The following is a 57671-nucleotide window of genomic DNA, read 5'->3' as shown; positions in this document are numbered from 1 at the left end:
TCGAAGCGCATGTCCACTGTCAGGGTGGCGGAGGTGAAGATCCAGGCCACCTCGGGACGCAGCACCTCGGCGCCAAAACGCTCGGCCACCGACAGCGGGGTGATGTTGAGGGAGAAGTGCAGCCGCGAGCAGTCATACCAGTAGGAGAAACCGGTCTGGTTGATGGTCAACACCTCCCCAAGGCGGGTGCGCAGTTCGCAGATCCGTTCGAAGGCATGATCCAGCTGCTCACCACGCCCCAGCGCCAGTTTGAGCACCTCGTAACAGAGCCCGAGGGCATCGTTGAGCCGGGCCAGCGCCTGGGCCCAGAGCGGCTGGCGCAACATGTCGCGGGTATTGCCACGGCCGCCATCCACCCCGAAGGCGAGGCGCAAATCCTGGCTGGCGATGGAGAGCCGGTCCGCCGCCTTGCCAAGCTGCCCCATGTCGTGGGCCTCGGCACGATAGGCGAGCTGGATATCCTGTGCCAGATCCTGGATGGTGCGGCTGCCCACCGACTTGCCGAAGTAGTTGGTGGCGATCTCCGCCAACTGGTGCGCCTCGTCGAACACATAGACCTGGGCTTCGGGCACCAGCTCGCCAAATCCCGTGTCTTTCACCGCCATATCGGCGAAGAAGAGGTGATGATTGATCACCACCACCTGGGCATCCATGGCGCGGCGGCGGGCCACCACCAGATGGCAGTCGTCGTAATAGGGGCAGTCTCGGCCGAGGCAGTTGTCGTTGGTGCTGGTGACGTGGGCGAGGATCTCGGCGTTCTCCTGCAGACCCGGAATGTCACCCACATCGCCGTTGTCGGTGGCAGTGGACCAGGATTTGACCTTGACCAGATCGTTGAGGACTTCCGGCTTTTGCAGATGAGATTCGCTGAGCAGGCGATTCATGCGCTCTATGCACAGGTAGTTACTGCGCCCCTTGAGCAGGGCCACTGGCGGGGTGTAGGAGAGCGCCCCCGTGATGGTGGGCAGATCGCGATAGAAGAGCTGCTCCTGCAGGTTCTTGGAGCCGGTGCTGATCACCACCCGCTTGCCGGACTCCAGCGCCGGCACCAGATAGGCATAGGTCTTGCCGGTGCCCGTGCCCGCCTCCACCAGCAGACGGCCACCAGTTTTGATGGCACGGGAGACCGCTTCGGCCATGGCCAGTTGCGGGGCGCGGGCAACAAAGCCGTCGATGTGGCTGGCCAGAGGGCCGTCTGGCTTGAACAGGGTCTGGATGGTCAAAAGGGCGTCCCGCAGCAAAAGCGGGCATTATGCCAAAAATGCGGTGAAAGCGGGACTGATAATGCGTTCAGACGAAGAGATCGATCTGGTGCTCGGGATCCGGCTTGTGATCGTCCTCTTCAGGCTTTGGCTGATCACGCTTGGCAGAGGGATAGGCCTGCTGGCGCTGCTGGGACTCGCCGTTGTCGGTGCTGGTCTTGCGCAGCTGGTGCTTCTGGCTGATCTGGGTCACTTCCCGCTTGATGTCGTCAGGACTCGGGGTCGCTGGCGCCCGCGGCAAAATGGGGAACAACAAGTCCTGGCTGGGCATGATCTCGCCTCCTCTGGGGCATCTTGTCTAGTTATCGACCAAGAAATCGTTTTCTCAACTTTAATCGATGGAATCACATTTTCGAGTTGCTTTTTCCGTCAAGGCAGGTAGTTTAAATCGGGCGTCAACTACGACATCTTATTTGTAAAGGATTAGTTACATGAAGTTCACCCTGCTGAAGACTCATCACCACCATCATCATCCCGACTAGTCTTTCAGGAGGTTGACTGCTGGAAGACACTTAACTGGTGACTTCCAAAAGGACCGCAAGATTCATAAACCCTCGGAAGCACATACTTCCGAGGGTTTTTTCGTTTTTGACTAGAAGGAAATCGAGCAAATGGAAACACAACGTCTGCGTATCGCCATGCAAAAGTCCGGTCGTCTGAGCCAGGACTCCCAAGCCCTGTTCAAGAGCTGCGGCCTCAAGATCAACCTGCGCGAGCAGCGCCTTATCGCCCATGTCGAGAACATGCCCATCGACATACTGCGGGTGCGTGATGACGACATCCCCGGTCTGGTGATGGAAGGGGTGGTCGACCTTGGCATCATAGGTGAGAACGTGCTGGAAGAGGCGCAGCTCATTCGTGCCTCCCAGGGGCTGCCGGCGGAAGTGAAAACCCTCAAGCAGCTGGATTTCGGGGGCTGCCGCCTGTCGCTGGCAGTGCCGGACGATGTGGCCTATACAGGGCCAGAAAGCCTGGCAGGCAAGCGCATCGCCACCTCCTACCCGGGTCTGCTCAAGCGTTTCTTTGACGAAAAAGGGCTCGCGTTCAAGAGCGTGATGCTGGGCGGCTCGGTGGAAGTCGCGCCGCGTGCGGGGCTGGCCGATGCCATCTGCGATCTGGTCTCTACCGGCGCCACCTTGGAGGCTAACGGCCTCAAAGAGGTGGAGGTGATCTACCGTTCCAAGGCGGTGCTGGTGCAGGCCCCCAACCCCTTGAATGAGGCCAAGCAGAAGCTCATCGACAAGCTGCTGCCGCGCATCCAGGGGATGCAGCAAGCCCGCGAGAGCAAGTACATTATGCTGCACGCCCCCAAAGACAAGCTCGATGCCATCACGGATCTGCTGCCCGGCGCCGAGCGCCCCACTATCATGCAGCTGGCCGGTGACACCAATCAGGTGGCGTTGCACGTGGTATCCAGCGAGACCCTGTTCTGGGAAACCATGGAGCAGCTCAAGGCGCTCGGTGCCAGCTCCATCCTGGTGCTGCCCATCGAAAAAATGATGGAATAAGGAAGGGACACCATGCAGACCCTGATCTGGAAGACCCTCTCCCCCGCCCAGCAAACCGACGTGCTGACCCGGCCCGCCCTCAATGACGAGGCCGACATAGGCGCCGTGGTCAAGGAGATCATCGCAGCGGTACGCAGCCGGGGCGACGAGGCCCTGCGCGAGCTCGGCCTGCGCTTCGAGCGCGCCCCCCGTGAACAGTTGCGGGTCAGCGAGGCCGAAATCGAGGCCGCCTGCGCCCGGCTTGACGACGACATCAAGAGTGCCATCGAGGCCGCGATTGCCAATATTCGCACCTTCCATGCCGCCCAGATGCAGCCGGTGGTGCGGGTCGAGACCCAGCCCGGCGTGGTGTGCGAGCTACGCACCCAGCCCATCAGCCGGGTCGGCCTCTATGTGCCGGGGGGCAGCGCACCGCTCCCCTCCACCGTCATGATGCTGGCCATTCCGGCACGCCTGGCCGGTTGCCGTGAGGTGGTGCTCTGCACCCCCTCTCCCGCCAGCGACGAGATACTGTTTGCCGCCCGCGCCTGCAGCGTCGAGAAGGTGTTCGCCATCGGCGGCGCCCAGGCCATCGCCGCCATGGCCTACGGCAGCGAGAGCATCCCCAAGGTGGACAAGATCTTCGGCCCGGGCAACGCCTACGTGACCGAGGCCAAGGGCCAGGTCTCCCGCGACTGGCGCGGCGCCGCCATCGACATGCCGGCCGGCCCCTCCGAGGTGCTGGTGATTGCCGACGAGAGCGCCAACCCCGCCTTCGTGGCAGCGGACTTGCTTTCCCAGGCCGAGCACGGCCCCGACAGTCAGGTGGTGCTGGTCACCACCTCACCCCTGCTGGCCGATGCCATTGCTGGCGAGATCAAGGGCCAGCTGGCCCGGCTCCGCCGCCGCGAGATCGCAGCCAAGGCGCTGGGTGCCAGCCTGGTGATCCTCTGCGATGACCTGGATGAGGCGTGCGTCATCTCCAACGCCTATGCCCCCGAGCACCTGATAGTGCAAACCAGAGCGCCGCGGGAACTGCTCGACAAGCTGGAGAACGCTGGCTCCATCTTCCTGGGAGCATGGACGCCCGAGTCGGTCGGCGATTATGCCAGCGGCACCAATCACACCCTGCCCACCTACGGCTATGCCCGCACCTGCTCAAGCCTGGGGCTGGCCGATTACCAGCGCCGTTACACTGTGCAGGAGCTGAGCACCGAAGGTATTCGCGGCCTTGGCCCCATCGTCGAGCGCATCGCCCAGGCCGAAGGACTTGATGGTCACAAGCATGCCGTCACCCTCAGGTTGAACGCCCTGGCCGCCGAGCCTCAACAAACAGCACAGCAGAAGGATTTGTCATGAGCATCGCCAATCTGGCTCGCCGCGTGGTGCGGGCCCTCACCCCTTACCAATCCGCCCGCCGCATCGGCGGCAAGGGCCACATCTGGCTCAATGCCAACGAAGCGCCGCAGGCCTACCCCTTCACCATCGAGGGGAGTCGCCTCAACCGCTACCCCGAGCCCCAACCGATCGAAGTGGTCAACGGCTACGCCGGCTATGCGGCTGTTAGCCCAAGCCAGGTATTGGTGAGCCGTGGTGCCGACGAAGCCATCGAACTGCTTGTTCGCACCTTCTGCGAAGCGGGTGAAGATCAGATCCTGATCTGCCCGCCCACCTACGGCATGTACGCCATCAGCGCCGAGACCTGCGGTGTCGGTATCGTCGAACAGCCGCTCACCACCAGCCGCCAGCCTGACTGGCCCGCCATTGTCGATCGTCTTTCCGACGTGAAGCTGGTGTTTCTCTGCTCCCCCAACAACCCCACCGGGGATCTGGTGGGCCGCGATGGGCTTATCGCGCTACTGGAGAAAGCCCGGGATCGCGCCATCGTGGTGGTGGACGAGGCCTATATCGAATTCTGCCCCGAGGCGTCCGTGGTGGACCTGCTGGCCCGCTTCCCCAATCTGGTGGTGACGCGCACCCTCTCCAAGGCCTTTGCCCTGGCCGGGATCCGCTGCGGCTTTACGCTGGCGAGCCCCGAGGTGATCGCCATGCTGGCCAAGGTGATCGCCCCCTATCCCATCCCCGAGCCCATCGCCCAGATCGCGGCGCAGGCCCTCTCCCCCATGGGGCTGGAGCTGATGCAAGAGCGGGTGGTGGAGCTCAACAAACAAAAAGCCGCCTTCAAGGCAGAGTTGGCAAAGTTGGCCTGCGTCAAAGAGGTGTTCGAGGACAAGGGCAACTTCGCGTTGGTGCGCTTTGTGGATGGCGCCACCGTCTTTGCCGCCATGAAGGCTGCCGGCATCATCCTGCGAGATTTCTCCAGCAAGCCCGGCCTTGATAACAGCATTCGCGTCACCATCGGCTATCAGGGCGAGATGGATGCCGTGCTGGCCGTATTGCGTGATCTGCCCTCTCCCTCTTTCTAAAACAAGGATGTAGCGATGAAGACCCCGTTTTTGTTTATCGACCGCGACGGCACCCTGATTGAAGAGCCGGTGACCGACAAGCAGGTGGACAGCCTCGCCAAGCTGCGCTTCGAGCCCATGGTGATCCCGGTGCTGCGCGAGCTGCAGGCCGCCGGCTACGTGTTGGTGATGGTGACCAACCAGGATGGGCTGGGTACTACCAGCCTGCCGCTGGAGAACTTCCAGCCCCCCCACGACCTGATGATGCACCTGTTTGAATCGCAAGGGGTCCACTGGGAACAGGTGCTGATCTGCCCCCACTTCCCCACCGACGGCTGCAGCTGCCGCAAGCCCCACCTCGGGCTGGTGAAGGAGTATCTCGCCTCGGGTCGCATCGACTTTGCCAACTCCTTCGTGATTGGTGACAGACAAACCGACTTGCAGCTCGCCGACAACATGGGCATTGGCGGTATTCGCTATCAGCCGCAGGATCACGACTGGCCCGCCATCCGTGATCAGCTGCTGTCCAAGGGGCGCGTAGCCGAGGTGGAGCGTTACACCAAGGAAACCCGCATTCAGGTAGCGGTGGACTTGGATAAGAGCGGCGGCAACCAGATCGCCACCGGCATCGGCTTCTTTGATCACATGCTGGATCAGATAGCAACCCACGCAGGTTTCAGGCTCAAGCTCAAAGTGAGCGGCGATCTGCACATCGACGATCACCACACGGTGGAAGACGTCGGGCTGGCGCTGGGTCAGGCGCTGCGCCAGGCGCTGGGCAACAAGCGCGGCATCGGTCGCTTCGGCTTCGTGCTGGCGATGGACGAGGTGCAGGCGGTGATCGACGGTCGCCCCCGCCTGGTTGAAGGTGCGAATGACAGTGCCCAGCCCCCCTCGCTGACCGAGCTGGACGTGGCCACGGCGCTCGATTTGAGCGGTCGCCCCTACTTCGTGTTCGACTGCCCGAGCGGCTTTGGCCGAGACAGCGTGGGCGAGATGGCCACCGAGATGGTGCCCCACTTCTTCCGCTCCTTGTCGGACGCCATGGCCATCACCCTGCAGATGAAGGTCGGCAGCGGCAACACCCACCATCAGGTGGAGGCGCTGTTCAAGGGCTTAGGCCGCGCCCTGCGTCAGGCCATCCGGGTGGAAGGGAGCGAGCTCCCCTCCAGCAAGGGAGTGTTGTGATGGATGTGAGCAGACAGACGCTCGTTATTATCGACACCGCATTGATGGTGCGGATCTCGCCAATCGACATGGGTAGGGGCACACGATGAACAATCAAAAACTGGTCATCATCGACACCGGCTGCGCCAATCTGGCCTCGGTCAGGATGGCGTTCGAGCGCCTCGGTGTGCAGCCGCTGGTCTCCAGCCAGGCCGCCGATATCGAGAACGCAGACAAGCTGATCCTGCCCGGCGTCGGCACAGCCGTGGCCGCCATGAAGAATCTCAACGAGCGTAATCTGGTGCCCCTTATTCGCGCCGCCAAACAGCCGCTGCTGGGCTTTTGCCTCGGCATGCAGATGCTGGCGGAGGCCTCCGAAGAGAGCATGGGCACGGATGGCTCGTCAGAGACGCTTATCGACTGCCTCGGCATAGTGCCGGGCAAGATCAGGCTGATGGAGGTGGGCAAGCTGCGCCTGCCCCACATGGGCTGGAACCAGATAGAACACGACGAAACGCACCCGCTGCTGATCGGTATCCCGAGCGGCAGCTACTTCTACTTCGTTCACTCCTATGCGCTGGAGGTAACCGACGCGACGTTGGCGACCTGCGACTACGGCACGCCGTTTACCGCCATCGTGGGTCGGGACAATTTCTTCGGCGCCCAATTCCACCCGGAGCGCTCAGGCAGCGCCGGTGCCCGTTTACTGAAAAACTTTCTGGAGCTATGACTGGCATGATCATTCCCGCAATCGACCTCATCAAGGGTCAGGTGGTTCGTCTCTATCAAGGGGACTATGGCCAGAAGACCGCCTACAGCGACAGCCCGCAGGCCCGCTTTGACGAATATGTCTCCCAGGGGGCGGTGCAACTGCACCTGGTGGATCTGGACGGTGCCAAAGAGACACAAGCCCGCCAACTCCCCCTGCTGACCCAGCTGCTGTCGGCTACCGAGGCACCGGTGCAGGTGGGCGGCGGGGTGCGCACCGAACAGGATGTGGCGGATCTGCTGGCCGCCGGGGCCAGCCGGGTGGTGATCGGCTCCACTGCCGTCAAATCCCCGGATCTGGTGGCAAGCTGGATGGAAAAATACGGTCCCGAGCAGATAGTGCTGGCGCTGGACGTCAATATCGATGCGCAAGGCAATCGCCATATAGCCGTGGCTGGCTGGCAGGAGAACAGCGGCGTGACCATAGAAGCGCTGATTGAGCGTTTTCTGCCGGTCGGTCTCAAGCATGTGCTCTGCACCGACATCAGCCGCGACGGCACCCTCTCGGGCACCAACGTCGAGCTCTATCGGGATCTCTGCGCCCGTTACCCGAGCGTGGCCTTCCAGGCCTCCGGCGGGATTGGCGGGATCCAGGACATAGAGGCGCTCAAGGGCTCCGGGGTCAAGGGGATCATCCTCGGCCGCGCGCTGCTGGAGGGCAAGTTTTCCGTGGGTGACGCCATCACCTGCTGGGCCAACGGCACGCCAGATTGACGGCTTGAGCACCCGCCGTGACATGAGAGCCTGCCTGGTCACAGGGGTCGGGCAGGGATCTCTCCAACCAGAGATAAGTCGGGGTAAGTCCTTATTACTTGGTAACAATTGACTCTATACTCGAACTCATTGAGACAACGTCACGGAGGACTTATGTTCACATCTCACGCCGCCACCATATTGATTGTCGATGACTCGCCCGAGAATCTGATGGTGCTGACTGACCTGCTCTCACCCACCTATCGGGTGCTGGCAGCCCAGAGCGGGGAGAAGTGCCTGCGGATCGCCACTGGCAAGACAACGCCGGATCTCATTCTGCTGGATGTGATGATGCCGGGCATGGATGGCTATGAGGTGCTCAAGCAGTTGCGCATCACCCCCGAGACCAGCCGTATTCCCGTGGTACTGCTCACCGCCCTCGCCGATCCCCAGAGTGAAGAGTACGGATTGTCACTCGGGGCGGCCGATTACATCACCAAGCCCATCAAACCGGCCATCGTTCAGGCTCGGGTACGCACCCAGCTGGAGGCCAAGCAGGCCCGTGACGGCTTGCAGAGCCAGAACACGGCGCTGGAGGCGGAGGTGGCGCGCCGGATGGCAGAAAATGATCTGACCCAACAGGTCTCCATTCGGGCTCTCGCCCATCTGGCTGAGATCCGCGACCCCGAAACCGGCAACCACATCTTGCGCACCCAGGGTTACGTGCGACAACTGGCCAGCGCCCTTGCCACTCATCCCCGCTTCGTCGAGACCCTGACCCCTCGCTACATAGACCTGCTTAGCCGCTCGGCCCCCCTGCATGACATCGGCAAGGTGGGTATTCCCGATCACATCCTGCTCAAACCGGCCAAGTTGACGGTAGATGAATGGGCGACCATGCGTACCCATGCCAAACTCGGCAGCGATGCCATCGAGGAGGCTGAACGGGATATCGAGCAGCCGCTCGCCTTCCTCACCTTGGCCAAGGAGATCGCCCACTGGCACCACGAGAAGTGGGACGGTAGCGGTTACCCCGACGGCTTGCACGGCGATGATATTCCCCTGTCGGCCCGGCTGATGGCCCTGGCCGACGTGTTCGATGCCCTCATCAACGCTCGCGTTTACAAGACCGCCATGCCCTACGAGGAGGCTAGAACCCTGATCCTGAGCGGCAGCGGCCAACATTTCGATCCGGATGTAGTGGCCGCATTTGACGGCCATTTCGAACAGTTCGTCGCCATCGCCGAACGTTACAAGGATGACGGTGAGGCGCAACATGGCTGATCAGCCCCCGCTGACTCGGGTTCATATCCTCAACGTCGTGCTGACTTATGCTGCGGTGGCAAGTTTATGGATCCTGCTCTCCGACAAGGCGGTGGAGTGGTTGTTCAGCACCCCGGCCCAGTTTGCCCTGGCCAGCACCATCAAGGGGTGGCTGTTTATCCTCATCACGGCGCTCATGCTCTATGCCATGTTGCGTCGTCGTATCGACATGCCTGTGGCCACCAAGCTTCCCTCTCACCGCCAACGGTTGCCCTTTATCCTGCTCAATACGCTGATCCTGGCGCTCACCAGCATGGCCATCGCCCAAAATATCGGGCTCACACAGGACAAAGAGGTCGCACGGATCGAAGCCATCGCCGACCTCAAGAGCAAACAGATCACCGAATGGCTCAACGCCCGTGAACATGATGCCCGCCTGCTGCAGGAAAGTCCGCTCTACGCCAACCTCTATCGTCAGGGGCAAGCCACGCACGAAAGCGAAGCACACGAACCACTGATGACCCGGCTGGCCGAGTTCATCTCCATCAGGGGGTTCAGCGCAGCGACCGTGTTCAGCCCAACTGGCACCGTCTTATGGCAGACTCCCGGCGCCAGCGGTCTGAGCCCCCCTTTGCGCGATGCCTTTGCTCAAGTGGAAGCAGGCAACGTGATGCGAGTGGGCCCCTACCTTGATGAGCAAGGTCAACCCAGGCTTGATTTTATTGCTCCGCTGTCCATGCCGGAGGGTCCCTCTCCCTTCATTGTGCTGCAGATCAGCGCCAGCGACTGGCTCAACCATATTCTCAAACAGTGGCCCATTCCGGACAGCAGTGGCGAAGCGCTGCTGTTTCGCCGCAATGGTGAACAAATCCAGTTTCTCAACGACGTGCGCTATCGCCCCGACTCTGCCCTTACTCTGCAGCTCCCTATTCACAGCAAGGACTTGCTGGCAGCCCAATTTATTAACGGCGGTGCCAAGGAGGGGCTGAGGCAGGTCTTCTTTGGTAAAGATTACCGAGGGGTCGAGGTCTTTGGCATCATCAACTCGGTTGTGGGAACTGACTGGTATCTGACGGCCAAGATAGACAAGGCGGAGCTCAACCATGCCGCTTTCAAGGAGAGCGTCTGGATCGGTCTCATCGGTTTGTTGGTGCTGTTCATTGCCAACGCTGGCGCCATCTTGCTGCGCCAGCATACCCAGCTCTATATGGCCGAGCAGATCCGCCAATCCCAGGCGGGACGTCTGCAAGCATTGCAACTGCTCTCCGCCATTGCCGACAGCTCGGAAGACGCCATCTTCGCCAAAGACAAGGAAGGCAAATACATCCTCTTCAACCGTGCCGCCAGCCAGTTCGTCGGCAAGACGGCAGCCGACATGCTGGGTCAGGATGACATGGCCATCTTTCCGCCAGATCAAGCCCGGATGTTGATGGATCTGGGTCAGCAGGTCATCGCCAGTAACAAGGTACAAACACAGGAGGAGTACCTCACCCTGCCCAGTGGCGATCGGGTATTCCTCGCCACCAAGGGGCCGCTGCAAGACAACGAAGGCCAGGTGATAGGCATCTTTGGCATCTCCCGCGACATCACGGATTTCAAACGGGCCGAAGCGGGCCTCAAGGAACGGGAAGGACTGTTTCGCGCCCTGGTGGAGCAATCCCTCGCAGGCATCTACATCATCCAGCAGGGCCAGCTCTGTTATATCAACCCGGGCTTTGCCCGTCTGTTTGGCTACGGCTCGACCAGCACCCTGCTGAAAGTAGGTACCCTGCCCGCACTCGCCAGCCCCAAAGACCATGCCAGGGTGGCGGAGCAATTGCAGCGCTGCGAGCAGGAAGATGCCGAGATCCATACTCGCTTCACCGCCCTGCGCCACGATCATCAGAACATAGAGGTGGAGGTGTATGGGCGACGCGTCGATTATCGTGGTCATCCTGCGGTACTGGGTCTGTTGCTGGATGTCACCGAGCGGGAGCAGGTCGAGCAGGCACTGACTCGCCAGGCCACTGAACTGCGCCAGCAGAACAACGAGCTGGAACGTTTCAACAAGGTGATGGTGGACCGGGAGCTGGCCATGCTGACCCTAAAACACCAGATCAATGAGCTGTCCATCCAGCTTGGGCAACAACCGCCCTACCCTCAAGCCCCCACACCGCCGGAGGAGTCACTATGACGAGTGGGTCTCAGCTGTGGCATATCCATCAACCCCGACAACGGTGGGGAGTCTGCTTGCTGGCCATTCTGCTGCCCATTCTCATGTTGCAGATCCGGGTTCAGTTGCCCATCGCCTTTGGTGAACGCCCGCTGCTGGTGCTGTTCATGCTGCCCATCATCATCTGTGCCCTGCTTGGCGGTCTGTTGCCGGGTCTGCTCAGCACCCTGGTCAGTGCTCTGGTGACCACCTATTTCATGTTGCCCCCGTTTCATGCGCTGACCATTAACGCCGGCCAGGATCTGGTTCAGTGGGGGATCCTGATCGCCAACGGTGTTCTCATCAGCCTGCTCAGCGCCGCCGTGCACCGCTCACGGGCGCGGGAGACCCAGCGCTGGCAGGAGTTGATGAGCATCCAGTCCCGCCTGCAACAAAGTGAAACCCGCTTCCAGGCCACCTTCGAGCAGGCGGCGGTGGGCATAGCGCTGGTCTCCCCCGATGGCAACTGGTTGCGAGTCAACCAGCGCCTGTGCGACATGGTGGGTTATCAAGCCGATGAACTGATGGGCATGACCTTCCAGCAGATCACTCACCCGGACGATCTCTTCATCGATCAGACCTATGTGACCCAGATGCTGGCGGGCGAGCGGCCTCACTACACCCTGGAGAAACGCTATCTTCGCAAGGGGGGCGAGGAGCTCTGGATCACCCTCACGGTGGCGCTGGTCAGGGACCTGAAGGGAGAACCCGACTACTTCATCTCGATCATCGAGGATCACCAGCAGCGTAAGGAGACCGAAGAGGCGCTGCGCCGCAACGAGGGGATCCTGCGTGAATCCCAGCATCTGGCCAAGATCGGCAACTGGCGCTGGCACATTGCCGACAACAGCCACTTCTGGTCACCAGAGATCTACCGCATCTATGGTCGTGACCAGACCCTGCCACCCGCCGTCTATCCCGAGGTGAGAAAGTACTTCACCCAGGAGGGGTGGCGCGCCATCGCCCAGTCCGTCGAACGCTGTTTGCAGGATGGTCTGCCCTACGAATGCGATGCCGAGGTGATCCACGAGCAAGGGAATCCCATCTGGGTTATCGCACGAGGCGCCGCCCTGCGCGGCAACGATGGTGCTATCGTCGAGCTGTATGGCACTGTGCAGGACATCACCGAACGCAAGCTGGCCGAGCAGCAGCTGTTACATAATCAGCAAGTGGCGCTCGATACCCAGCGCAGGGCCAGACTGGCGGCACTGAATCTGATGGACGATGCCATCAGCGCCCGTATCCGTGCCGAAACCACCAGCACAGCCCTGCGTGAAAGCGAGCAGCGACTGCTGATGGCTCAGGAAGGTGCTCATGTCGGTATCTGGGAATGGCACATCCCCAGTGGCCGCCTCTTCTTCTCGCCGGAGTGTGCTCGCCTTTATGGTCGCACCGCCGAACAACTCAGTGAATTTCACGCCTGGCAAAGCTGTCTGCACCCGGACGACAAACCCCGCATCGACAAGCTGATGGCCGAACTGCCCGCCACCGGCAAACCCATCGAGATTGAATTTCGCATCCTGTTGCCCAGCGAAGAAGTACGCTGGCTGAGCAGCAAGGGCAGCGTCTATCGGGATGCCCAGCAGCGCCCGATGCGCCTGCTCGGCATCCATCTGGACATCACCGAGCGCAAGCAGGCTGAGCAACAATTGCGCCAGCTATCACTGGCGCTGGAGCAGAGCCCGGACGGGGTTTTCATCACGGATACCCAAGCGCGCATCGAGTATGTCAACGTCGCCTTCCTGGCCGCCAGTGGATTCCAGCAGAGCGAGGTGATCGGCCAGACGCCGTCCCTGCTGCGCTCAGGGCTCACCCCCAAGGCCACCTACATTGCACTGTGGGATGCCATCAAGCAGGGCCAACGCTGGCATGGGGAGTTCATCAACCGGCGCAAGGATGGATCGCATTATCAGGTGCTCGCCACCGTTTCCCCCATTAGGCAAGAGAATGGAGTGGTAACCCACTATGTGACAGTGCAGGCGGACATCACCGAGAAGAAACAGCTCGGGGAGGAGCTGGATCAATACCGCTATCATCTGGAGGAGATGGTCAACGAACGCACCCTGCAGCTGGCTCAGGCCCATCAACGGGCGGAGAGCGCCAACCGTGCCAAGAGTGCCTTCCTGGCCAACATGAGCCACGAAATCCGTACTCCCATGAACGCCATCCTGGGACTGACCTACCTGCTCAAGCGCGACACGCCGGACCACACCCAGCATGATCGCCTGGAGAAGATAGACAACGCCGCCCAGCATCTGCTCACCATCATCAACGACATCCTGGATCTCTCCAAGATCGATGCAGGCAAAATGGCGCTGGAACAGAGCGACTTCTCCCTCACCGCCATGCTGGACAACATCAGTGCCCTGATGAGCGAACAGGCACGCGCCAAGGGACTCACCATCATAGTCGACATCGGAGATACCCCAGCCTGGGTCCATGGCGATATCACTCGTCTGCGTCAGGCGCTGCTCAACTACGCAGCCAACGCCATCAAGTTCACCGAGCAGGGCTCGGTCACCATGCGAGTAAGGGTGGAGCGTTCGCTCGCCACGGACTACCTGCTGCGCTTCGAGGTGGAAGATACCGGTATCGGTATCAGCCCGGAGCAGAGCGAGAAACTGTTCCAGGCATTCGAGCAGGCGGACGTCTCCACCACCCGCAAATACGGGGGTACCGGCCTCGGTCTGGCGATCACCAGTCGGCTCGCCACTCTGATGGGGGGGGAGGTCGGCGTCACCAGCACTCTCGGCAAGGGTAGCTGCTTCTGGTTTACCGCCCAGCTTGCTGCGGGCAAGGGTGAACCGCAGCAAGCCGCCCAGCTCGAACAGACGGTGCAACAGACACTCTTTTTCTCCAACCATGCCCGCGTGCTGCTGGTAGAGGACAATGCCATCAACCGCGAGGTGGTGCTTGAGCTGCTCAACAACAGTGGCCTCGTCATCGAAACCGCCGTCAATGGCCAGGAAGCGCTGGATCATATTGGCCAACATGCCTTCGATCTGATCCTGATGGACATACAGATGCCACTGATGGATGGCTACAGTGCCACCCGCGCCATCCGCGCCCTGCCTGGCTGGGAACAGGTCCCCATTCTGGCGCTGACCGCCAGTGCATTTGAAGAAGACAGAAAAGCCTGTGAGGCGGCGGGCATGAACGACTTCATTGCCAAACCCGTTACCCCCGCCAAGCTGTTTGAGGCGCTGCATTTGTGGTTGCCCAACAGCGCAGCTACAGAGCCCAGATATCAGCGCCGAGCAAGTGACACCTTGATAGCACCGCTCGCCCGACTGCAGTCCTTCCCCGGACTGGACCTGCAACAGGGGCTGGCGGCACTGCAGGGCAATCAGGTGAAATACACGGCCTTGTTGCGCCATTTCGCCAGCGAACACAGGCAGGACATGCAGTTGCTGGAAAGCTACCTGCAAGCGGGCGACCAGCCTGCCGCCACGCGTTTGGCTCATGGCTTGCGCGGGGTGGCCAGTACGCTTGGATTGGTAACGCTGGCCGAACAAAGCCTGCGACTGGAACAGGAGCTTGCGCGCAATACCAGCGGTGATCTGACGGAACAGATGACGAGCATTGTGAGCGAGTTTGAACAGCTGCTCGTACAACTTGGTACAGAAGAGTCGGTCCACACAGCCATCACTTCGCCCCTCAGCAGCCATTGGCAGCAACAGCTGCTGCGCCAGATGGAGGAGCTGCTGGTGCAAAGTGATACCGCCGTGATACCGCTGTTCGAGCAATATTCGGCCCCCTTGCTGCTTACTCTGGGAGCACCAGGCGAAACCTTGGCGCGGCAATTGAAAGTGTTCGACTTTGATGGTGCCCTGCTCACCCTTCGTGAGCTGCTGGCAGCTGATGGCTCTCAGCTAGGCTTGAGCGGCCAGGCGCCTGCTGGCGCCAGTCGGCATCAGGGGCCGACCAAGCTGGATAAAGGGTTGAATCACTGAATAAAGTCGTGCATATAGTGGTACTCCCCCGAGTGAAGACGCCGCCCGTTTCGGGTCTCTTTTTCCCGCTCAGGAACCCGCTGTTAAAGCATGCAAGCCACCTTTTTCACTCGCCGCCGGGCCCTGGGGCCCGTGGGCAACAACGTTAGTTTTAACAGTGCTTTACATGGAGCAACGAGCATGTTGTCAAAGCGTATTATCCCCTGCCTCGACGTCAAAGATGGCGTGGTGGTCAAGGGAGTGCAGTTTCGTAATCACGAGGTGATGGGCGGCATCGTCGAGCTCGCCCGCCGCTACGCCAGCGAAGGGGCCGACGAGCTGGTGTTTTACGACATCACCGCCTCGAGCGATGAGCGGGTGGTGGACAAGAGCTGGGTGAGCCGGGTGGCGGAAGTCATCGACATCCCCTTCTGCGTCGCCGGCGGCATCAAAAGCGTAGAGGATGCCCGCCAGATCCTGGAATTCGGTGCCGACAAGGTCTCCATCAACTCGCCAGCGCTGGCCGATCCCGGCCTCATCACCCGACTGGCCGAGCGCTTTGGCGTGCAGTGCGTGGTGGTGGGCATCGACTCCTACTTCGATGCCGACACAGGCCACTATCAGGTCAAGCAGTTTACCGGTGACGAGAGCCGCACCCGCACCACCGCCTGGCACACCCTCGACTGGGTCGAGGAGGCGCAAAAGCGTGGCGCCGGCGAGATCGTGCTGAACGTGATGAACCAGGACGGCATGCGCCAGGGTTATGATCTCGAGCAGCTCAAGCTGGTGCGGGCCGTCTGCAAGGTGCCGCTCATCGCCTCCGGTGGCGCTGGCGCCATGGAGCACTTTCGCGATGCCTTCACCCTCGCCGACGTGGACGGGGCGCTGGCCGCCTCCGTGTTCCACAAAGGCCTTATCCCCATTCCCGAACTGAAACGCTGGCTGAAAACCGAAGGAGTCGCCATCCGTGAATAATCAAGCAGTAAACAACGAGCTGTCGCTCGCCGAACGTCTGGACTGGGCAAAGTGTGACGGCATGATCCCTGCCATCGTCCAGCATGCCGCCAGCGGCGAGGTGCTGATGCAGGGCTTCATGACCCGCGAGGCACTGGCAAAGACCCAGGCCACCGGCCAGGTCACCTTCTTCAGCCGCAGCAAGCAACGCCTCTGGACCAAGGGCGAAAGCTCGGGCCATGTGCTCAAACTGGTCGCCATCAGCACCGACTGCGATCAGGACTCTCTGCTGATCGCCGCCAACCCCGTCGGCCCCACCTGCCATCTGGGTACCCCCTCCTGCTTCGACGGCCACCCTGTGCCACCGCTCGGCTTCCTGGCCGAGCTCGAGCAGATCCTGGCATCACGTAAAGGCGCGGATCCGGCTACCAGCTACACCGCCAGCCTCTACGCCAAAGGCACCAAGCGCATCGCCCAGAAGGTGGGTGAAGAGGGTGTGGAAGTGGCGCTGGCCGCCATGGCCAAGGATCGGGAGGAGCTCATCAACGAATCCGCAGATCTTCTCTATCACCTCACCGTGCTGCTGCAAAACGAGGGGCTGGAGTTGAAGGATGTGGTGCAGCGGCTTTATGAGCGCCACAACAAGTGATCGTAAAACCGATTTAAAAAAGACGGGCCCTGATGGGCCCGTTTCCTTATGTATCTCACTCGGCATCGGACCATCACCCCAGCTGCTGGCGCAGCATAAATTTCTGCACCTTGCCGGTGGAGGTCTTGGGCAGCGGGGTGAAGATGATGCGCTTGGGAGCCTTGAAGTGGGCCATCTGCTCGCGGCAAAACGCAATGAGCTCGGCCTGGGTGAGCTCACGCCCCTCCTTGAGCTTCACAAAGGCGCAGGGCACCTCCCCCCACTTCTCGTCCGGCATGGCGATCACCGCCACCTCGTCCACGTCAGGATGGCGATAGAGCACGTCCTCCACCTCCAGACTGGAGATGTTCTCCCCGCCCGAGATGATGATGTCCTTGGATCTGTCCTTGATCTCCACGTAACCGTCCGGGTGCCAGACCGCCAGATCCCCGCTTCGAAACCACCCTTCCGCCATCGCCTCGGCGCTGGCAGAAGGATTCTTGAGATAGCCCTTCATCACCACATTGCCGCGCAGCACTATCTCCCCCAGGGTCTTGCCATCCTGGGGGACCGACTCGCCGCTAACCGGGTTGATGACCCGCATCTCCCCCTGCAGCGGGGATGCTACCCCCTGACGCGCCTTGAGACGCGACAGCGTGGTGGCATCCTGCCCCTGCCAACGTCGTTGGGGTTCACACAGCACGCAGGGGCCATAGGTTTCGGTGAGGCCATAGACGTGGGTCACGGCGATCCCCATCGCCTCCATGCCGGCGATCACGGTCGCAGGTGGCGCTGCACCCGCCGTCATCACCTTGATGGGGTGATTGAGCCCATATTTAAGCGCAGGATCGGCGTTGTTGAGCATGTTGAGGACGATGGGCGCGGCGCAGAAGTGGCTCGCCTTGTGCTCGCGCAGGGCATCAAAGATGGCCCCCGCTTGCACATGGCGCAGGCAGACGCTTACTCCGGCCGTCGCCGCCAGGGTCCAGGGGAAGCACCAGCCGTTGCAGTGAAACATCGGCAGGGTCCAGAGATAGATGGGGTGCTTGGGCAGCTCCCAGGAGAGCACGTTGTTGACCGCATTGAGGTGGGCACCACGATGGTGATAGACCACCCCCTTGGGATTGCCCGTGGTGCCCGAGGTGTAGTTCAGAGAAATCGCCTGCCACTCGTCCGCCGGCAGCCAGCCGGGCTCATCCCCGTCCCCCTGGGCAAGAAACTGTTCATAGTCGAGCTCGCTGACAAGCTCCCCCTCCCGATAGAGGGGATCGTCGATGGCGATGAGCAGCGGCGGAGTCTTGACAAGGGCCAGCGCCTTGCGCACCACGGCGCCGAACTCCCTGTCCACCAGCACCACCCTGCTCTGGGCATGCTGGAAGATGAAGGCCATGGACTCGGCATCAAGCCGGGTATTGAGGGTGTTGAGCACGGCACCGCTCATGGGCACCCCGAAGTGGGCTTCGAACATCGCCGGGGTATTGGGGGCGACGATGGAGACAGTATCCCCCTCGCCGATGCCATGCCGACGCAGGGCCGAGGCGAGCTGGCGGCAGCGCCGCTCGGTCTGGGCCCAGTTTTGACGCAAGGCCCCATGGATCAGCGCCGGGTAGTCGGGATAGACCCGCGCCGCCCGCGCCAAAAAGCTGATGGGGGTCAGCGCCTCGAAATTGGCGGGGCTTTTATCAAGGCCTGTCTCATAGATGTTCTGCTCTGTCATCGGGTTCCTTCCTCGCAGGTGGCACAAAGCGGCTGGATCGGATTGGGCGGGAGATCTCGCCGGCATCATGCTCTGCGCCGATCTCTTATGGGGCAGACAGCCTAACAGCAGCGTCATGGCGGCAGGTATTAGCAAAACGTCTTAGGCGATGGCGCTGCCTGAGTTTTCACCCAGTCAAACCGGTCATGATGCGGGGCATTGCCAGCCTTGAATAATATGTATCCATTATCAAACCGGCATGGGCGGCCATGCATTCTTTACATATTTATTTGCAACTGTGGTGTAGTTGCAAATTATATCCACCAAATGAATTGAAATAGTTATTGAATATGCAAACCCAGAATGGGGATATCATCGAAATTAACGAAAATTCCATCAGCAAATATATTCTGTGAGCCAGGCCATAAAGCGAGCTGCGCTTCGTATTCATCCTGACACCAGCAGGTTATGGTTACATGGTGAAACAATCTACCGCATGCCCAATATCAGGCCAGACTTCTCGCCAACGAGTGCGCTATTACCAGTAGATCTGCGTATTCCTGCCCCATGACGAAGGAACCCTGTCGACCCGATATTCCGCCGAGCCCGAACCTGCTTTATCGAGGAGCATTTTATGTGTGCCGAGCCGAATACCAAGCCACGCAGACAATTTCCCACTGCCTTTACCATTTTGTTTCTTATTATGCTGCTGGCCATTGCGATGACCTGGATCATTCCGGCGGGGGCCTATTCCAAGCTCTCCTATAACTCGGCCAGCAACACCCTGATGGTCAATAGCCCGCAAGGAGAAATAAGCCGGGTGCCTGCCACCCAGACCGAGCTTGAAAAGCTCAATATCAATATCGAAGTGGAACAGTTCACCAGCGGTACCATCCGCAAGCCCATCGCCATTCCCGGCACCTATGAGCGGTTGGCGCAGGCCCCCAAGGGACTCCCCGATGTGGCGGTCAGCATGGTCAAGGGCACCATAGAGGGGGCCGACATCATCGTCTTCATCCTGGTGCTGGGCGGGCTCATCGGCGTCATCAACAAGACGGGGGCCTTCAGTGCCGGGCTGGTAGCGCTGTCGCGCAAGACCTGCGGCAACGAATTCATGTTCGTGGCGCTGGTCTGCGTCGTCATGGCGCTGGGGGGCACCACCTGCGGGCTGGAAGAAGAAGCGGTCGCCTTCTACCCCATACTGGTGCCCATCTTTCTGGCGCTCGGCTATGACGCCATCGTCTGCGTGGGAGCCATCTTCCTCGCCGCCTCCATGGGCACCACCTTCTCTACCATCAACCCCTTCTCGGTGGTGATCGCCTCCAATGCCGCCGGCATTCCCTTCACCGAGGGGCTGATCTTTCGCGCCGTCGGCTGTCTGGTGGGCACCCTGGTGGTCATTGGCTATCTCCACTGGTATTGCAAGAAGATCAAGGCCAATCCTGCCTTCTCCTACACCTATGAGGACAGAGACAGCTTCCGGGCCCGCTTCCTCAAAGAGGGCGCACTGGATGAAGGCGTCCCCTTCACCCTGCGCCGCAAGATAATTTTGACCCTGTTCATCCTCGCCTTTCCGCTCATGGTGTGGGGTGTCTCCATGGCCGGCTGGTGGTTCCCGCAGATGGCGGCCTCCTTCCTAGCCGTCGCCATCATTATCATGTTCATCTCGGGACTGAAGGAGAAGGAGGCGGTCGAGGCCTTCACTCAGGGCGCATCCGAGCTGGTGGCGGTGTCGCTGATTATCGGGCTGGCACGGGGGGTCAACCTGGTGCTGGATCAGGGGATGATCTCGGACACCATACTGGCTTACGCCTCCAGTCTGGTCGCCGGCATGCACGGCGCCGTGTTTGCGGTGGCCCAGATGCTGGTGTTCACCCTGCTGGGGCTGGTGGTGCCCTCCTCCTCCGGACTGGCGGTGCTCTCCATGCCCATCATGGCGCCGCTGGCCGATACCGTGATGATCCCGCGCTACATAGTGGTGTCGGCCTACAACTGGGGGCAATACGCCATGCTGTTCCTGGCCCCCACCGGGCTGGTGCTGGTCACCCTGCAGATGCTCGGTATCCAGTTCAACCAGTGGGTCAGGTTCGTGCTGCCCATGGTGGGCTTCGTGCTGGGCTTTGGCGCCCTGATGCTGGTGGTGCAGGTGATGATGATCTGAGGCGAACCTCACTGCAAGAGCGCGCCCGGCCCAGGGTGCCGGGCGCTTTCTATGCGGTCAGAGCTCCAGCGGCTCGGGGAAACGTCCTCTCACTGGTGCATCAATGACGCACCCGGCCTTGTTGGCGAAAGCAGTAGAGCTTGAGGCTGATGTCGACTATGTCGGCAGGCAGCTCCTGCGCCACCTCGGAAAGGGGTTGATAAAGGGATGCCAGCAGCCGCTGTGCCTGCTGCAGGGTAATGATCTCGGCCTGTACGGCCGGCTGTATCCATCTTGGCAGCATCGACATAAGTCCCCCTTCGATCTTCCACAGTCCCAACGCGTACCGCGTCGGGATTGCCCTGGTATTGCCGTTGTCACTTTCATTGGCCCCGAGATGATGACGGCTTGAACCTGGCTCACCGGCACTGCATCACACCTATCGGGGTGATCCCCTTTCACTCATGGGCCCGTCACTCTCTCTACCAAAAGACCAAGCATAATGCTTGCCGTGATCTGTTATCGGCCGCTTGCTCCCGTCAGTAAAGCGATTTATCAAGCACTTGCCGCACGCATCTGTGCATGCGGGCAAGCCGTTCAAACCCGCGTCAGGGGACAAACGCAGCAGATTGCAGCCCGCGCGGCAGTGGCTTGACGCAAAATGGATAAAAGAGTCCATATGAATCGCAGATTGCGATGCATCCACCCGCGCCAAACTGACATGCCACCCCGGCCTGTCAGACCGGATCCCCTGAAGCGCACTCCACGGTCTTTGTCGCCAAAGCCCGACACCTTTTTGACGAGGGGCTTTTTGGTGAAGTCAGAGCTTGTCGTGCCTGCACGCTGGCCGTCTTGTTCATCCTCGGGGTTGTGCCAAGATCGCGACAAGCAACAGCCGCATCAGGTGATGCATTTCAGGAGAACGAAAAATGAACAAATCCATGTTGGCAGGTGTCGGGATCGGTGTAGCCTCTGCGCTGGCATTGTCTGCCGCCGCCAGCGGATCCCTGTTTTCAGCCAAGCCGCAGTTTGCCGAGGTGCTGGCCAGCAAGCCGGTGACCGAAACCATCAAGACACCCCGTCAGGAGTGCCGCAACGTCACAGTAACCCACCGCAAACCCGTGCAGGATGAGAACAAGATCCTGGGTACCGTGGTCGGTGCCGCGCTGGGAGGCGTGCTCGGCAACCAGTTTGGCGGCGGCAACGGCAAGAAGGTGGCAACAGCGGCTGGCGCAGTGGCCGGTGGCTATGCCGGCAACCAGGTGCAGGGCAACATGCAGGCGGGTGATACCTATACCACCACGGAGCAACGCTGCAAGACGGTGCAGGAGAGCAGCACCCGCACTCTGGGTTATGACGTGACCTACCGCCTCGCCGGTCAGGAGGGGGTGATCCGCATGGACAAAGCCCCTGGCGCCACCATTCCGGTCAAGGATGGCAAGCTGGTGATCGACAACGCCCAGACTAAATCCTGACAGGATCCGCCAGATTCATGCTTGGGCCTGAAACAGGCTGACACCATTTCGGCCAGTGTTCCGCCACTCAACACCCCCGCTGTTGCACATCGGGGGTGTTCTATTTCAACGAGCCATGCAGCCCCTCCAAGGTGTTGATATGGCCTGCTCTCCTTTGCCTTAGCCTGCGCCCGTAAACTCATCAACAAAAAAGCCCTGCCAATATATGGCAGGGCTTTTTATATCAACCTGTGACGCGAAGAGGTGTTACCTCACTCGCTTACTGGTTGTGGGTGGCGCGACGGGGACGACGGGCCTGAGCCGGTTTGCCGGCGCCATCAGCAGGACGCTGCCCGCCCTGCGGCTTGGGCTTGCCACCGTTACCGGTGCGGGCACCGCCGGCATTACCGCCATTGGCGGAACGACCGGCGCCCTGACGCTGGCCTTGTCCCTGCGGACGTGGCGCAACACGGCGTTGCTCGCTCGGATCACGGGGCTCTTTGCGCAGCGGCGCACCGATACCACGGGCTATGTTGTCCAGGGTCTCGCGGGAGGCTTCAAAGCCAGCCACCTGCTCGCACGGGATGTTCTGCTTGGTCAGACGCTCGATCGCCTTGATAAGCTTGCCTTCATCGGCCGCGACCAGGGAGATGGCGTGACCGGCAGCACCGGCACGGCCGGTACGACCGATACGGTGAACGTAATCTTCCGCCACGTTGGGCAGCTCGAAGTTGACCACTTGCGGCAACTTGTCGATGTCCAGACCACGGGCGGCGATGTCGGTCGCAACCAGCACCTTGACGCTACCTTCCTTGAAACCGGCCAGCGCGCGGGTACGGGCACCCTGGCTCTTGTTGCCGTGGATGGCGGCGGCGCTGACGCCGTTCTTGTCGAGGGTCTCGGCAACACGGTTGGCCATGTGCTTGGTACGGGTGAACACCAGCACCTGCTGCCAGTCGTTGCTGGTGACCAGATGGCTCAGCAAACCGATCTTGTTGGCCTTGTCGCACGGGTGAACCAGCTGTTCGATGCGCTCGGCAGTACTGTTGCGCGGCGCCACTTCGATCACGGCCGGGTTGTTGAGCAGGCCGGTGGCCAGCTCGCGAATTTCGTCGGCGAAGGTCGCGGAGAAGAGCAGGTTCTGACGCTGTTTGGGCATCAGGGCCAGGATCTTGCGGATGTCACGGATGAAGCCCATGTCGAGCATGCGGTCCGCTTCGTCCAGCACCAGGATCTCGACTTCGTCGAACTTGACGGCGTTCTGGTTGTAGAGGTCCATCAGGCGGCCTGGGCAGGCCACCAGCACGTCCAGACCACGGCGAGTCGCCATCATCTGCGGGTTGATGCTGACACCACCGAAGACCACATGGCTGCGCATCGGCAGATGTTTGCCGTAGTTGCGTACGCTCTCGCCCACCTGGGCGGCCAGCTCACGCGTCGGGGTCAATACCAGGGCGCGGATCCGGTTGGGAGAAACTTTGCGCTTGCTCTCCATCAGACGCTGCAGCATCGGCAGGGTAAAGCCTGCGGTCTTGCCGGTCCCTGTTTGGGCCGCCGCCATCAGGTCGCGGCCAGCCAGAACGGCGGGGATCGCTTGCAGCTGAATGGGAGACGGGGTGTCGTAGCCTTGCTCGGCAACGGCACGCAACAAGGGTTCGGCCAGACCGAGGGAAGAAAAACTCATAATTACCTGCTAGGGATAGTGGCGCCGGGGATTTGTGGTGGGGCTCCTCTGCTGAGCCGATGCCATCTCACAAGTTCTGGGCCTATTGAGAAAACAACGATTTCCCCGGGGAGCAGAGCAAAGGGGAAAGAATAGAGGCGCAGTCTAACGGAGTTGCCGTGGATAAACGAGAGAAATGTGATGTTCATCCCAGCGTGAACCGAAAAAGTGAGTCAGCGTCCCGCTCGCGTATCCAGCCCAAGAGCGCATTCGAATCAGGCTATGCTTGATGCCAGCAACAGACGACCATCGTTTCAGTCCCCGAACAAGGAGGTTCAGGCTCATGGCGGTACATATCACACGCAAGTGTCGTCACTGGCGTCGGGCAAGCCTGCTGCTTCTGACACTGGGGCTGAGCCTGCCACTCGGGGCCAAGACCACGCTGTCGGTGGCCTGGGGCCACTGGCCCCCCTTTAGCTACATCAACCCTCAAGGCGAGCTGGATGGACTGGATGTGGCCCTGACCCGCCGGATCCTCAGCCAGGCCGGGCTGGAAGCGCGCTTTCGCAACCTGCCCTGGGCCCGCACCCTGCACCTGATCAAGCAGCAACAGCTGGATCTGGCCATGGGGGCGCTCGACACCCCGGAGCGGCGCGAGTTCGCCCGCTTCTCGGCCCCCTACCGGCGCAGCACCTTCGTGCTGCTGAGCAACAACCCCATCCCTGGCCATACCGATCCCTGGCAAGGCATTCAGAACCTCTCAGCCCTCTGCCAGCAGACACAACTGCATCTGGGCAAACTGCGTGGCACCCGCCCCACCCAGCGGATGGAGCACTGCCCCGCCCTCAATGGCGCCACCGACTACAACACCGACGACAGGTTGATCGAGCTGCTGCTTGCTCGTCGCCTGGATGGGGTCATCATGGAGTGGCAATACGCTCGCTATCGGCTGCAACAGCTGGGGGCGGGTGGTTTCATCAGCTGCCAGCTGATGCTGCACCATCAGCCGGTCAGCCTGATGTTTGCCAAAGCGGCGGTGAGCGAGGCCGAGCTCGCTCGGGTCAATGACGCCATCGCCGCCCTCCCCCCGCCAGACAGTGACCTTGCCCCGCCCCCATGCCGGTTTGAGGGTGAGGATACGGTATCGCCAGACACGGCCCAGACCCGCCAGCCGTAGGAATAAAAAGGCGACCCTGAGGTCGCCTTTTTCTGTGCCTGTTACTGCACCATTACAATATCTTTTGCCACACCTCACGATCAGTTTGGGGGTGACAGGCCGATCAGCGCAGCTGGGGCGTATGGGTCAACACGCCCTGATTCTGGGCGCGATGGCGCAGCAGGTGATCCATCAACACCAGCGCCAGCATGGCTTCGGCGATGGGCACGGCGCGGATGCCGACGCAAGGATCATGGCGACCCTTGGTGATCATCAGGGTAGCCTCGCCCTCGGTATTGATGGTCTTGCCCGGCACGGTGATGCTGGAAGTCGGTTTGAGCGCCATGCTCACCACAATATCCTGACCGGACGAAATGCCACCCAGAATGCCGCCCGCATGATTGCTGGCAAAACCCGCCGGGGTCATCTCGTCGCGGTGCTCGGAGCCTTTTTGCTCCACCACCGCAAAGCCGTCACCTATCTCCACCCCTTTCACGGCATTGATGCCCATCATGGCGTGAGCGATGTCGGCGTCGAGCCTGTCGAAGACCGGCTCGCCGAGGCCGACCGGCACGTTGCTCGCAACGACCTGAACCTTGGCACCGACACTGTTGCCCTCTTTTTTCAGATCGCGCATGTACTGATCGAGCGCCTCCAGCTTGTCCGCATCGGGGAAGAAGAAGGGATTCTGCTCAATCTGCGCCGCATCGAACGCCTCGGCCTTGATGGGGCCGAGCTGGGAGAGAAAGCCGGTGATCTCGATGCCATGCATCTGCTTGAGGTACTTCTTGGCGATGGCGCCCGCCGCTACCCGCATGGCGGTCTCACGGGCGGAAGAGCGACCACCGCCCCGATAGTCCCGCTGACCATATTTCTGGTGGTAGGTGTAATCGGCATGGCCCGGACGGAACACATCCTTGATCTCGGAGTAATCCTTGGAGCGCTGATCGGTATTCTCGATGAGCAGCCCGATGGAGGTCCCCGTGGTCCTGCCCTCGAACACCCCGGAGAGGATCTTCACCTCATCCGGTTCACGGCGCGGGGTGGTGTAACGAGAGGTGCCGGGCTTGCGCCGATCCAGATCTCCCTGCAGATCCGCTTCGCTGATCTCCAGACCCGGCGGGCAGCCATCGACCACGGCGCCCAGTGCCAGACCGTGGCTCTCGCCGAACGTGGTTACCCGAAAGAGTTGACCAAAACTGTTCCCTGCCATGCGCGCTCCTGCTTAGTTCTTGTAGATGGCGAAATGATCCTGATACTGCACCAGCTCGTCGCGAGTCATCACGAAGACACCGTGACCGCCGTTCTCGAACTCTACCCAGGTAAAGGGGATCTCGGGGAACTGGGCTTCCAGGTGGATCATGCTGTTGCCCACTTCGACCACCAGCACGCCGTTATCCTTGAGGAAGTCGGCCGCATGGGCCAGCAGACGCTTGGTCAGCTTGAGCCCATCGGAGCCGGAGGCCAGCGCCAGCTCGGGCTCATGACGAAACTCGTCCGGCAGATCCGACATGTCTTCGGAGTCCACATAAGGCGGGTTGGAGACGATGAGATCGTACTTGTCCCCCGCCGGCAGATCGCGCATCAGATCGGAGCGGATCGGAATGACCTGCTGCTCCAGACCGTGATCGGTGATGTTGCGCTCGGCCACATTCAGCGCATCCACGCTGATGTCAATGGCATCCACTTCCGCCTCGGGGAACTCGTGGGCCATGATGATGGCGATACAACCGGATCCGGTGCACAAGTCCATGATCCGGGTCGGTTCATGTTTGAGGAAGGGGGCGAAGCGGTTGGCCACCATCTCGGCGATGGGGGAACGGGGAATGAGCACCCGCTCATCCACGTAAAACTCCCAACCGGCATACCAGGCCTTGTTGGTCAGGTAGGCGGCCGGCACGCGCTCTTGCACGCGGCGGATGATGAGCTCGGCGATGCGATGACGCTCGCTGGTGGTCAGACGGGAGTGGCGCATGCCCGGATCCGCGTCCGGCGGCAGATGTAGCGCGGGCAGTACCAGCTGCACGGCCTCATCCCAGGCGTTGTCGGTACCATGTCCGTAGAAGATCCCGGCGTCGTTGAAACGACTCATGGCCCAGCGCAACATGTCCTGGATGGTGTGCATCTCGGCAACCACCTCATCGATAAATATCTTGTCCAAATCCACCTCCAAGTCGAGTAATATCCGGCCCGAGAAACCTATATAGCGAGCAAGACGAGTACCTGATGAAAAAAACGCCCTCACCGACGATCGAGGAAAGCCTGCTGTTTCGCGATGCTGTCAAAGGTACCCGGAAAATTAAGCAAGATACCATAAGGGCCGACCTGCGCCCGGTCAAGCAGAAACGCGAACTGCGTGAAAGCCGCGAAAAGCTTGGGGTTGGCCACTTTTTCAGCGACGAGTACCAGCCCCATCTGGACGAGGATGGTCCGACTCGTTACGTGCGTGACGATGTGTCAAAATTCGAGCTGAAGAAGCTCAAACGCGGCATCTATCCGCCGGAGATTTATCTGGATCTGCACGGCATGAACCAGAATCAGGCAAAACAGGAGCTGGCCGCCCTGCTCACCCTTTGCCAGAAAGAGAACATCCATGTCGCCTCCGTGATGCACGGCATCGGCAAACACATCCTCAAGCAGCGGATCCCGAGCTGGCTGGCCCAGCACCCCAATGTGCGCGCCTTCCATCAGGCCCCGCGTGAATGGGGCGGCGACAGCGCCATCCTAGTGCTGCTGGATATAGAAGAGTAAAAGTTCCTAGACGAGGGGGACAGCCCCCTGCCGATGACGCCACCTTGATGCTCCTTGCCACCAGCGTCTGCCGTGCATCATACACTTGGGCCCATGTCCCAATAAAAAACCACCGCTGCCCGCCGGTGGTTTTTTATTGGCCTGGCAAACCTGCGTCAGCCCGCCGTCTCCACGTAGCGCTTGAAGTTGTTCAAGATACCCTGCCAGCCCGCTTTCTGCTGTTCGCGGCTATGCGCAGACTCGGCATCAAAGTCCAGGCTCACCAGGGTGGCGCCTTGCTCCTCGACGAAGCGTACCTCCACAGTCCGTCCGTCATCCATTACATAAGCAAGCCGGGTCGGTGCCTCAACCAGGGTGAAGGTGCCTTCAAAATCGAAAGCGGCACTGCCATCCCTGGCCGCCATGTGATGACAGAAACGCCCCCCCACCACCAGATCGACCCGGCTGCGCGTGGTGTGCCACTCATCGGAGGCGGCATTCCATCTGACGACACAGTCCGGGTCATTCCAGGCCCACCAAACGGCCTCTATCTCCTGCTCGATGTGTGCATCAATGCTGATCTTCATCCCTTTCTCCTTGCCTCGATTGATATCCCTTGCCAGCGGTTTGCTCCGATACAGAGACCGCCATCACCGATGAGCGATAGAGACCCGTCAGAGACCCCAGTTGACAGAGTAAAGCCCAGCTTATTCCCCTCAGCCAGTCATCCCCGTCACCCAGGCGCCACGGTTTGGCCCAAACAATGCCGATCTTCACACTATGGAATGCTTGGCGGGAAAACGGCCACACTATACTGAATATCAATGTGTTATTCGCTGTGGAGGTTGCATGTTCACACAGGGTTCCCATGCCGACATCAAGTCGTCTCTCGATGCCATCGGTGCCGCAGTAGCGGTGTTTTCACTCGATGATGACGACCGTTTCACCCTGGTCTCGGCCAACGATACCTTCGCCCAGGCGTTCGAGCTGGATGTGCTGAACGCCATAGGCAAACGGCTCAGCGAGATGTTTCCCCGCTACATCACCGGCAGCATAGAGCAGCCTATGCACGAGTGCGTCAGCCAGCAGACCGGACTGGAGAGCGAACTGCCCATCGATACCCTGTCACGCACCAGCTGGTGGCGCTTCATCCTCTCCCCCATCATTCCAGAGCAATCCCGCATCACTCGCATCATAGTCACGGCCATCGACATCACCGCCAAGAAGCAGCTGGAGGAAGCGCTCAAGATGAGCCGCAAGCGCTTTGAAGCCGTGGTCAACTCCGCCTATGACGGCATCATCAGTGTCAACAGCGAGTCGCGTATCGAGCTTCTCAATACTGCCGCCTGCGAGATGTTCGGGGTCGACGAGAGTTATGTTGGCAAACGGCTGGAAACCCTGTTGCCCCAGCGTTTTCGCGCCAACCACGACAGCTATTTCAGGGCATTCAGCAGCTCCCCCATCAATTCGCGCCCCATGCACGCCCGCGCCTCCGTGATGGGCCTGCGCCGCGATGGCAGCGAATTCCCACTGGAGGTCACCATCGCCAAGATCAATCTGGGCCAGACCACCGAGATGACCGCCATACTGCGGGACATTTCGGAACGGGCCCGGCTGGTGGAAGAGCTGAAGGTGGCGGCCACCACGGATCCCCTGACCGGGATCGCCAACCGGCGCCGCTTCGATGAGCTGGTCAAGCTGGAGATGCAGCGCTGCCAGCGTTTCGGCCACACCATGAGCCTGCTGTTGATCGACATAGATCACTTCAAGCAGGTCAACGACACCTATGGCCATCAGCAAGGGGATCAGGCCATTCTCAGCCTGGTCAAACGCATCGCCAAACAGCTGCGGGAAGTGGATATGCTGGGTCGTTGGGGCGGCGAGGAGTTCATCATCTTGCTACCTGAAACCTCGCTGGAACTGGCTTGGGCCAGTGCGGAGCGGATCCGCCTGGCCATAGAATCGGAACGTCACCCGCTGAGTGCGGGCACCGAGGTGTCGCTCACCATCAGCATCGGCATCAGCGCGAGCCAGAGTCCGCAAGATACGGTCGAGAAAATGGTGCGCCGGGCGGATACCGCCCTCTATCTGGCCAAGAAGCAGGGCCGCAATTGTTGTAGAAAAGAATCGCCGGAACACCCCTAACCTGGCCGTTCACCAAGCCACCACCAGCGGGCGATCTAGCCCGAGCACAAGGAACGCTCGGGCTTTAGAAACCAGCCAACCTAGCCCCATCCATTTTCAATGCGTGCGCAATGAAGCGGTCAATCTTGCAGGCGCGGACGACTGAAACGTATCAGTGGCCCGTTCGATGCCTTCGCCACGACCAGGTAGCCACCGTTTGGCAATTGCCAGTCGAAAAAATCGGAGAATCCCGTGGTCGTGAGGGCGCGGATCACTTTTGCCACGACCCCGTGCGCCACCAGCAAAACCCGCTCGCCCTGCGCCTCCTCGGCAAGCGTGGTCAACCCCAGTGACACCCGCGCAATCACGGCATCCAGCGACTCCCCTTCCGGTGGCACCGCTGTCCAGCGCCGGGTAATATTGCGCGCCCACAGCTCGGGATAACGCCCCCTCGCTTCTGCCTGGGTCAGCCCTTCAAATATCCCCACATGACGTTCACGAAAGGCGGGCACTATCAGGGCAGGCAGCGCCAGCGTGCGCGAAACAAGTTCGGCACGCTGCCTTGCGCGCAGCAGAGGCGACGTCAGCAACCGCTGAAACGGCGCCTCCGTCGCCGCGATCATCTGCGCCAATCTGGTGACTTGCGCAGTGCCCGTGTCGTTCAGCCCGACATCCAGCGCCCCAGATAACGCCCCTCGGCATTGGCCTGAGTCTCACCATGGCGGATCACCACCAGTTCCATCATTTGTCCTTGTCTGTCAACATTCGTCTATCAGCCTGATTCACTTTCCTTCGGGATAACGCGGACACTCATCATCAATGGGTAACCAAACCAACTGTCGTTCGGTATAAATGTGGTACGTGGGTCTTACCGAGTCCGGATTATCCAGAGACGTAATACTAAGCGTCAGATATTCAGGGTGCTCAATACTGCGATAGCTCAACGTGGAGCCACAGATTGAGCAAAAGCCACGTCGGATCTGAGTTGAAGAGGCATACTCCATCGGAACACCACTCACCCATCTCACCTGTTCAACACGAAAATCCATCCAGGCGCCCACCGGAGATCCGGTTGTTTGCTGGCAATCACGGCAATGGCAAAAATCAGCAGCAAAAGGCTTGGCCGACAATGCATATCTGACATGCCCGCAATGGCAACCCCCTTCCATGTCTGTGTCTTCTTTCATGGTTTCTGGTCTCAATAAGATATCTCCTCCCATCAAGGCTTGGGCGCAAACTGCTCGAACACCTGCTGACCGGTCAGGGTGGGCGTCTCGTTCTTCAGCTCATAGAAGTCAGGCTTCTCATCGATAAAGATCTGGTTCGCCAGCTGAAAATCGTCCCGCAGGAAGAGACCGGCCGGCACTATGTACTCATCCGTCGGCAGCAGGTGATAGAAGAGATGGGTGCCGCAGGTGGGGCAAAAGCCGCGCTCCGCCCATTCCGAGGAGCGATAGGTGGCAGGCATCATCCCGCTGAAACGCACATCCTTGCCGCAGTGCACTGCAAACAGGGGACCACCGGACCAGCGCCGGCAGGTGGTACAGTGGCAGAGGTTGACCTCCTGGTGATCCCCGCTCGAAACGAGGATCCCGCCGCACAAACAATGTCCTTGCATAATGCCTCCCTGGAAAAGATGGATCCCAGCCACTCTTCGGCCATATTTCGCATCATATGAGTACCATTCCTGTCGCACCTTCGCCATTAACCGCCTCACAAAACGCGGTACGGATCCCGTCTGTTCACCGCATCTGGGGTGGCGCTGCTTTTCACTGTCTGCCAAAGAGGGACGCGCGCGTCCACGACTTGCTCGTTACCCATCATCCCGCAAGCATGTCTTGAAACGCACTTATCTGTCCTGAATACCATCGCCATTCAGCCATTGCATCAGCGCCTGACGGTTTCCTGCAGGGCGATCCGGTTGCCCTCGGGATCCTGAAATTCAGCCACCCTGACGGTGTCGCCAACCCGGGTAACGGGATACAGACGTTGGGCACCGGCCAGCAAGGCGCTGGCCATCACCTGTTCGATATCGGCCACCGCCAGATAAATCCGTGTGCCATCCAGGCTCGGAACATACGTCTCTCCCTTGGCCAACGCACCGGAACACCCCTCACCCCCTTCCGAGAGCGGGAACAACGCCATCTCGTTGCCATCTATCTCCGCTCGCTCGAACGTGATGCCAAATACGCGGGAGTAAAACCCGATGGCTCGCGTCATATCCGTCACCGGAATTTCAAAATGCATGGCGATATTCATTAGGTGATCTCTCCTTGTTTATCCCGTTTCTGCACGCGCAGCATCAAGGTACATATCCGATATAGCCACCTGTTTCTCAACTCACAGAGTGGACGGCTGGCACACGACAAAAATACACCATTATACCGCGCCATATCGAACAATAGACATTGTTCAGGTGTGAGTGTCGATACACCACATGCGATAACAACGAAAATAGGCTTGACGACGGTGAGGATGAATTATTCCAGCTCAGATAACTGAGTATTGGCGCGCGATAACAGAGGCCTGCATGATGGCACCTTGTTTTCACATCACGCTGAATGACCAGCCTCTCATCAATATTCATGGCATCCAAAACCCATCGCCAGACCAGCAAGCAGCGTTCCACCTATAAATTGGGAACAACAATAAGAAACGGGATATAAACAGAGGATAAATAAACATTCGTCCTCAGGGAGACGTCATCTCTTGATAAGCGGGAGGTGCAAGCATGGCAATTCATCTTCTTCCCGGATGAATGGCCTCTACATGATGAAAGGAGGGAGGCAATAAGCCTCCCCCTTGCCGTCCAGTCAGATATATGAAGGATCCGTTGTATCGATTTCGTCAGCCCCGGTGATGGAGCCACCTCATCACTTGGCCGGTACCAGCGCCCAGGGATCGCCCTTGCCGGGTTCATTGCCCTGAGTCCACCACTTTGCCTGATAAACGGCACCCTTGTAGCTGACCTTGGCCCCCGTCGTATAGACGGCGGTCGCGCTCCAGGCCGGCACGTCTCCGACCGGCGGATCGACCGGGTCAACGGGGGCCGGATCCAGCTTGGCCACCACCCGCACCTTGGGCCAGTTGGCATGGGAGCCGTAGAAGTTGGTCACACACTTCTCGTAATCTCCCGGCACCAGGGCCGAATAGGCGGTCTGAAAACCCACCAGCTCACACTCGAAGGAGTAACCGCCGGGTCTATCCGGGTAGTACTTCCAGTTGCCATCCCAGTTGGTATAGAGCACATCGGTGGCGCCGTTCAGATTCAGGCTGCCATAGGGCGTCTGCTGCCAGCAGGTGTTCTTCTCGTCGGCCTTGACGGGGATCTGGTAATGCTCGGCCAGCCCCTCCCAATAACGGATCCGGTTGACCGGTTGTCCCTTGTCCTTGTTCTGTTCACCACACTCTATGCCGCCATTGATGACGTTGATGGTGGTGCCAAAGCCATAACCGATACCGGCCGCTATCTCGCGCTGGGAAGGTACCCAGGTGCGGTCAATCACGTGCAGCATGGCAGGCTTGGGGGCCTGGGGGGTGAGGAAGAACCAGATGGCGGACGCCAGGTTCAGCCAGGAGTCGGCGACCCGCCCCGGATCGCTCAGCAGCACCGAGGCATCACCCGCAAACATGGCTTCGGAGAAGGCGCCGTAGTTGAAGTGATAGGAGAGCTGCTTTGCGCCGCGTCCGAAATAGCCCTGTCCCGTGCTGCAGGGCCATTTCTTGTTCTGCCAGTCATTCTGGCCGCAGCCCGTGGTGTAACCCGCCTGCCCCTCTGACCACCCCATCTCGCGCACATGCACCAGCGCCTGCTGCCACTCTTCCAGCGCCAGCGGGTTGTCGGAAATATTGTTCTTGCTGATGTGCCCGCCCGTCTCCTGGGCAAAATGGGCGAAGGCCGTCACTATGGATTTTTTGCAAATGGCATCCGAATCCCGGCCATCGGTATATTCGCCACAAAAAGCCGGGAATTTACCGATGGCCCGCAAGAAGCGTTCATAGGTATATTCCGGCGCCGCCATCTGGGTTAAATATTCCCAGTCCGATTCCGTGAATACCCGCTCGACTCGTTTGACGTTATCCGGGTTGCTGGCCGCTCTTGGCGTGATGGCATCGACAATATTATTGGGCCGAGTCGCCAATGCTTTTGACCAGACATCGTACATGGGATTGGCTGTCTTTGTTTTTTCAACTGCCGCCAGATCCGGTGCGGCAATCACATATCCACCGGCATTTTGTGGATCGGGCTGAATATTCATGACGGCATAGCTTGGAAATGCGCAGGCAACAGCAACCAGCCAGGCACATTGCGTGGGTTTGAACATGGGGCACAGTCCTTGTCTCAGAAAAATTCATCCCGAGAATAGGCCTTTTTATAACTAAATTCTCATCAAAAATTAAGAAATAAAACGATTCTGTGAGCCATTTCACTCTCTGGGTGCAACGCCATAAAATGCATAAAGAACTAATGTTCTGGTTTACGCAACGAGCGCCGCGATATGCCTTGTAAAGGCCGCTGAAAAATAATAACAACCCGCATCTTGCTGTGGCCCATCCCATGATGGGCCACATCACAAACCAATTTGGTCAATCACCCGACAGGATCAGGTGATGTCCGGCTGGCAGCAGGACATTCCAGGAGGATGTCACTCACGCCTGCGCAGAGCGCACGGCACGGATCAAGATATTGCGGGGGGTCATGGGTTTGTCGCAAAACTCGCCCACTTCCACCTGGTAGCCCTGCTCTTGCAGGAAGAGCGCCCGATCGAGCGCCAACCAGATTTCGAGCGGCCGGCGAAATAGATGGCGCACCAGCTCCATGCGGGCGACATCGCCATAACGGGCCTCCCCCATGGCCAGAAAAACGGCAAGATCCATCCCCGCCGGCAGGGCTATCCCCTTGCGCTCGGCCGCCCATTCACAAAACGCCTCGAAGCTGCCGGTGAGCAGACTTTTTTGGATATTGGGCACCGGCAGGTATTCGTTCACCCCGCACACCTGACGCTGCAGGCAGTCAAACCCGAGCCGCCACACCACCTCCAGCTCGCGCAGGCGCGAGATGCGGGCGCCTGCGGTCACCGTCTCCTGCAGCGGCAGCCGCAGATCCGCCTTGGCCAGTTGCAGATCGCTGGCCCGGGCGGCGGTGGACAAGGGGGCATAGTGGGTGCCGCGGATCAAGTGATAGCAACAAGGGGATATGGTCACCCCCTGGGCGCCACGCTCAGCCACCAGCGCCAGCAGATGGGTATGCAGCTCGCCACAGGCGTGCAGCGCCATGGCGTGGTGTTCGGTGGCGAGCAACTGGCCGGCATCGACTGCAAAGGCATCCGCCTGTACAAACTGCATGCGGGCCCCGTCACGCGCCGCCAACCGACGCCCCTCCTCACAGAGCGGACCTTGCAGCTCCAGGCTCAGGATCTCGGCCCGGCGATGCAGGGAAACCAGCCGCCCCAGATGCCCCTTGCCCGCACACCACTCCAGATAGGGGCCTTGATGGGATGGCAGGCAGCCGGTAAAGGCCTCTATCTGTGCCTGCTTGCGACCCGGCATGTGCATCGCCATCTCCTTGGCGCACTGGATGGGCTCGGGGGTAAAGCGTGCGAGTTCACTCAGGGCATGCAGCGTCTCCCCCGCCGGGATCCAGGGGGCAAGCAGATCGCACAATGCCCCCATGTCACCATCGAGTCGATTAATCTGCTCAAGGGGCATGGCGTTGAGCTGTACGGCCAGCGCGGGGGCCTCGTCGGCGAAGGCCAGGTTCAGGTGATGATAGGGTTGGTATTGCCACCAGCGCCGGGTCTCGGTCAGCAATCTATCCAGTTGTTGAAAACGTTGAGCCAGCACGCTTGCCCCTGCCTTGCAGTAAAAAAAGAGGCTTATTCTAGCGATCCCGCCCCAAAAAGCACTCGTCAATGCGGATCGGCCGCCATGAAGATCCGACCTGACAGGTGATCATGAACCCAGACTTGGTCCCGGCAAGCCGTAGTGAACACAGGTGTCAACCTGGCAAACGACCCGGAGCCCGGGCGTTGGCCTGACAAAGAGAGGGGTTTTATGCTATATTCCGCCCCCTCTTTACCTTGGTTCGCTCAAGGCGGGCCATTTTACCAACATGAATGGAACCAAAACATGACCATCAATGCCATCCTGCAAGCGCGCGCGGGCGCCAAGTGTGAACTGTGTGGCGCCGAACAGGCACTGACTGCCTTCGCGGTGCCCCACTCACCGGCCAGCGATGATGATCACAGCCTTGCCCTGTGTGACACCTGCCGTGGCCAGCTGGAGCAGCCGGACACCACAGTGGTCAATCACTGGCGTTGCCTGGGCGACAGCATGTGGAGCCAGGTTCCCGCTGTGCAGGTCATGGCGTGGCGTCAGCTGAAAAACCTGTCCGGCCAGGGCGAAGTGTGGGCTCAAGACATGCTGGACATGATGTACATGGAAGAGGAGACCAAGGCCTGGGCTGAAGCCGGTCAGGCTGGCGACGATGACGACAGCGTACCGACCCTGGATTCCAACGGCGCCGTGTTGGCCGAAGGCGACTCGGTTACCTTGATCAAGGATCTGGACGTCAAGGGCGGCGGCTTCACCGCCAAGCGCGGCACCCTGGTCAAAGGCATCCGCCTGACCAACAACCCGCTGCACATTGAAGGCAAGGTCAACGGCGTGCAGATAGTGCTGGTCGCCGCCTATCTGAAAAAAGCCTGATATAGTCCGGTTTTGCCAGTGAGACCAAGAGCGCCCCCAGGGGCGCTTTTTGGTGGCTGCGACATATTCTGCCCGAGTATCACGAGAACCATGTTGGCTTGGCGCCCCTTGCCGCAGAGAAGGCATCATGGATGGCATTGTGGCTCCAGCCATTGGCTGGCCTGTAATCCTCATCGTCAACCTACTGCCGATATGCCCGAGCCTCCTTGGCCTCGAGTTGCTGTTTTTTTCGACAGAGGCTTGGTTCAGACGTTAACCTTGTGGCATTCTGGGACTCATGGACTGACCCACCCCGACACCGTCGGTGTCATTACTTGCATAAGGAGCACGCCAGATGGCCAAAGTCTGCAAGAAAGAGATCAAGAAGAAGATCGCCGCACGCCTTGAGAAAATTGCCAAGCACGAAGGCAAGATCAAGAAGCTGAAAAAAGCCCTGAAATAAGGGTCCATATGATAAAAAAACCGCCATCAGGCGGTTTTTTTATTGAGACATTTATCACGCAGCATAGCAGATGACCATGACTGCCAATGTCTGGCCAGTACCAGCACCTCTTGCTCCAACCACAGCCTGTTTGCGATCAGGTGCATGAATACCTCTGCCAGCGGATCGCCGAACCTGTCTGTTGCGGGATCCACGTCCCAGGGAATTTTACCTCTGCTGGCCTGTTGCCCCTCCCGTCGACAGGTCAGAGGACGAGCATAGTGGTGGACATACGTCATCAGAGTATCGGGCAACCACAGAGCGAGAGGACGATGGATGGAATCAGCCAGCTCGGCGGCAATGTCCAATCCTCGCTGATCCAGATCACCAAAGTGAGCCCAGGGCACAGTCGCCGGCAACAGCGGGATCAGTTGCCGTGCCAGCGTCGTATTGCGGCCAGGCACATAGAGCAGCAACTCCCCTGCTTGCAGCGGGTAATCCACAAAGGCTCCCTTGTTCTCCACCGTCACGATCTGCCGTCCTTGCCAGTCAATGGCCGCCAGAGCGGCCAGCGCTCGTTCCGGCAAAACCAGCTCCCCCAACAGCGCCATCTGCGCCGTCATCTCGTGGCGTTGGCCACCTTGCTCAATGAGTGAGAGTGGGTTCAGAGTACGCAGTCGGATCACCTCATCCTGTGTCAACGTTATGTCCATGGTGCCCTGATCTGGGCCTGTGTCGCTGCGTGGATGCTTGCTGTCTCCGTGCCAGAGAGCATGAAAACTGGCCTGATTGAGGCACGAAGGCAAGCTCACCCCGAGGGCCCGCACACTGTCACGCTTGTCTGGTATCTGAGGCGTCGTTTGTGCCAGCTGCGTGACGAGATAGTCGCTCCCTGCGGGGGTCAAGATATAGCGAGCGCTGCGCCCCACCGGCTTGACGCCGCCCACCGCCTGCAACAGGACCAGCAACTCGCGGCCATGCTTGCTATCGAGTGAACACCCCTTCTCATTCATGCTATCCAGCAAGCGGGCGCAGAGATCCTGCACCCGACGCTCCTCAAACAGTGACATCTTCGCCTCCCTATTACGGTGCCATATGACCAAGTAGAGAGGATTTTGCCGCCCGTTACCGTGACCCGCCTCGCGCCAGGGGAAACGCACTCTCGCGGCCCCCCACGCAGCAAGGGGCCCTGCCCCGCAGGATCTGCCAGCGGCGTCACTGGTAAACCCGAGGCAAACACGGCAAGCTGGGTGGGTCTGTGCCAGCCAGCGCGCCATTCCGTTGGCGCAGACGTGCTTGTTGACATCATCCCCTGAGGGCGATCCCATGACCCAGTCGATAGAACAGCAGCCGGTTTCCTCCTGGCATCTTTCGGATATCCGCGAGCTGGCTCGCTTGCTCACACAGGCCCTGCCTGCAGCAGTGCAGATCACCGAGGCCGTCCATCAGGCGGTGTTGAGTGGCATAGGGTTAAGGGGCAAGGCCCAGGGTCAAACCCGGGGGATAACGGGTCTGGTCTACAAGGGTGTGCACGGCGCAGCCCATACCCTGAGCGGTGGCATCAATACCCTGCTTGATTGCTTGCCGCCAACGCCGCCCTTGCACCAGATCCCCGAGACCCCAAAACGCGCCGCCCTGCTCGCCACCCTCAACGGTGTGATGGGGGACAAGCTGGTCGAGAGCCACAATGCCCTCGCCACCCCCATGACACTGCGCCATGACGGCCAGCCCCTGAACTGGCACGCCATGCCGTCGGATCTGCCCGTCGAGGGTCGGGTGCTGCTGATGGTGCACGGCCTGTGCATGAATGATCTGCAGTGGCAGAACCAAGCCAAGCACAGCCATCAGACGCTCAACCTGGGGGAGATGCTGGCCAGCGAGCTGGGTTATGTGCCTGTCTATGTTCGCTACAACTCGGGCCTGCCCATTGCGCAAAACGGGCGGGAACTGGCCAGTCAGCTGGCACAGCTGACACGCCATTGGCCTGGCCGGATAAGGGAGATAAGCGTGCTAGCCTACAGCATGGGTGGGCTGGTGATCCGCAGCGCCTGTCACTATGCCAGCCAGAGTGAGATGGGCTGGCCCGACGCCCTGAAAAACATGGTGTTTCTCGGCACGCCCCATCATGGCGCCCCCCTTGAACACGCCGGTCACTGGCTGGAGCAATTGCTGCCTGCCACTGCCTATAGCGCGCCCTTCGTCAGGCTGGCACAGCTGCGCAGCGCCGGTATCAAGGACCTGCGCCACGGCAAGGTGATGGACTCACCCTCCCCCCAGGGCGAAACGCACACCGCCTTGCCCGATCCTCGCCTTCCCTTGCCCCTGCCCGCCGGAGTGACTTGTTTTACGATAGCGGCAACCACAGCGGCCAAACGCGGTCTGCTGGCTGATCGACTGATCGGCGATGGACTTGTGCCACTGCGCAGCGCCCTCGGCCAGCATGACGAGACACGCCATCAGCTGGCATTCCCTCCCTCCCACTGCTGGATTGCCTACCGTACCAGCCATATGGCACTGCTCGGCAGCCCACAGGTGGGCCAGCAACTGTTAGCATGGCTCACCACTGCCCAGAAACACAGATAAGCCTCCTGCTTCATATGCTGTCCATCCCGCTTGTTCGACCCGATATTTGTCTGACAGCACCAATCGGGCACCGCATACCACAGCACCAACAGCTAGCATTGAACCAGTGTTTGATATGAGCCAGCAGTGGAGCGCCATATGTACTCTTACACCCTCACCTTCAAAGAGGCGGTCGACAAGTTGACGGCTCCAGAGCAGGAGATCAGCCTGCAGAGCCCCGCCCAGGCGGGCGACTTTATTATCCTTTCCGACGGCAGCCGTCATCAGGTAATGTTTGTCTCCCACCGAGCCCACTACAGCAGCCTCTATCTCGATAAAGGTGTCAGAGTGCCGCAGGGATGACACTAACGGCCCGCTCCTCTGCCAAATATAAAGAGGCTAGTTGGCAGCGCCATTTTTATGGCTCGTATTGAGATGACGAAGTTCTCGTATTCCCGCACACCTGAGTCAAGACTCGTATTCAGGCTAACTATCAAATCCGCTTCTAATTTAGGTACAAGTGGGGCTGGCAATGGATGCCAATACTTAGGTCATTATAATTAATCCAAACATCCGCATTGCCAGAATATGCCACCGCCCCAAGGTCAGCCAATCCAACTCATTCTTGATATCCGCCATAATATTTTTCTGTCAGAAGGGATAAAACATCTCACTGGCGACATCTCACAAGCACCAAACCCATGAATAGCCCATGTCGCACAACTGCCACGCTCTATGACGGGTTAAATAACATTGCGATATCCCCGACTTGTTTAAAGCTATCCCTCCCCTGCTCTAACAAACCGCAAAAAGCATTATCAATCACACTGCTCTACTGACTTGCTATGCTTTTTAACCTTTTTTAATGCGATTTGTCTTTTTAATGGCGAAAGATAATCAATAAACAGATTGCCATGAAGATGATCAATTTCATGTTGCATGACGATGGCTAGAAAATCACTGATCTTGATTGTCATTGGTACTCCCTCCCTATCCAGAGCAGATACTGCGACAGAAGCATAACGCTCGACCTCGGCATAATAGCCTGGTACGGATAAACAACCCTCTTGCCCAGATACTTTATCGGCACCACTGATCACCTCAGGATTGATCAGGATGAGCGGCTGGTTTCGTTGTTCAGAAAGGTCAATGATGACAATTGCTTCTTGACGGTTAACCTGAGTTGCGGCTAAACCAATCCCATTGTCCGTCGCGTATAGGGTATCCATCATATCATCGATCAATGTTTGTACTGATTGGATATCATGGACCTTTTCAGCTTTCATCCTCAGCCTTGAATCAGGTATCGTCAATATGTCTAAAATAGCCATAACTCCTCCTATCTACCACTTTCAGGTTCTGTATGAAGAGACAAGGATACAAAATCATCATCACTTTCAACTATGCCATAACCAAGCCTGTTATAAAAACAAATAGCCAATTCATTAATCTTAAAACTTGATAGCGTCACATATTCTCTACTTTCTCTTTCAGCCAGACTGTGAATGGACCTCATTACCATCTCACCGAAACCTCGGCTCTGAAATTGAGGAAAAATAATCAGAAGATGAACATGGATAGCATTTTCATATGGTTTGCAACAGAGCAAACCAATACGCTCCTTATCATGATAAATCCATGAAAACCATTGAGGCTGATACTCATTTTTTATTCGCGCTCGCTGAAAATCATCGGACCAACCAAACACAGTATCAACAAATGGGTAAATTGCTTCTTTCACCACCTCAAACAGAGCGTTGAACTCATTATCTGGCACAGCTTTCAACTTGATACTCATATCATCATGGAACATCCCGATATCCTCATCACTCGGATTGATACGCGTGACTCAATTACATCACCTCGACCTTTACTTTGATAATCCCATCGCGAATATTGCCGATGGTACTGAAAGCCGCCTTGGAGAGATCGATGATGCGCCCGCGAGGGAAATTGCCTCTGTCATTGATCTTGACGATGACGCTCTTGTCGTTGGCGAGGTTGGTGACCCGCACCATGGAACCAAAGGGCAACTCCATATGGGCGGCGCTATTGAGGTTGTTGCGATAGCGCTCGCCGCTTGCGGTTTTCTTGCCGTGATAGCGGTCGGCATAATAGGAGGCGAGCCCCGTCTCGGTATAACCGCGCCAGCTGCCGCCGTGGCTTTCGTCATATCGGCTGCTGCAAGCTGCCAGCAGCAGGCAAAGAGATAACAGCAGCCCTTTCTGGATATATTGCACCTTTCCCCTCTCCTCTCTTCTTTTCGATATGCGCAATTTTTCTTCTTCGATACGGCCGGTGACGCTGGCGACACGTTTGCAGGCGGGAGCTCTCACCTTGCCATCGGTCCAAGGCACTCACCATGTTACTCGCCTTGTTGTCAGGCAGCAGCGACGGTGCGGCTACTTTGCCATATCTTCCATGCAAAAAGGGAGGCAAATGCCTCCCTTTCAACTATTTACCGGTCATCCCATGTCGGGATGGGCCAGAGACTGATCAGGCAATCAGCTTGTCATCGCTAAAACCGAAGCCACGCAGACCCACCACATGCACATGCTCGTGCTTGCCCTGCACCTTGCGGATGAGCTTGTAGGTGGTGCCCTTCTCCGGGCTGATGTTCTCGGGCGCCGCGATAAGCAGCTGCATATCCTGCCGCTCGCACAGCTCGAACAGGGTGGCGATGGACTTGCCATCCAGACGGGCCGCTTCGTCGAGGAACAACAGACGGCAGGGGGCTATGTCCTTGCCGCGCAGACGGCGGGACTCCTCCTCCCAGCTGATCAGCACCATCAAGAGGATGGCCTGACCGGTACCGATCGCCTCGCCGGTGGAGAGCGCGCCGCTCTCGGCCCGCAGCCAGCCATCGGCGCCACGCTGCACCTCGATCTCCAGCTCCAGGTAGTTACGATAGTCGAGCAAGACATCGCCCATCACCTGATAGCTGCGATCCCCCTGCTCGGTCTGCGGGTTCAGGCGCTGGAACAGCTTGGCCATCGCCTCGGAGAAGCTGAGCTCCTTGTCGGCGAACAGATCGTTGTGCATGGCGGTTTGATCCGCCAGCGCCGTCAGCAGACGGGTATGGGCCTCGCGGATATTGACGTTGAGGCGTACCCCGCGCACCAGACCGAAGGCGATGTTCTGCAAGCCCTGGTTGAGTACCCGGATGCGGTTCTGCTCGCGGCGGATGATGTTGGTGATCTTGGCCGCCACCTCGTGGGAGGAGAGCGACAGATGGGTTTCCCGCTGTTTGAGCTCGTCAGCCAGACGCGCCAGCTCGATCTCCATCTCCTCGATCGCTTCGACCGGATCATCGGAGCGGATGATGTCGTTGCGGATGCGATCCTTGAGATAGCGGTAGACCTGCACGTAGAAGGCGACCTTCTGCTCGGTGCTGCGATTGCCCTCGGATAGGCGCAGCGCATCGCGCAGGGCCTCGTCATGGGCCACCGCCACCCGCAGGGCGCCGAGGGCCTTGTCCGACATGGAGCGCAACTCGTCGCTGTCGAGGTACGCCAGCTCACGCTTGTTGAGACGCTTCTCGACGTCGGTCTCCCGTGCCAGCCGCACCACCCGCGACCAGCTCGCCTTGTGGCCCACCAGAGATTTACGGGCGCTGTAGTAATCCTTGCCTTCCAGCTTGAGGCGACCGCCGAGGGATTCAATCTCGCGCTTGGTCACCTGCAACTGGGCCTCGGCGCTGGTGCGACGGGACCGGGTGCGGATGAGCAGCTCTTCGATCTCTTTCTTGTGAGCGCGGGACTTCTCTTCCATGTCCTCCGACAGCGTCAGCCCCATGGCAGCCAGCTCCTGCTCGAACTCGGTCAGGGTCTGGCGCTTGGCCGAGGCGCTGGAATCGAGTGCGGTGCGCAGTTGCAGCGCCTCGGTGTGACGCTGGGCAATCTGCTTGTGCTGTTCACCGGCGGTGCGGGCCGCCAGCTCGGCAGCCTTGAGCTTCTCTTTGAGCCGCTCGCTCATCTCGGAGGCCTTGCCAAGCAGGTCTTGGGCATCCTGATAGGCGAAGTGCGGCAGGCGGGCCACCAGCTGATCGAGGGCATAGCAACGGCGCTTCTGCTCTGCCAGCAATTCGCTCGTCTCGTCGAACGCGGCTTGCAGGACGGCGAGATCCTGCGGATCCTGACGCAGCACCTGCACCAGGGTCTCGAGCTTCTCGAGCGCCTTGCCGTGCTGGGCGATAAAGGCTTCGGCCTGTTTCAATGCCTCGACGTCGGCGTGGGCCGCCTCGAGGCGGGCGACCAAGTCGGCTTCGGCAAACAGGTGGGCAAAGGGCAGCATCCCCTGCACCAGCTGGATATGGCGAGTCAGCTGGGCGGCGGCCGCTTTGGCCTCGGCCAGCTGCTTGTCGCACTCGCCTATGGCCCCTTGCAGCGCGCGCAGTTCGGCCTGTTTGGCCTGCACTTCGGCTTCGGGGTCGGGGCGGAAGGCGATATCCAGATGCTGGCCGATAAAGTCGCGAAAGTGGCCGTAGAGACGGTGGAACTTCTGCTGCTCGAAGGCGGCCTTGGCGTAGCCCTCAATCAGATTTTCCCGCTCGAGATCGAGCTGCTCGATCCGCTTTTCCCGGGCGGCGCGACCAAACAGCGGCAGCTCGGGATAGCGGGAGAAACGCACCTGACGCTTGCTGGTGCGCACCAGCACGGCGTCCCCCAGCTCGTCCGCTTCAACCAGATCCTCGTCAAAGGAGTCGGGGTTGCCCTGGATGAGGTAGATATCCTCAGGACAATCTTCCAGTTTTTTCAGCCGCTCGATGGCGCCCTCAAGGTCGAGCACCACAAGGGCACTGCGAGCCGGACCGTACAGCGCGGAGTAGTAAGGGGCATCGTCGATGGATATGTCGTCATAGACATCGGAGAGCAGCACGCCCCCCACCTGCTCGGCGATGCGGGCCAGACGCGGATCCGCCTCGCCGGCACCCAGCTGCAGGTTGCGAATTTGCAACTCAAGCGCCTGCTTCTGCGCCGCGATGCGGTTGCTCTCCTGCTCGAACTCCCGCTCCTTGTCGAGCACGCTTTGCATGCCGGAAGATAGCGCTTCGGCGGTGGCGAGCGGCAGGTTGCTCTGCTCGCGCAGCTGCTCGAGCTTTTCAAAGGATTTGAGCCAGCGCGGTGCCAGCTTGGTGAGTTCGCCGATATCACGGCCCAGCTGGGCACCCTGATGCTCCAGGCTGGCGCGGCGCTGGTTCAGATCGCTCTGCTGATCGGCCAGCTCTTCCTGACGGGTGCGCTGGGCCTCAAGAAACAGCTCCAGCTCGTCTTGGCTGGCGATCTGCTGGCCACAGGCTTGATACAGCTCGTCACGCAAGCGGAACAGGGCCTTCTGGCTCTCGCTCTCTTTTTCGAGGCGAGCCAGCGCGGCGCGCAGCCCCTGCCCCTGGGCAATGCGGGCCTTGTCTTCGATATGACGTTTGAGCAGCGCCTGCGCCGTGGGCCAGGCGGCCTCGCGGGCGGTCTCGGGGGCGATAGTCAACAGCAGCGTCAGCGCGGCCTGGTGTTCGGCTACCGCCGCCTTGGCCAGTGCCAGCTGCTGCTCGGCCCCCAGCATCCGGCTGGTGAGGCTCTGCTCGGCGGTGCGGAACTGATGCAGGGTGTCGCTCGCCTGTTCGGCGCTCAATCCCGGCAGTTCGCACTGCGCGCGGGCATTTTCCAGCGCCTGCACCGCCTGACGGTACTGGATGGCGCGGGTCTGCTGAATGTCCAACGCCTGCTGGTAGTCGGCCAGCTGGGTCTTGAGGCTGTCGACCTCGGCCTGCGCCAGCTCCTTGCGCTCTTCTACTTCCAGCAGCTGACCGTGGATCTCCTCCACGATCGCTTGTTGTTGCTCCAGCTTGTCGACCAGCTCCGCCAGATCGGCACGATACATCTCTATCTTCTTTTGCAGAGCAACGGCGGCCATCACCTTGGCCAGATGTTCGGCGGCAGATTCGAGCTCGTCGGTCAGCAATTTCTCGCGGTTGGTGAGCTGCTCCACCTCGTCGGCCAGATAGATGGCGCGCTGGCGCTCTTCGGCCAGAATGCGGCGCTTGTCTGCCAGCTCCTGACGGGCTTTCAGAGCCAGCTCGGAGAGGCGATTCTTCTCGGCGGCGTTGCGCACATAGTCCGCCGCCACATAGTGAGTGGTCTCGGTGATCAAGTTCTTGAACAGATCCCGCTGACCTTGCGTCTCTTTAATAGCTTCCAGGGTACGGCGGTTCTCGTAGATGGCCGCCTCCATGTCCTGGAAGGCCTTGCGCACGCCCGAGTTCTCCGGCAGCAGATATTCACGGAGCGACCGGCTGATCGAAGAAGAGATGCCGCCGTAGAGGGAGGCCTCGATCAGGCGATAGAACTTGCCGCGATCTTTTTGATCCCGCAGCTTTTTCGGGGTGATACCGAACTCGAACATGAAGTTGTGATAGTCGGTCACCGTATTGAACTTGGCGACCTTCAACGCCCCCAGCTCGGCGGCAGCGCCTTTCAGATCGGCAAAAGCACGGATACGCCCCTTGCCGCCATCGAGTTTCTCCAGCAGCAGATCCGTGGGTTGCAGATTTTCTGGCACATCCACCAGAGCAAACGGGGTGATGTTGACCTTGTTGTCACGGTTCTGGATCTGCTCCAGGTGCACGCCGACCCAGATCCGCTGCTCGCGGCTGTTCATCACCTCCAGCACTGAGTAACAAGAACCCCGTTGCAGCTTGCCGTAGAGCCCCTTGTCGCGCGACGCACTGGAGGAACCCGCTTCCGTGGTGTTGCGAAAATGCAGCAGAGACTGGTCAGGGATCAATGCCGCGATGAAGGCCGCCATGGTGGTGGACTTGCCCGCCCCATTGCCGCCGGAGAGCGTCGTCACCAGCTGGTCGAGATCGAAGGTGCGGGCGAAGAAGCCGTTCCAGTTGACCATGGTCAGGGATTTGAATTTGCCTCTCACGACTTTGCCTCCATCTGGGTCTTGGATTTAACGCTGCAGGTCATCTTCAACCTCCAGTTCAAGCTGTTCTTCATCGAGATCCGCTTCAATGTCTTCAAACAGCGAGTCGCTGCTCGGCATCTCGTCGTCGTGGAAGATGGCCTCCCCTTCCTGGATCATCCGCAGCTGCACGGCGCGCGGATCTTCGTCGGAGCGCACATCGGCGGCAAAGCGGAACACGGATTCGTTGACCCGGAATTTGTCGCTGTTGCCAAGAGCGGTGATCATGCCAAGGCGGCGCAGGCGGCGCATGGAGGTGCGGATCTTCTCCAAGAGCTTTTTCTTGTCCAGATCGGTGCCGCCGGAGCGGCTGTTGACCATGCGCAGCAGCTGCTTCTCGTCGGCCAGGCTCAACACCTCCTCCTGCAGCTCACCCATGGCGAACACCCCTTCCGAGGCGAGCCGGTCCGGGCTCAAGTACAGGTAACAGAGCACCTTGCCCACCAGCATGTCGAGCTCGGAGAGCACGGTCGTGCCGATGTCGGCGCTGGGGCGCGGACGCAGGTAGAAGAAGCCCTCCGGCGCCTTGATGAGTTCCACCTGATAGCGGCCGTAGAAGATTTCCAGCTCGTTGTGGAACTCCACCAGCATGGAGTGCTGTTCGAAATCGTCGGCACTGATGTGACGACCCGAGCGCAAGGCGGTGTCGATACGCGGAAACAAGGGGTTGGCAATGGCCTCTGCGAGCCGCAGCGGCAAGGGAAATTCAGTATTGATCAATGACATAGGCCTGAACCTTGGATCCAGCTTGGTTAATGGGTTTCCATGCGGGTTGGTGGTGCAGCTCGCGCTCACCGCTGGCATGGCCCAGGCGCACGGCCTGGTCAATCAAGAGACGCGCCACATCGAAGTGGGCGTGAGCCGGGTAATCCAGCAGGTATTCCCGCAGCACATCGGCCACATCCAGCTGATAGCCCTGCTCGGGGTAGCGGGCCAGGTAGCGTTCGATGCGCTCAGCCAGCGCCTGGTTGATGTCCACCATCTCCATGTACTCCATCTCGAGGGGCACCTCGCCGGTGACCTCTTCGTCGTGGATGGCGATGGTTTCATCCCGCAGCTCCAGCAGACGGGGCTCCTCGGCCACTCTCAGCAAGAAGTTATGCTGCTCGAAATTGCGGATGGAGTCGCGCAGCCGCTGGCTGAAGGCGCGGTTCTTGTCCATGTCGATGGCGTTGCGGATAAATTTGTGGACGTGCCGATCGTAGCGTGACCAGAGCTCGATGCACTGCTGACCCCAGCTGGTGATCACATCGAGCCGTCCTTGCAAAGCGTGGGTCAGTTCCTCGACATGGAACAGATCGTCGCGCCCCTGGGCCACTTCCTGAATGTTGAGCAGCCCCGCCTGCAGGCGGTGGCCGGCAGCGTCCAGGGTGTCTTGCAGCTCGCGCAGGGTCTGGCCGGTCTCGTGCAGCAGTTTCTCGCAGCTGTGGATGGCATCGACCCAGTTCTGGGTCAGCAGGGCCGCTATCTCGCTCTTGACCTGATTCTGCTGCTCGTCCATGGCGCGCTGGGTCAGATCGATGCGCCCCAGCGTCTCTTCCAGCGAGAAGGTGAGCCGTGGCAGTACCTCGGCATCCCACTGCTCGCGGGTATTGGTCTCAAGTGCTGCCTTGCGGGCGGTATCGAGCTCGGCCGCCAAGTGTTCGAGCAGGATGGAGAGCTTGATGGAGTCGACCTGGCGCTGATCCAGGAAGAAATCGACGATCCCCATCCCCAGCCGCGACAGGCGATAGAGGCTCTCTCCCGCCACCATGTCGGTGTTGAAGCGCGACAGCAGCTGCTGGCGAATGAGATCGTTGATGGCGTTGTTGGCACGACCGGTCAGGGTCTCGTCCATCTGGCCAAAGGCGTTGCTGACGTAGCCAAAGGCATCGTGCAGCGCCGCCTCCGACAGGTCCGACTCATCTTCGGACAGAGTCTTGATTGCAATCAGAAAGGCCAGCCGGTCGGTCGGCAGGCTCAGCGCCAACCCCTCCTGCCTGACCCATCCCACCATCTCGGGCAGGGTACGGGATGTACTCATCATGACGTCATCATCTCGTTGTTATCCATTTGGATGGTCTCATCATGAAAATCTGACCATCTCGTTGTTATCCATTTGGATAGTCTCATCATGAAAATCTGACCATCTCGTTGTTATCCATTTGGATGGCCTCATCATGAAAATCTGACCATCTCGTTGTTATCCATTTGGATGGTCTCATCATGAAAATCTGACCATCTCGTTGTTATTACAAGGCTGCTAGACAGACTGCTTGTCAGCTTGACGGTTTCTGCGCCATCACATGGATATAGCGCCCCAGAGAGATAAACGGCTCCTGGCGGCAATATTGCTGTTCCATAGCCAGCAGATCATCGAACTTCTCGACCTGATCCTGCTTGTGGCGCATGTAGTCATGGATGACCCGCACCCCCGTCTTGCCGATGATCTTGAGCCCCCCTCGCCCAATCCAGTCGTACACCTGCTCAGGCAACTGCGGATTGGTGGGGGTCAGGGCGGTTTGGCGCTTCTTGCGCAGGCCGAGGCGCACATAATCGAAATTTCCCACCACCAGGCTCTGAAACAGCAGGCCATGACGGTTGTAAAAAAGCAGCGACAGTATGCCCCCTGCCTTGACGAAAGGAAACAGACCGAGCAAGGTCTGGCGCGGCTCGGCGAGCCATTCCAGCACGGCGTGACAGAGCACCAGATCAAAGGTGCCGGTCACCTGGCTCTTGAGATCCTGAATGGGGCACTGGATGAGACGAATTCTGTCTTCCAGCCCCTTCTCGGCGATCTGGCCCCGTGCAAGTTCAAGCATTTCGGCGGAGAGATCGCACAGTTCCACCTGATGGCCCATGGCCGCCAGCTTCTGGGCAAAATAGCCAAACCCGCCCCCCGCATCCAGAATGCGCAGGGGCCGGTTGCCAAGGCGAGCCAGGCAGGCTTCGATGTCGCTCCACACCACAGTGGTGCGAATGCGCCCCTTGGTGGAGTCATAAATGTTGCGGGCGAACTTGTCGGCGCGCCCGTCAAAACTCTGATCTTGCTTCAAGACACACTCAACTTTTGGCCGCGGGGTTGGGCCTGATAAAAAAAGAGGGGTATTCTGTCACATCCCGAATTTGCTGAAAACTCAAGGACGATATCCCAGTGTTTGAGCTCACCCCGTTTGCTGCCAACTTGTTTGTTATCAAGAAATGGCTAGGCCAATTGCTGATGCCGCTGCCCTTCTCTCTCTCCCTGTTGCTGCTGGCGCTCTTGCTGCTCTGGTTCACCCGTTTTCAAAAAACCGGCAAACTGCTGGCGACCCTCTCCTTGCTGATGATCACCCTGATGGGAATACGACCGGTAAGCTACGAGCTGGCCCGCCCGCTGGAGCAGACCTTTCCGCCCTTCGAGATAAGCCGCCACCCGGATATAACGGCTATCGTGGTGCTGGGCAACGGCCATGTCAGCGATCCGGCGGTGCCCGAGCGTTCCTGGCAGAACAATATCGCCCTCGCAAGAACCCTGGAGGGCGTGCGGCTGGCAGAGGCTTACCCGCAAGCGGAGCTCATCTTCTCCGGTTATGTGTCCGGAGATCCCCTCTCCAACGCCGAGGTCAATGCCCGCATGGCGACGAGCCTCGGCATACCCCGCTCGCGGATGACGTTGTTTGAAAACAACAAAGACACCCATGACGAGGCCGTCAGCATCAGCCGTTATCTCAAGGGCAAGCGGGTGGCGCTGGTCAGTTCGGCCACCCACCTGCCGCGGGCCATGGCGCTCTATCAGGGGCAGGGACTCGATGCGGTGCCGGCCCCCACCGACTACACAGCCAAGCAGAGCCAGGTGGCGCAACCCCTCTACAGCTACCTGCCGAAGGGGCGTTATCTGATGTATTCCGAGGCTGCCATTCACGAATGGATTGGGGTATGGTGGGCCCGTTTGCGAGGGCAGGTTAACGATTGAGCAATCGGGCCTTTCATTCCTGATTTGGATCAGGAAAGCGAAAAAAAATTACGTCATTTGCCGCCGGGTCAGCTATCTTGGGCTCGGTTCAATTCATATAATGTCGCGCAATCAAATGCCTAGGAGATATACAAGATGAGACAGCACCTGGTAATGGGTAACTGGAAACTGAACGGCACCAAAGCTTCTGTCGAAGCTCTGATCAAAGGACTGACCCCGGCTGCTGCCGCTCATCCTTCTGTGCAAGTCGCCGTCTGCCCACCGGTTATCTTTTTGGGTCTGGTTGAGCAGCTGACCGCCGGCAGCAAGATTGCCTACGGTGCCCAAAACGCCGACGTTCACGAGTCCGGCGCCTTCACCGGCGAGAACGCCCCTTCCATGCTCAAAGCCTTCGGTTGCACCTACTCCCTGGTTGGTCACAGCGAGCGCCGTACCCTGCACGCAGAGAGCGACGACGTGGTTGCGGCCAAGTACGAAGCCATCCAAAAAGCGGGGCTGATTCCCGTATTGTGCATCGGTGAGACCTTGGAGCAGTTCGAAGCCGGCGTTACCAAGAACGTGGTCGAGACCCAGCTGAAAGCCGTCATCGACCGTTGTGGCATCGCCTCCTTCAGCAACGCCGTGGTTGCCTACGAGCCGGTATGGGCCATCGGTACCGGCAAGACTGCCACTCCGGAAATCGCTCAGTCCGTCCACGCTCACATCCGTCAGTATCTGGCTGGTTTTGACGGCGCCGTGGCTGCCAAGGTTCAGATCCTGTACGGCGGTTCCGTGACTGGCGCGACCGCTGCCGACCTGTTCGGTCAGCCGGACATCGACGGTGGCCTGGTGGGTGGTGCGTCCCTGAAAGTGGACGACTTCTCCCAGATCATCGCTGGCGCAGCCAAGTAAGCCGTTGCCCAGGAGGGGGCGCTGCCCCCTCCTGCATATCGCTTTTCCTATGGCGGCCCCCGCATCCCATACGAAAGCCGATATAGTAAAAGTGGCTTGTCTCATTTAACACTTTCGTATTCGACAACTCAGATCCAGAGGCACTCATGACCAAACAAATCAAACGTATTGGTGTTTTGACCAGTGGTGGTGACGCACCGGGTATGAACGCAGCCATCCGCGCCGTCGTGCGCGCCGGTCTGCATCATGGCCTGGAAGTTTACGGCATCTATGATGGCTACCTCGGTCTGCATCAGGACAGGATCGTCAAGCTGGAGCGTCACAGCGTCTCCGACGTGGTAAACCGCGGGGGTACCTTCCTGGGTTCCGCCCGTTTCCCCGCCTTCAAAGACCCGAAAGTGCGTGCCGAAGCGATCGAAAACCTGAAAAAACACGGTATCGACGCCCTGGTGGTGATCGGTGGTGACGGCTCCTACATGGGTGCCAAGAAGCTGACCGAGGAGGGTTTCCCCTGCATCGGCCTGCCAGGCACCATCGACAACGACATCGCCGGCACCGACTTTACCATCGGCTTTGATACTGCCCTGAACGTGGTGGTGGATGCCATCGACCGTTTGCGCGATACCTGCAGCTCTCACCACCGTATCTCTGTGGTCGAGATCATGGGCCGTCACTGTGGCGATCTGGCCATGTCTGCTGCCGTCGCGGGTGGTGCCGAGTACGTGATCGTGCCGGAAGTGGCCTTCGACAAAGAGAAGTTGCTGCAACAAATCAAGGAAGGCGAAGCCAAAGGCAAGAGACACGCCATCATCACCATTTGTGAGCACGTCACCGACGTGAACGCCCTGGCCAAGGACATCGAAGCCCTGACCGGCCGCGAAACCCGCGCCACCATACTGGGTCATATCCAGCGTGGCGGTGCCCCGACCGCACGTGATCGCATCATGTCCAGCCGCATGGGCGCCTTCGCGGTTGAGCAGCTGCTGGCAGGCCAGGGTGGTCGCTGCGTCGGTATTCAGGGTAACGAAATGGTGCACCATGACATCATCGACTGCATCGAGAATCTGAAGCGCCCGTTCAATCAGGAGCTTTACGATCTCTCCACTACCCTGTTCTAAGCGTCCGTCGCTTGCTCAGTTTGTTGTGACAAAAAACCCTCCGCTGGAGGGTTTTTTGTTGATGTCGTGTGCCAGGCAATGGGCGGAACCGGCCGCTGTGCAGGCGCTCTCTCTTGCTGCGCCATCTGTTGTGCTGTTTTCCCAAGTCTTGCCACCCATACCCACCATACCGGCTCGCCGATCCGAACTCCGCCCACGGGTCCGATAATAGTCAGTGAAAGCCCTCTCGCCGCCGGCGAATGGACACTGGTTCGTTGCCAAGGGTTAGCGGATCGCGCCTCACGACAATCTCGGATATGCGGACTGACTGGATAGCCTCCGCATGAGTCTGGCGCAAGCTCCCCCAGCTATCCTCATTCACCGCAGACCGTTGTGATGTCATGTCAGTCCTCTGTTGCATTGTCATTCCAGAGGGCGCAGAGAGCCTCTCGGCCACTGGCAAGGCCGTTTCGATGGGATCTAGCACAGGGTCACACAGACGTATGGCATGAGAAAAAATGAGTGCTGCGCGCAGAGGCCACTCTTCGCTCCCCTCAATGGCAAGCCCTCCGCCATGTTCACCATTTTTTGCGCGCTGACTGAGAAATCAAAGCCTCGCTCACCCCCTGAAAGAGGTGTCCTGTCAGGCTTCAAGGCACAAGATGCGACAAAAAATGGATGCACTCTTCAAATTCAGCCAAGGGACAAGCCAACCTGCTTTCGACGACATTTTCAGACGTCAAAGAGAGGCTTGAAAGCGGATTAAATTTCAACTAACCCATAAAGGCCCCATACAAAACCCACCAATAAATTGGTGAAAATAAAACACAACGTTATGAATTTTATAGATTTATACCATAAACACAGAGCGTACATCGGCATTAAAAAGAAGGGTGGATGATAAAACAGACACTAAAATGCAAAAATAAGGCTTTAGATGCTTCAACCAATGAAATAGCCATATAAATACATTTTACTATTGTTTTACCGCACAATTATGGTATCTTGGTCCCATCAACAGTCAGCCAAGGGAGACAAAATATGAAAGAGTTTGTTGTTACTGCCGTTTTTACCGTGTTTTTCACTCTGGTTGCCGTCTCTCTGCCGTCGCTGTCACAGCTTTGAGCCGGTTAGTTATCCAGAATTATGTATTGCTGAATGACAGCCATAGCCCAGGCGCTGACTAATCCACCACTCTCTGTCTTTTTTGGCTGTTTCACCCAGCGTGATACCGAAAGCCTTATTTAGAACTGGTTGGTGCACACTATATAAGCTGCATGTCACTGCCACCGTCAACAAGGGGAGCCTCATAGCTCCCCTTGTTGCATTTGCCGCTACGGGATTTACTCTTGCTCCCCTGCCCGTCACAATATCCGCTTGGACTCGCCATGCAGGAATTACCATGACCCAAGATGCTCTACGCCAGTGGCGTCGTGATCTTCATCGTCTGCCCGAAGCAGCCTGGTGTGAATTTCGCACCAGCTCCCTTATCGCTCACCATCTTTCCGAACTCGGTTTCTCCATCATGCTGGGTGACAAGCTGCTGGCCAGCAACCTCATCATGGGACGGGAGGTAGACGTACAAGCCCAGAAGGAGCGCGCCCTGCGTCAGGGAGCGCATCCCGACTGGCTGGCCCGCATCGAAGAGATAACGGGTGTGATGGGCGTGTGGGACAGCGGTCGTCCCGGCCCGACTCTGGCTTTTCGATTCGATATCGATGCGGTAGAAGTCGATGAGAGCCAGGATGAGCTGCATCCCCCCAGCCAGGAGGGGTGGCAGTCTCGCAATGCCGGCTGGATGCACGCCTGTGCCCACGACGGTCATACCGCCATCGGGCTGGTGCTGGCCGAGCGGATCAAAGGCCTGGCAGAGCAACTCAACGGCCGCATCAAGCTGTTCTTCCAGCCCGCCGAGGAGGGTTGCCGTGGCGGCAAGGCGCTGGCAGCCGGCGGTCAGCTCGACGATGTGGATGCCCTGCTGGCGCTGCACATCGGTATTCATGCCAACAGTGGCGAGCTGGTGGTCAATCCCACCGAGTTTCTCTGTTCAACAAAATTTGACGTGGAATTTATGGGACGCGCCGCTCATGCCGGTCTTGAGCCCAACGCGGGCAGCAATGCGCTGGCGGCAGCCTGCACGGCGACCACCGCCATGCTCGGCATTGCCCGTCATCGCGATGGCATGACCCGCATCAACGTGGGCCAGCTCAGCGGTGGCAGCGGTCGCAACGTGATCCCGGGCCATGCCCGCCTGCAGGGGGAAACCCGTGGCGCCACCCCGGCGCTGAACGACTACATGTTCGGCCAGGTGCAGCAGATAGTGGAAGGGGCCGCCATGATGCAGGGCGCCACCTACCTCATTCGCAAGCAGGGGGAAGCCATCGGCATCGAGAACAGCCCGGCCCTGCTTGAGGAGATAGTGCCGCTTGCGAAGGCGCTCAAACTTGAGACCATCCACACTCGCCGCTTTGGCGCCAGTGAGGATGCAGGCTTTCTCATCGAGCGGGTGCAGCGAAACGGCGGTGAGGCTGCCTATCTGATCCTGGGGGCCAATCTGGCGGCGCCGCATCACCATCCGGAGTTCGACTTCGACGAAACCGTGCTGGAACACGGGGTTGCCCTGCTCGAATCCTGGCTGCTCAGTCGCCTGGGTACCTGATAGATGACAAGATGAAAAAAGGCAGCCCTGAGGCTGCCTTTTTTGTTGCTGGCGAGCGGCTCGCCACCTTGGTTTACTGACCCAGCACGATGGCGGAGAGGTGGGCGAAATGGTGGATTTCGTGGGTCGCCTCGCACTCGGTATCCTGACGATCCGGGTTGTACCAGCAGGTAGCCAGCCCCTGCGCAGCGGCACCGGCGATGTCGGTCTTGGGATTGTCCCCCACCATCAGCACCCGCGTCGGGCTCGGCTGTCCCATCAAGGCCAGGGTATGCTGGAAAATGGCGGCGGCTGGCTTGGTCACCTGCACCTCGTCCGAGATGACCAGCGGCTCGAACCAGTCGCTCCAGCCCAGCTTGCTGAGGCGACCCCGTTGCGGCAGGCTGAAGCCATTGGTGATGATCCCCATCCGCACTCGGCCTTTGAGGGTCTTCAGTGTCTCCAGTACCCCCTCCAGCGGCACGCTCAGGGCGATGATCTGCTGCAAGAAGGTGTCGTTCATCGCCATGGGTGCCACGTCCACCTGCTCGGCAAACAGGGAGAAACGGGTCTGCTGCAGGTGGGCCGCATCTATCTCGCCCGAGTTGTACTGCTGCCACAGCCTGTGGTTCAGAGCGTGATACTCCGCCATCTTGGGGGGTGTCGGCGTCACGCCATAGAGCTGCAAGGTCTGCTCCAGGGCCTGGGCGACCGGGAAATCGAGCAGTGTTTCGTCCAGATCGAACAACACCCAGTCATAACTTGGTACTTTCACGGGATCCCTTACTGTTCTTGTTCAACGAGTACCTATTCATAAGAGCCTCAGCGGCGGCCCAGCGGGCTGGCGAGCAAGTCCAACGTCAGCCTGACTCCGAATCCGGTCACTTCGCTGCTGACCACGCCATTGCCCCCCTTGCTGCGAAAACCGCTCAAATCGAGGTGCAGCCAGGGGGTCTGGGCAGGCACGAAGCGGTTGAGAAAACGGGCGGCGTCGATGTGATCCGGCGATGTGCCCGGCGCACACTGTAGCAGATCGGCCCACTCGCTATCGAGGTTGTCGTCATAGTCCTCATCCAGCGGGAAGGGCCAGACTCGTTCACCGCTGCGCTGGCCCAGGCTTATCAGCTCACCAAACCACTGGGGGCGGTTGGTAAAGGCGCCGCTGTAACGGCTGCCCAGCGCCCGCTTGCAGGCTCCCGTCAGGGTGGCGTAATCGATCAGCATATCCGGATTGTCCTGCACCGCCATGCAGAGGGTATCCGCCAGCACCATGCGCCCCTCGGCATCGGTATCCACCACTTCTATGGTGGTGCCGTTGAGCGCAGTCACCACCTCTCCTGGCCGGTAAGCGAGCGGGCCTATGTGGTTCTCGGCGATGGCAAGCCAGCAGTGCACCTCGTAAGGCAGGCGGGCCCGGCTGATCGCATAGAGGGCGCCCAGTGCCACGGCACTGCCACCCATGTCCAGGTGCATGCCATACATGCTGCCAGCGACCTTGAGGTTGTAGCCGCCCGAGTCGTGACAGATCCCCTTGCCCACCAGGGCTACCCGGCGCACCGGATTGGGCGGGCAGTAACTGAGCTTGACCATGGCGGCCTGGTTGTCTTCCGAGCCTCTCGCCACCGCGATGAAGGCGCCGGCTCCCCGTTCGGCCAGTTGGGCCTGATCGAACTCGTGCCACTGCCAGCCTTCGACCTGGGCCAGCTGACGCGCCCACTCCCGATAGCTACGGGCGGTGAGATCGGAAGCCGGCGATACCGCCAGATGCCGCGCCATGCCATTGCCTTCGGCCTCGGCATAGATCCGCGCCAGATCCAGCACGCATCGCGGCGACACCGCAATATGTTGATAGCGCCACTCATCCTCGCCGCGATGCTTGTGGCTCGGCAGCGGCACATTGGCCGCCAGCAGGCAGGCCAGCGCCAGCTCGGCCAGCTGCGCCCTGTCCCCCTCGTCAAACCCTTCCAGATGCAGCCCCATCCGCTCGATCTTGAGTCCGGCCAACGGGACTATCCAGGATCTGGCCTGTTTGTAGAGGGCGTGATCCCGGATCGGATGGGCTCCGATGAAGATCACCAGTTGCAGGCTGTTGTGTTGCACCAGACTGTAGGGAGCCTTCTGCCCCAGCGCTATCTGGGTTGCCACGGCGGCAAACTCCGGCCTGGCCAGAACAGAGTCGCGCAGATCTTCGGCGACAAGCAGCAGGTTGGCCGAAAGTCCGTTGCCCATGGCCTGGCTCAGAGTGGCATCCTGAATGTCGATCTGGGGGGGGAGATAAGTGAACTGTTGCATCATTGGGCAGGGGCCTCGTCCATGAAGAGATATCACTGATAATACCCAACAAAGCGCAGTGGCGGCCAGATTTGCACTTGAAAATCAATATCAAGCGTGATTATGCGAACATATGATGAACGACCGGAAACGGTGCGAAACATAACAAAGGGAAAAGAAGAGGAAAAACGAAATGGAACAACAGAAGAAAGTTGGTTGCGGGGGCCAGATTTGAACTGACGACCTTCGGGTTATGAGCCCGACGAGCTACCGAGCTGCTCCACCCCGCGTCCGAATTCTACTGCCTTTATCACCGCGCACTACCGAGCAGAAGTAGCGTGCTGTCTTTACGCTCACCGCTTGGCATCAGCCTTGCCATGAACACAAATAGTTGGTTGCGGGGGCCAGATTTGAACTGACGACCTTCGGGTTATGAGCCCGACGAGCTACCGAGCTGCTCCACCCCGCGTCCG

General features: G+C 59.5%; 46 protein-coding genes, 2 tRNA genes, 1 pseudogene and 1 other annotated feature (1 of these 50 running past the window's edge). Of the genes and pseudogenes, 23 read left to right on the top strand and 26 right to left on the bottom strand.

What is annotated here, in order from left to right; translation table 11 throughout:
• Both ACW5XD_RS20080 and ACW5XD_RS20075 read right to left on the bottom strand, forming a co-directional pair.
• Positions 1-1223, bottom strand: the 5' portion of a protein-coding gene (locus ACW5XD_RS20080; protein ID WP_456496399.1) for an ATP-dependent DNA helicase. Its footprint begins 688 nt before the window's first position; only the first 1223 of its 1911 coding nucleotides appear in the window; it begins with the start codon at positions 1221-1223; the stop codon falls past the left edge of the window.
• Between the two features lie 67 nt (positions 1224-1290).
• Positions 1291-1533: a hypothetical protein gene (locus ACW5XD_RS20075; protein WP_043134867.1), complete on the bottom strand. Its 243-nt coding sequence runs from the start codon at positions 1531-1533 to the stop codon at positions 1291-1293.
• Positions 1534-1719: 186 nt separating this feature from the next.
• Positions 1720-1848 (top strand) — a sequence feature (His leader region).
• Positions 1849-1873: 25 nt separating this feature from the next.
• Between ACW5XD_RS20075 and hisG the strand changes: the two genes are divergently transcribed.
• From hisG to hisIE, 11 genes are all read left to right on the top strand, one after another.
• Positions 1874-2770 carry an ATP phosphoribosyltransferase gene (gene hisG, locus ACW5XD_RS20070; RefSeq protein WP_456496398.1) on the top strand — a complete coding sequence of 299 codons (897 nt, stop codon included), beginning with the start codon at positions 1874-1876 and terminating at the stop codon, positions 2768-2770.
• 12 nt (positions 2771-2782) lie between these two features.
• The gene (gene hisD, locus ACW5XD_RS20065; protein ID WP_456496397.1) at positions 2783-4108 is read left to right on the top strand and encodes a histidinol dehydrogenase; all 1326 of its coding nucleotides are present in this window, start codon (positions 2783-2785) and stop codon (positions 4106-4108) included.
• Complete coding sequence (gene hisC / locus ACW5XD_RS20060; protein ID WP_456496396.1) at positions 4105-5175, top strand: histidinol-phosphate transaminase; 1071 nt, start codon at positions 4105-4107, stop codon at positions 5173-5175. Before hisD ends, hisC begins: the two co-directional genes overlap by 4 nt.
• Positions 5176-5190: 15 nt before the next feature.
• Complete coding sequence (hisB, locus tag ACW5XD_RS20055) at positions 5191-6342, top strand: bifunctional histidinol-phosphatase/imidazoleglycerol-phosphate dehydratase HisB (protein WP_456496395.1); 1152 nt, start codon at positions 5191-5193, stop codon at positions 6340-6342.
• Between the two features lie 85 nt (positions 6343-6427).
• The gene (hisH, locus tag ACW5XD_RS20050; protein ID WP_456496394.1) at positions 6428-7051 is read left to right on the top strand and encodes an imidazole glycerol phosphate synthase subunit HisH; all 624 of its coding nucleotides are present in this window, start codon (positions 6428-6430) and stop codon (positions 7049-7051) included.
• A gap of 5 nt (positions 7052-7056) precedes the next feature.
• The gene (gene hisA, locus ACW5XD_RS20045; RefSeq protein ID WP_456496393.1) at positions 7057-7803 is read left to right on the top strand and encodes a 1-(5-phosphoribosyl)-5-[(5-phosphoribosylamino)methylideneamino]imidazole-4-carboxamide isomerase; all 747 of its coding nucleotides are present in this window, start codon (positions 7057-7059) and stop codon (positions 7801-7803) included.
• Positions 7804-7956: 153 nt separating this feature from the next.
• Positions 7957-9066: a response regulator gene (locus ACW5XD_RS20040; RefSeq protein WP_456496392.1), complete on the top strand. Its 1110-nt coding sequence runs from the start codon at positions 7957-7959 to the stop codon at positions 9064-9066.
• Positions 9059-11218 (top strand): PAS domain-containing protein, encoded by a 2160-nt coding sequence (locus ACW5XD_RS20035; RefSeq protein ID WP_456496391.1) that lies wholly within the window; start codon positions 9059-9061, stop codon positions 11216-11218. Before ACW5XD_RS20040 ends, ACW5XD_RS20035 begins: the two co-directional genes overlap by 8 nt.
• Entirely contained in the window at positions 11215-15189 is a 3975-nt protein-coding gene (locus ACW5XD_RS20030; protein ID WP_456496390.1) for a PAS domain S-box protein, read from the top strand. The genes ACW5XD_RS20035 and ACW5XD_RS20030 overlap by 4 nt, the downstream gene beginning before the upstream one ends.
• 180 nt (positions 15190-15369) lie before the next feature.
• Complete coding sequence (gene hisF / locus ACW5XD_RS20025; RefSeq protein ID WP_456496389.1) at positions 15370-16143, top strand: imidazole glycerol phosphate synthase subunit HisF; 774 nt, start codon at positions 15370-15372, stop codon at positions 16141-16143.
• Entirely contained in the window at positions 16136-16771 is a 636-nt protein-coding gene (gene hisIE, locus ACW5XD_RS20020) for a bifunctional phosphoribosyl-AMP cyclohydrolase/phosphoribosyl-ATP diphosphatase HisIE (protein ID WP_456496388.1), read from the top strand. The genes hisF and hisIE overlap by 8 nt, the downstream gene beginning before the upstream one ends.
• 73 nt (positions 16772-16844) lie before the next feature.
• Here hisIE and ACW5XD_RS20015 read toward each other — a convergent pair whose 3' ends face one another.
• On the bottom strand, positions 16845-18467 hold the full coding sequence (locus tag ACW5XD_RS20015; protein WP_456496387.1) for an acyl-CoA synthetase: 1623 nt from the start codon (positions 18465-18467) through the stop codon (positions 16845-16847).
• 613 nt (positions 18468-19080) lie between these two features.
• Here ACW5XD_RS20015 and ACW5XD_RS20010 point away from each other — a divergent pair.
• On the top strand, positions 19081-20607 hold the full coding sequence (locus ACW5XD_RS20010; protein WP_456496386.1) for a YfcC family protein: 1527 nt from the start codon (positions 19081-19083) through the stop codon (positions 20605-20607).
• 100 nt (positions 20608-20707) lie between these two features.
• On the opposite strand, the gene ACW5XD_RS20005 is transcribed toward ACW5XD_RS20010, so the two are convergent.
• A complete protein-coding gene (locus tag ACW5XD_RS20005) occupies positions 20708-20896 on the bottom strand; it encodes a hypothetical protein (RefSeq protein ID WP_456496385.1) in 189 nt (62 codons plus the stop codon).
• Positions 20897-21515: 619 nt separating this feature from the next.
• Here ACW5XD_RS20005 and ACW5XD_RS20000 point away from each other — a divergent pair.
• Positions 21516-22061, top strand: a complete 546-nt coding sequence (locus ACW5XD_RS20000; protein ID WP_456496384.1) for a glycine zipper 2TM domain-containing protein — start codon at positions 21516-21518, stop codon at positions 22059-22061.
• 259 nt (positions 22062-22320) lie between these two features.
• Here ACW5XD_RS20000 and ACW5XD_RS19995 read toward each other — a convergent pair whose 3' ends face one another.
• A complete protein-coding gene (locus ACW5XD_RS19995; protein WP_043555822.1) occupies positions 22321-23724 on the bottom strand; it encodes a DEAD/DEAH box helicase in 1404 nt (467 codons plus the stop codon).
• A 322-nt stretch (positions 23725-24046) separates the two neighbouring features.
• Between ACW5XD_RS19995 and ACW5XD_RS19990 the strand changes: the two genes are divergently transcribed.
• Positions 24047-24880 carry a substrate-binding periplasmic protein gene (locus ACW5XD_RS19990; RefSeq protein WP_456496383.1) on the top strand — a complete coding sequence of 278 codons (834 nt, stop codon included), beginning with the start codon at positions 24047-24049 and terminating at the stop codon, positions 24878-24880.
• A 103-nt stretch (positions 24881-24983) separates the two neighbouring features.
• On the opposite strand, the gene aroC is transcribed toward ACW5XD_RS19990, so the two are convergent.
• Positions 24984-26072, bottom strand: a complete 1089-nt coding sequence (gene aroC, locus ACW5XD_RS19985; protein ID WP_456496382.1) for a chorismate synthase — start codon at positions 26070-26072, stop codon at positions 24984-24986.
• A gap of 12 nt (positions 26073-26084) precedes the next feature.
• Positions 26085-27020 (bottom strand): 50S ribosomal protein L3 N(5)-glutamine methyltransferase, encoded by a 936-nt coding sequence (prmB, locus tag ACW5XD_RS19980; RefSeq protein ID WP_456496381.1) that lies wholly within the window; start codon positions 27018-27020, stop codon positions 26085-26087.
• A 65-nt stretch (positions 27021-27085) separates the two neighbouring features.
• Between prmB and smrB the strand changes: the two genes are divergently transcribed.
• Positions 27086-27610: an endonuclease SmrB gene (smrB, locus tag ACW5XD_RS19975; RefSeq protein WP_005315464.1), complete on the top strand. Its 525-nt coding sequence runs from the start codon at positions 27086-27088 to the stop codon at positions 27608-27610.
• A 155-nt stretch (positions 27611-27765) separates the two neighbouring features.
• Here the strand turns inward: smrB and ACW5XD_RS19970 are convergent, their stop codons facing one another.
• Positions 27766-28176, bottom strand: coding sequence for an SRPBCC domain-containing protein (locus tag ACW5XD_RS19970; RefSeq protein ID WP_456496380.1), 411 nt, complete (start codon positions 28174-28176; stop codon positions 27766-27768).
• Positions 28177-28438: 262 nt separating this feature from the next.
• Here ACW5XD_RS19970 and ACW5XD_RS19965 point away from each other — a divergent pair, with 262 nt between their 5' ends.
• Positions 28439-29734: a sensor domain-containing diguanylate cyclase gene (locus tag ACW5XD_RS19965; RefSeq protein WP_456496379.1), complete on the top strand. Its 1296-nt coding sequence runs from the start codon at positions 28439-28441 to the stop codon at positions 29732-29734.
• Between the two features lie 119 nt (positions 29735-29853).
• On the opposite strand, the pseudogene ACW5XD_RS19960 reads toward ACW5XD_RS19965, so the two are convergent.
• From ACW5XD_RS19960 to ACW5XD_RS19935, 6 genes and pseudogenes are all read right to left on the bottom strand, one after another.
• Positions 29854-30455: pseudogene (locus ACW5XD_RS19960) on the bottom strand (histidine phosphatase family protein).
• A gap of 40 nt (positions 30456-30495) precedes the next feature.
• Positions 30496-30900 (bottom strand): GFA family protein, encoded by a 405-nt coding sequence (locus ACW5XD_RS19955; protein ID WP_456496378.1) that lies wholly within the window; start codon positions 30898-30900, stop codon positions 30496-30498.
• Positions 30901-30932: 32 nt separating this feature from the next.
• A complete protein-coding gene (locus tag ACW5XD_RS19950; protein WP_456496377.1) occupies positions 30933-31331 on the bottom strand; it encodes a GFA family protein in 399 nt (132 codons plus the stop codon).
• 269 nt (positions 31332-31600) lie between these two features.
• Positions 31601-31960 carry a VOC family protein gene (locus ACW5XD_RS19945; RefSeq protein WP_456496376.1) on the bottom strand — a complete coding sequence of 120 codons (360 nt, stop codon included), beginning with the start codon at positions 31958-31960 and terminating at the stop codon, positions 31601-31603.
• Positions 31961-32586: 626 nt separating this feature from the next.
• On the bottom strand, positions 32587-34038 hold the full coding sequence (locus tag ACW5XD_RS19940; protein ID WP_456496375.1) for a chitinase: 1452 nt from the start codon (positions 34036-34038) through the stop codon (positions 32587-32589).
• A gap of 325 nt (positions 34039-34363) precedes the next feature.
• Positions 34364-35593 (bottom strand): methyltransferase, encoded by a 1230-nt coding sequence (locus ACW5XD_RS19935; RefSeq protein ID WP_456496411.1) that lies wholly within the window; start codon positions 35591-35593, stop codon positions 34364-34366.
• A gap of 249 nt (positions 35594-35842) precedes the next feature.
• Here ACW5XD_RS19935 and ACW5XD_RS19930 point away from each other — a divergent pair, with 249 nt between their 5' ends.
• On the top strand, positions 35843-36421 hold the full coding sequence (locus ACW5XD_RS19930; RefSeq protein WP_456496374.1) for a PhnA domain-containing protein: 579 nt from the start codon (positions 35843-35845) through the stop codon (positions 36419-36421).
• 468 nt (positions 36422-36889) lie between these two features.
• Here the strand turns inward: ACW5XD_RS19930 and ACW5XD_RS19925 are convergent, their stop codons facing one another.
• A complete protein-coding gene (locus ACW5XD_RS19925) occupies positions 36890-37912 on the bottom strand; it encodes a Wadjet anti-phage system protein JetD domain-containing protein (RefSeq protein ID WP_456496373.1) in 1023 nt (340 codons plus the stop codon).
• A gap of 256 nt (positions 37913-38168) precedes the next feature.
• Here ACW5XD_RS19925 and ACW5XD_RS19920 point away from each other — a divergent pair, with 256 nt between their 5' ends.
• Together ACW5XD_RS19920 and ACW5XD_RS19915 are read left to right on the top strand one after the other, a co-directional pair.
• Positions 38169-39425 carry an esterase/lipase family protein gene (locus ACW5XD_RS19920; protein WP_456496372.1) on the top strand — a complete coding sequence of 419 codons (1257 nt, stop codon included), beginning with the start codon at positions 38169-38171 and terminating at the stop codon, positions 39423-39425.
• Positions 39426-39563: 138 nt separating this feature from the next.
• Positions 39564-39767: a hypothetical protein gene (locus ACW5XD_RS19915; RefSeq protein ID WP_456496371.1), complete on the top strand. Its 204-nt coding sequence runs from the start codon at positions 39564-39566 to the stop codon at positions 39765-39767.
• Between the two features lie 455 nt (positions 39768-40222).
• On the opposite strand, the gene def is transcribed toward ACW5XD_RS19915, so the two are convergent.
• From def to cmoM, 7 genes are all read right to left on the bottom strand, one after another.
• Positions 40223-40735: a peptide deformylase gene (def, locus tag ACW5XD_RS19910; RefSeq protein WP_456496370.1), complete on the bottom strand. Its 513-nt coding sequence runs from the start codon at positions 40733-40735 to the stop codon at positions 40223-40225.
• Between the two features lie 8 nt (positions 40736-40743).
• Positions 40744-41202 carry a GNAT family N-acetyltransferase gene (locus ACW5XD_RS19905; protein ID WP_456496410.1) on the bottom strand — a complete coding sequence of 153 codons (459 nt, stop codon included), beginning with the start codon at positions 41200-41202 and terminating at the stop codon, positions 40744-40746.
• Positions 41203-41257: 55 nt separating this feature from the next.
• Positions 41258-41644, bottom strand: a complete 387-nt coding sequence (locus ACW5XD_RS19900) for a septal ring lytic transglycosylase RlpA family protein (RefSeq protein WP_456496369.1) — start codon at positions 41642-41644, stop codon at positions 41258-41260.
• A 256-nt stretch (positions 41645-41900) separates the two neighbouring features.
• Complete coding sequence (mukB, locus tag ACW5XD_RS19895; protein ID WP_456496368.1) at positions 41901-46328, bottom strand: chromosome partition protein MukB; 4428 nt, start codon at positions 46326-46328, stop codon at positions 41901-41903.
• A gap of 27 nt (positions 46329-46355) precedes the next feature.
• Positions 46356-47093 (bottom strand): chromosome partition protein MukE, encoded by a 738-nt coding sequence (gene mukE, locus ACW5XD_RS19890; RefSeq protein ID WP_456496367.1) that lies wholly within the window; start codon positions 47091-47093, stop codon positions 46356-46358.
• On the bottom strand, positions 47074-48393 hold the full coding sequence (gene mukF / locus ACW5XD_RS19885; RefSeq protein ID WP_456496366.1) for a chromosome partition protein MukF: 1320 nt from the start codon (positions 48391-48393) through the stop codon (positions 47074-47076). The genes mukE and mukF overlap by 20 nt, the downstream gene beginning before the upstream one ends.
• A 232-nt stretch (positions 48394-48625) precedes the next feature.
• On the bottom strand, positions 48626-49402 hold the full coding sequence (gene cmoM, locus ACW5XD_RS19880) for a tRNA uridine 5-oxyacetic acid(34) methyltransferase CmoM (RefSeq protein WP_456496365.1): 777 nt from the start codon (positions 49400-49402) through the stop codon (positions 48626-48628).
• Between the two features lie 128 nt (positions 49403-49530).
• On the opposite strand from cmoM, the gene elyC reads away from it, so the two are divergent.
• The 4 genes from elyC (at position 49531) to ACW5XD_RS19860 (ending at position 54948) form a co-directional block, all read left to right on the top strand.
• Positions 49531-50301 (top strand): envelope biogenesis factor ElyC, encoded by a 771-nt coding sequence (elyC, locus tag ACW5XD_RS19875; protein ID WP_456496409.1) that lies wholly within the window; start codon positions 49531-49533, stop codon positions 50299-50301.
• A gap of 135 nt (positions 50302-50436) precedes the next feature.
• Positions 50437-51192, top strand: a complete 756-nt coding sequence (tpiA, locus tag ACW5XD_RS19870) for a triose-phosphate isomerase (protein WP_456496364.1) — start codon at positions 50437-50439, stop codon at positions 51190-51192.
• Between the two features lie 146 nt (positions 51193-51338).
• Positions 51339-52310, top strand: a complete 972-nt coding sequence (gene pfkA / locus ACW5XD_RS19865) for a 6-phosphofructokinase (RefSeq protein WP_456496363.1) — start codon at positions 51339-51341, stop codon at positions 52308-52310.
• A 1381-nt stretch (positions 52311-53691) separates the two neighbouring features.
• Positions 53692-54948, top strand: a complete 1257-nt coding sequence (locus ACW5XD_RS19860) for an amidohydrolase (RefSeq protein ID WP_456496362.1) — start codon at positions 53692-53694, stop codon at positions 54946-54948.
• 73 nt (positions 54949-55021) lie between these two features.
• Here ACW5XD_RS19860 and yjjG read toward each other — a convergent pair whose 3' ends face one another.
• The 4 genes from yjjG to ACW5XD_RS19840 all read right to left on the bottom strand — a co-directional run bounded on the left by yjjG (position 55022) and on the right by ACW5XD_RS19840 (position 57667).
• A complete protein-coding gene (gene yjjG / locus ACW5XD_RS19855) occupies positions 55022-55702 on the bottom strand; it encodes a pyrimidine 5'-nucleotidase (RefSeq protein ID WP_456496361.1) in 681 nt (226 codons plus the stop codon).
• 47 nt (positions 55703-55749) lie between these two features.
• Complete coding sequence (locus tag ACW5XD_RS19850; RefSeq protein ID WP_456496360.1) at positions 55750-57222, bottom strand: M17 family metallopeptidase; 1473 nt, start codon at positions 57220-57222, stop codon at positions 55750-55752.
• A gap of 189 nt (positions 57223-57411) precedes the next feature.
• Positions 57412-57488: transfer RNA gene (locus ACW5XD_RS19845), tRNA-Met, on the bottom strand.
• Between the two features lie 102 nt (positions 57489-57590).
• Positions 57591-57667, bottom strand: a tRNA-Met gene (locus tag ACW5XD_RS19840).
• Positions 57668-57671 lie beyond the last annotated feature (4 nt).

It is taken from the genome of Aeromonas enterica, assembly GCF_054052465.1.
This window is presented reverse-complemented; position numbering and strand designations above follow the sequence as displayed.

Bases quoted from the DNA above. Each gene is read 5' to 3' on its own strand.
- ACW5XD_RS20075 (WP_043134867.1), bottom strand. From the start codon at position 1,533: ATGCCCAGCCAGGACTTGTTGTTCCCCATTTTGCCGCGGGCGCCAGCG.
- hisG (WP_456496398.1), top strand. From the start codon at position 1,874: ATGGAAACACAACGTCTGCGTATCGCCATGCAAAAGTCCGGTCGTCTG.
- hisD (WP_456496397.1), top strand. From the start codon at position 2,783: ATGCAGACCCTGATCTGGAAGACCCTCTCCCCCGCCCAGCAAACCGAC.
- hisC (WP_456496396.1), top strand. From the start codon at position 4,105: ATGAGCATCGCCAATCTGGCTCGCCGCGTGGTGCGGGCCCTCACCCCT.
- hisB (WP_456496395.1), top strand. From the start codon at position 5,191: ATGAAGACCCCGTTTTTGTTTATCGACCGCGACGGCACCCTGATTGAA.
- hisH (WP_456496394.1), top strand. From the start codon at position 6,428: ATGAACAATCAAAAACTGGTCATCATCGACACCGGCTGCGCCAATCTG.
- hisA (WP_456496393.1), top strand. From the start codon at position 7,057: ATGATCATTCCCGCAATCGACCTCATCAAGGGTCAGGTGGTTCGTCTC.
- ACW5XD_RS20040 (WP_456496392.1), top strand. From the start codon at position 7,957: ATGTTCACATCTCACGCCGCCACCATATTGATTGTCGATGACTCGCCC.
- ACW5XD_RS20035 (WP_456496391.1), top strand. From the start codon at position 9,059: ATGGCTGATCAGCCCCCGCTGACTCGGGTTCATATCCTCAACGTCGTG.
- ACW5XD_RS20030 (WP_456496390.1), top strand. From the start codon at position 11,215: ATGACGAGTGGGTCTCAGCTGTGGCATATCCATCAACCCCGACAACGG.
- hisF (WP_456496389.1), top strand. From the start codon at position 15,370: ATGTTGTCAAAGCGTATTATCCCCTGCCTCGACGTCAAAGATGGCGTG.
- ACW5XD_RS20015 (WP_456496387.1), bottom strand. From the start codon at position 18,467: ATGACAGAGCAGAACATCTATGAGACAGGCCTTGATAAAAGCCCCGCC.
- ACW5XD_RS20010 (WP_456496386.1), top strand. From the start codon at position 19,081: ATGTGTGCCGAGCCGAATACCAAGCCACGCAGACAATTTCCCACTGCC.
- ACW5XD_RS20005 (WP_456496385.1), bottom strand. From the start codon at position 20,896: ATGTCGATGCTGCCAAGATGGATACAGCCGGCCGTACAGGCCGAGATC.
- ACW5XD_RS20000 (WP_456496384.1), top strand. From the start codon at position 21,516: ATGAACAAATCCATGTTGGCAGGTGTCGGGATCGGTGTAGCCTCTGCG.
- ACW5XD_RS19995 (WP_043555822.1), bottom strand. From the start codon at position 23,724: ATGAGTTTTTCTTCCCTCGGTCTGGCCGAACCCTTGTTGCGTGCCGTT.
- ACW5XD_RS19990 (WP_456496383.1), top strand. From the start codon at position 24,047: ATGGCGGTACATATCACACGCAAGTGTCGTCACTGGCGTCGGGCAAGC.
- aroC (WP_456496382.1), bottom strand. From the start codon at position 26,072: ATGGCAGGGAACAGTTTTGGTCAACTCTTTCGGGTAACCACGTTCGGC.
- smrB (WP_005315464.1), top strand. From the start codon at position 27,086: ATGAAAAAAACGCCCTCACCGACGATCGAGGAAAGCCTGCTGTTTCGC.
- ACW5XD_RS19970 (WP_456496380.1), bottom strand. From the start codon at position 28,176: ATGAAGATCAGCATTGATGCACACATCGAGCAGGAGATAGAGGCCGTT.
- ACW5XD_RS19965 (WP_456496379.1), top strand. From the start codon at position 28,439: ATGTTCACACAGGGTTCCCATGCCGACATCAAGTCGTCTCTCGATGCC.
- ACW5XD_RS19955 (WP_456496378.1), bottom strand. From the start codon at position 30,900: ATGAAAGAAGACACAGACATGGAAGGGGGTTGCCATTGCGGGCATGTC.
- ACW5XD_RS19950 (WP_456496377.1), bottom strand. From the start codon at position 31,331: ATGCAAGGACATTGTTTGTGCGGCGGGATCCTCGTTTCGAGCGGGGAT.
- ACW5XD_RS19945 (WP_456496376.1), bottom strand. From the start codon at position 31,960: ATGCATTTTGAAATTCCGGTGACGGATATGACGCGAGCCATCGGGTTT.
- ACW5XD_RS19940 (WP_456496375.1), bottom strand. From the start codon at position 34,038: ATGTTCAAACCCACGCAATGTGCCTGGCTGGTTGCTGTTGCCTGCGCA.
- ACW5XD_RS19930 (WP_456496374.1), top strand. From the start codon at position 35,843: ATGACCATCAATGCCATCCTGCAAGCGCGCGCGGGCGCCAAGTGTGAA.
- ACW5XD_RS19925 (WP_456496373.1), bottom strand. From the start codon at position 37,912: ATGTCACTGTTTGAGGAGCGTCGGGTGCAGGATCTCTGCGCCCGCTTG.
- ACW5XD_RS19920 (WP_456496372.1), top strand. From the start codon at position 38,169: ATGACCCAGTCGATAGAACAGCAGCCGGTTTCCTCCTGGCATCTTTCG.
- ACW5XD_RS19915 (WP_456496371.1), top strand. From the start codon at position 39,564: ATGTACTCTTACACCCTCACCTTCAAAGAGGCGGTCGACAAGTTGACG.
- def (WP_456496370.1), bottom strand. From the start codon at position 40,735: ATGGCTATTTTAGACATATTGACGATACCTGATTCAAGGCTGAGGATG.
- ACW5XD_RS19905 (WP_456496410.1), bottom strand. From the start codon at position 41,202: ATGAGTATCAAGTTGAAAGCTGTGCCAGATAATGAGTTCAACGCTCTG.
- mukE (WP_456496367.1), bottom strand. From the start codon at position 47,093: ATGTCATTGATCAATACTGAATTTCCCTTGCCGCTGCGGCTCGCAGAG.
- mukF (WP_456496366.1), bottom strand. From the start codon at position 48,393: ATGATGAGTACATCCCGTACCCTGCCCGAGATGGTGGGATGGGTCAGG.
- tpiA (WP_456496364.1), top strand. From the start codon at position 50,437: ATGAGACAGCACCTGGTAATGGGTAACTGGAAACTGAACGGCACCAAA.
- pfkA (WP_456496363.1), top strand. From the start codon at position 51,339: ATGACCAAACAAATCAAACGTATTGGTGTTTTGACCAGTGGTGGTGAC.
- ACW5XD_RS19860 (WP_456496362.1), top strand. From the start codon at position 53,692: ATGACCCAAGATGCTCTACGCCAGTGGCGTCGTGATCTTCATCGTCTG.
- ACW5XD_RS19850 (WP_456496360.1), bottom strand. From the start codon at position 57,222: ATGATGCAACAGTTCACTTATCTCCCCCCCCAGATCGACATTCAGGAT.